The organism is Shewanella kaireitica (genome assembly GCF_023284045.1).
GTDB classification, from domain to species: Bacteria; Pseudomonadota; Gammaproteobacteria; order Enterobacterales; family Shewanellaceae; genus Shewanella; species Shewanella kaireitica.
Map to the genome: position 1 here is coordinate 1 of NZ_JAKIKQ010000005.1, position 57671 is coordinate 57671.

Genomic DNA, 57671 nt, shown 5'->3' on the forward strand with positions numbered 1-57671 from the left:
CGCTTACAAAATAACTGTCCGTTGGGGATGACTCTAATATAGCGCCTATAAGCTGTATCAATGCTGAATGGTAAAGCCAGGTTAGATGAACAGTTATTAATGTTTAAACAAGTGCTTAGGGATTATTTTTAAGTAAATTCAGGCAAAAAAAAGGACTCATATTAAATGAGTCCAAAAAAGGGATTGATTGTCTAACAATGTCGCTTGGGATGTGGTTACTATAGCGGCTGGCAACTGTACCCCTGCTGAATGAAAAGTAAGCGAGTTTGCAACTGGTGCATTAAGTTTAGTGAGCAGGTCGTTAAGACAGCTTTTTAAACCTTAATACCGGTTTTTAGGCTTTAATAGTCCAATACATCACTAACTTCTTTAAACATTGGTAGTGAATAGCAACCTGATTGCAAGGCTGTACAAAAATGCACTAGTTTTGTTTTGTCATTAGCTACTGATTTAAAAATGATTATTTTTTATTGCTGTTGGTAATTTGGCCGATTAATGTTATTTGGAAAGCCTAATCATTTAATGATGATAAGCCAGTGCTATTAAGCAGTGAAATGTGATTTTATCGGCTTAATTATGCCAATAACGTGAATTGTGAGTTAAAAAACACCAACAAAAAATGCAACTTAGTTAGTCTATTAGGCTGGATTTTGGCAGCTAAATAAGTAACAGTGTGGCTATTAAAGCCAATAGTCACGCGATAAATAGCAAGTTTCTCAGCGTATTGGTGAAGATGCCTCGATAGAAAGGCACGAATAACAACGATAAGGATATGTAGTAATGGAAGGTATTTTATTGGGCTTAGGGTTAGCAGTAATCATTGCTTACCTCTGGTATGTCAGCTTAATTAAAAAACGCAATGCGGGTCGAGAAGCATTATCTGGCATCGATGTGCAGCTAAAAAAGCGTTCGAACTTAGTGCCAAATATCTTGAAGATAGCGCAAAAGTTCATGGACCATGAAAAGTCATTACTGACTGAAATCACCGAGCTTAGAACACAAGCGATAGCGGGTTATAGCGACACAGATCCTGATGCCGTTAAAAAGCATCTGCAGGTGTCTGAACAGTTGAATCAGAAAATGTCGCAACTTATGGTGAGCGTTGAAAATTACCCTGAACTTCGTTCAGATAATACCATGCTACAAGCGATGCAAACCTATAATGAGGTTGAAGCGCAGCTTTCAGCGGCACGTCGTTTTTATAATAGCGCTGTATCGGAGCTCAATACCGCCGTTGAAATTTTTCCTGGTTCAATTATTGCGTCAATTGCAAATGTAAAAGTGATGCCTTTCTATGAGGCCGATGAAGCAGCGAAAGCGCCAGTAGATGCGGCTGACTATTTAAAGTAACACAGAGCAAAGAAACGCTTTGGCCATTGCATAAGCGTATTAACCAATAAATACGATTTAACATAGTTACTTTATGAATATCTTTAGTTTTATTTTTGGTGCGCAGATCAAAGCTTTGCGCAGCGGTGACAGATTGCAGGCTTCTAGCGATGAACTTGAAGCATTTAAAGCACACTACCAACAACATATTGAACCGCTAACCAGCAAGTTTGAAAGCGCACGAGTGGCCAGTCTTAAAGCGTGCCGTGGCAGGTTGTACCTAAGCGCTGCTATCTATGCGGCGCTGTTGTTGTTAGCCTTGATGTTTAAACCCATGCTTAATCTTGGTTCAGCACCGGAGCTATTTTATTTAGTGTTAGTGGTATTGCTGCTGCCTTTTATATGGTGGCTATATCGTCCAATCAGACACTATAAACAAGACGTCAAACAGCGAATTTATCCGCAAATATTCAAATATTTTGGCCGTGATTTTATTTTTAGTCGCGAACACAAAATGAGCTTGAGTAAATTAAAGGCATCTAAAATTCTGCCTTATTATGATAATGCTAACTTCGACGATTATGTACAAGGCACCTATAAAGGCGTTGAAATAGCACTCAATGAACTGCACCTTACTAAACAGGTGCAACGTGATAAACGCACTGAAACTCAGACTGTATTTAGAGGGGTGATGGTTGAGCTTAGCAGCCACAAGCCGTTTGATGGTCATACTGTGGTGGTTAAGAATCGTGGTGGGCTGATCAATTTCTTATCAGGAAGCTTTAAGGGACTTGAGCGCGTCAAGCTTGAAGATCCTATTTTTGAGAAACAGTTTGATGTGTTCTCTACCGATCAAATAGAAGCGAGATTCCTACTGACGGTGACTTTTATGGAGCGCTTACAGGCATTATCGGCAAGCTTTGATAACAAGATCCAGTGTGCCTTTTATCAAGACCGTCTACTGATTATGTTGCAGAGCAAAGATAATCGTTTTGAGATGGCATCGATATTTAAAGGGGCGACCTTTGAATATGAGTTTAGCCAAATAAACAAAGAGATGAAGCAGCTATTTGCCATTGTTGACCAGCTAAAGCTAGATAGGTCGATAGGGTTATGATTAAAGTTTTGCTGCTATGTGGCCTTAGTCTTTTTAGTTTTTATAGCTGGGCACAAAGCAGTAAGCCACATTTTGTGGCTAAACCATCTAACAAAAGTGTATTGGGTAGTACCGCAAAAAGCAGTAGCCCTAAACCGGCATTAACTGCACCAAGTAAGGTTTACCATTATCAAAATGCTGATGGGGTGGTGGTTTTCTCTGACAGGCCGCCAGAGACGGGTCATTACCAAGTGCGAATATACGACTGTTATGCCTGCAAACCTAACTCTAATATCAACTGGCAATCGATACCGCTTTATACTCAGCAGTATAAAGACGACATTCGTCTCGCTGCGCGGACTTACCAGCTTGAGACCGCGCTAATTAGAGCTGTTATTCATGCCGAATCATCCTTTAAAGCATCTGCCATCTCTAAGACCGGTGCTCAAGGTCTAATGCAGTTGATGCCAGCAACCGCAAAAGAACTTGGAGTGACCGATGCCTTTAAACCGAGTGAGAATATTCAGGCTGGCAGCCGTTATTTAGCCCAGCTTTTAGCGCGTTTTGATGGTGACATCACGTTGGCTTGTGCCGCTTATAATGCTGGAGCATCTAGAGTCGAGCAGTATCAAGGGGTGCCACCCTTTGCTGAAACTAAAGCTTATGTCGAACGGGTTAATATCTTGCTGCAGCGCTATCGTAAAACCTAGAAAGTCCTTCGAAGTTCTGAAGAGTCTTATGCAGTAGCAGCTTGTTGAATACTCATTGTTGAGTTGCCCTTGATTTGGCGCTGCTTGATGTCAAAGTAAACCATAGGCATAACGACCAAACACAGAGTTATATTTGATAGTGGCATGGCTAACCATACCCCATCTACCCCAATGAGCTTCGGTAAAATGTACAGAAATGGCAGCTGAATTAGCATATTACTGCAGGCAACTATCAACGCCTTCTTACCTTGGTTTGTCGCCATAAAATACACCGAAGCTAGCGCAATAAAGCCATCTAGCGGCATCGCAAACAGGTGCATACGGATCCCATCTACTGCAGTCGATATTAATACAGGATCTTCATTATTAAATAGGCCAACCATTAGCTCTGGCAAAAGATTGAGTAACAAGGTCCAGCTTATGCCAGCAATAAAGGTGACTTTAACTGATAGTTTGAGCATCTTGCTGATATTCTCATGTTGCTCTGCGCCGTAATAGTAACTCACAGGTGGTTGTAGTCCTTCAGCAACCCCTTCGGCGACAAAGTAATACAGCACCATCAAATAACCCACAATAGCAAAAGCACCGACAGTGATAGACGAACCGTAGTCCATAAATAGACGATTATGTAGTGCAAATACAAAGCTAGTGTATAGGTACATAAACAGGCTGGATGAGCCAAGTAAAAGTATCTGTCTGCTAAAGCTTAGGTTGAATAGGGTGAACTTTGTAGGCCACTTTATGTTGCTGTAACCTGATAAAAAGTAACCTAACCCTATCAGACAGATAGTGATTTGAGCCGTTATGGTCGCGACCGCGGCGCCGGTTAATCCCATATCCCAAATACCAATGAAAAGGTAGTCTAATATGATGTTGATAACAGCGCCTAAGGCCATCAATATTGTCGCCAAATTCGGGTTTTCATCGTTGCGAATTAAAAAGGGCAGCGCTGCAGATAAAACCGTCGCAATGGTGGCCCAAGCATACACAGCGATATAGTCTTGCCCCATCTGCAAGGTGGTACCTATGGCGCCTTGAGCTTGTAATAGTTGGCTGCTGTAAAATAAGATGATGAGGGTAGAGGCAGCCGATAATAGCAGCATAACAATCATACTGGTGGTAAGTATGGTTGGCGCTGTGGTCAAATCGCCTTTGCCACGTTGTATCGACAATAGACTACCGCTGCCCATGCCGACCATAATGCCAAATCCCACCACAAAATAGAGAACTGGCCAAGCCATATTAATGGCTGCGAGGCCTTCAAAACCTATGTAATGGCCAATAAAAATTCCGTCAACAATCAGATATAAGCCATTGACCAACATTGCAGCAATGGCGGGCAGAGTATAACGCCAGAACGTTTTCTTAATGGATTGCTCTTGCGCCGATGTTGGTGTGAATGCTGACATTACTTTTACAGTGTTGAAGTAGGAATGTGGGCAGGTTACTCTGCTATTGAGATTGAACAAAGTTAGTTTCTATCTGTTTTTGATATAGGAGTTTGTGGTGAACTGGACATTGGATGAACTAAACGCATTTGTGTACTCGGTAAAATTAGGCTCTTTTTCAGCGGCTGGGCGACGCATGGGTAAAGCGCAGTCTCGCGTAAGCACGGCTATCAGTAATCTAGAGGCCGATCTTGGCTTTGAGCTGTTTGATCGCAGCGCCAAGTTACCCATACTAACGGCGCTTGGTGAAGAGATGTTTATTGAAGCGCAAGCTGTACTTGCTCAGTGCCAACGACTACATGCTCGTGCGATGACAGCCACATTAGGCGAAGAAGTCGCTCTTACTGTGGCGATGGACGAAGCTGTACCAGTTAACGCTTTCGAGAATTTTTTCCTGCGGGTATCCACTCAGTTCCCGCTGTTAAAGCTCACCATTATCAATGGCTCTCAAGAGGATATTGCGTTATGGGTCGATGAAGGTCGAGCGGATATTGGCATTATGTTCCACACTGCAATGTTACCTGATGCACTGGAATTCATGTCCATTGGGCAATTCAAACATAGCTTAGTGGTATCGCCAAAGCATGCACTCGCACAGATCAACACACCAACGTTAGAGCAGTTAATGCAGTATCGACAATTGGCGATTTGTGACCGTACAGGTCAATCACAAAGCCAACCTCTTTCGGCAAGCTATTGGTATATTGATAGTTACTACTACATTGTCGCTTTGGTATTACAGGGCGTGGGTTGGGCACTGGTGCCTGAACATGTGGCAAAAACAGAATGGTACTCCAATGAGTTGGCTGAGTTATCAACAGAGTATATTCCCGATCCGCTGCTAGTAGAGATCGGTGTGGTGAATCGCCGCGATAAAGAGATTGGCCCTGTAATGCGCTGGTTTTTTAAAGAATTAGATCGCTTATTAGCCGACAGTTAATGCTAGCTGGATCTTCGATAGTTGCTGGAGAAGCGCAGTATAACTGAGTAAAACAGCATGAAGTTGTGGCTGATGCTGCTAGCGTTCTTTCACCGACATACCTGCTAACAATTGAGCGCATTACCATTGGCTATTCGTGACGCTGATTTGCTAAAGTGGTGCGCAAAATAACAACAAAAGACCTCGGTAATGAATATAGATCTAGCAGCTTGTTTTCGTCGCACCTTATTGCCTTTAACCACTGTGGCATTGACTGTCGTGACCACGGTGAGTATTGCCGCTGAATCACATGTCGCCCCTTCTGAAGAGGATATGCGACTGTATGATATTGCCACTGCACCAAGCGCTGCGCGTTTACATAGCGATGTTGAAAAACTGGTTAGTTTCGGTACTCGGCATACGCTATCTGATACAAAGTCAGACACCCAAGGCATTGGCGCTGCAAGACGTTGGATAAAAGCTGAATTTGAGCAGATATCTAAAGCTTGCGGTGGTTGCTTAGAGGTGATTACCCTCGGTGATACGGTCACGGGCAAACGTATTCCTAACCCCACTGAAGTGGTCAATGTTATCGCTATTCAGCGCGGCAGTTCAGATCCGAAGCGTGTGGTGATGATGAGTGGCGATATCGACTCGCGGGTAACCGATGTGATGAATTCGACCTCAATCTCTCCCGGAGCCAACGACAATGCTTCTGGCGTTGCGGGGGCAATTGAAGCTGCGCGGGTGTTATCGCAATATCAATTTAGCGGCACGATTGTTTATGCGGCACTTTCAGGAGAGGAGCAAGGCTTATATGGCGGCGCCATGTTAGCGCAGTACGCACAAGATAAAGGCTGGCAGGTACAGGCAGTATTGAATAATGACATGATTGGCAATATTGAAGGTATTAACGGCGTTATCAGTAACCACTCGGTGCGGGTTTTCTCTGAAGGTGTGCGCATTGCAGAGACCAAAGGTGAGGCCAAAGAGCGCTACTTTAGTGGCGGCGAGAATGATTCAGCGTCACGTAACCTTGCCCGTAAAATCAAGACACTGGCCGATCAATACATGACTAATCTTGATGTCATGCTGGTATATCGTCTAGATCGCTTCGGCCGTGGTGGTCATCACTTGCCCTTTAACAAAGCGGGTTTACCGGCTGTACGGATAATGGAAACTAATGAGAACTATAACCGCCAACACCAAGATATTCGTGTTGAGAATGGTATCGCTTATGGTGATGTTATCGAAGGTGTCGACTTCAACTTTAATGCTAAACTCACTGCACTTAACGCCATTAGTTTAGCGTCAATGGCATGGGCGCCAGCACCGCCAACCGAGGTTAGCATCAAAGGTCAGGTATCCCCGAGTACCACGTTGAATTGGACTCATGCTTCGCAAAAAGATGTTGTGGGCTATCGGGTATATTGGCGATTAACCACTGAGTCAGAATGGACCCACAGTCGCTATGTTGGCAATAAAACTGAATTTACCCTAGATAACATGGTCATCGATAACTACTTATTTGGTGTTGCCAGTATCAGCGCCAATGGTAATGTCAGTCCTGTTGTATTCCCTGGCGCAGCGGGTGCATTTTTTTAATTTTAGTCGCATGAATGTGGCAATGGCTGGGTATTGATTCAAGGATGCAGTGCCGCGAGCCTGCTCAATATGTTGTAGTCAATGGGGATAACATTCAAAGCAAACAGCCCATACTAATACCAACCTGTATAATCATTTAGTTGGGCTGTTCGAGTTAACGGTTTGGTATTACTCTGGAACTTCTTGTTTAACCGAGGTTTTACCGCCCGGTTGGCCTAAGCGTCGCTCAAGATAGTCGAGCATCTCTTTAGCGATGGTATCTAACTGCCATGGTGGATTGATGATCCACAATCCCGCTGCGGTCATACCAAATTCGTTGCTATCTGGTTTTATAGATTGCTCAATACGTAGCTGATTTTTAATGCCGCTGTCAGCAAGTAGTTTAAGCATACCTTCTGTTTGCGCGCGGTCGACCACAGGATACCAAAGCATAAATACGCCAGTAGAAAAGCGTTTGTGCGCCTTGATAATTGCTTTAGCTACATCTTGGTAGTCGGTTTTAATCTCATAGCTAGGGTCGATTAAAATAACCCCGCGACGCTCAAGAGGTGGCACGGCACCTATCATGCCTTTAAGGCCGTCGCCCTTAATCACTTTTACGTGTCTGTCACCAGTGAACTGCTCATCCAATGTCAAAAAATCAGTACCATGTAACTCGTGTAATACCATGCGGTCTTTTTGGCGCATATTCATATCTACAAACGCAGGCGAACCTGGGTAGAACTCTAACTCTTGCTTGCCTTGGTTAAAATGGGTTACGTCAGCGATGTATTGCACTAAAGACTCTGGTAGGTCATTGCGATCCCATAATCTGGCTACACCCTCTAAATACTCACCGGTCTTTTTAGAAAACTCATCGGTAAGTGCATAGCCGCCAGCACCAGCATGGCTATCAATATAAGCCATCGGCTTGTCTTTTTTATGCATCAATTTCAGCACTTGCAGCAAAATAGCGTGCTTGAGAACATCGGCATAATTGCCAGCGTGATAGCCGTGACGGTAACTTAACATGAGAATTCCAAACTAGAATGGACAGCAATAAACTGCGTAATCTAGCTATTATAAGTTGTATATGTCATCAGGTATAGGTATTCACTCTCGCTGGCATTTGGCATAATGAAGTGAGTCCACTAAAAGTCTGGAATTACTTTTGCAAATACCCATTTTTTTTAATCCACAATACCCGTCACTCGCTGATATTAGTGAGCGCTGGGGATTGGTGTGGGATAAAGAGTCACAGTTTGAATTGCGCTTTGAACACAATACGTTAAGCCTATATAAGCGCGATGAGCCTAAATTAGATGGTATCAGCGTTGATTTTGTTTCAGGAGCTGTGGCTCATAGGCGCAAATTTGGTGGTGGTCGTGGGCAGTCAATTGCAAAAGCTGTTGGGCTGAAACAAGGCGTCACGCCAACGGTTGTTGATGGCACTGCAGGCCTTGGTCGTGATGCATTTGTGCTTGCAAGCCTAGGCTGTAAAGTGATTATGGTTGAACGTCACCCCGTGGTGGCGGCACTGTTAGAAGACGGACTGCGGCGCGCTTATGAAGACAGCGAAATTGGCGACTGGATGCAACAGCGTATGAGTCTATTTCATGGCTCAAGTATTGATGCGCTAGCTGATGCCGCTGCAGCTTCTGGAACTGAGATTGATGTGGTCTATCTTGACCCCATGTATCCTCATAGAGAGAAATCGGCATTAGTTAAGAAAGAGATGCGGGTATTTCAAACCCTAGTTGGGGCCGATCTTGATGCCGATGGCCTGCTTAAACCTGCGCGAGCATTAGCGACAAAGCGCGTAGTGGTGAAGCGCCCTGATTACGCCGAAGATCTTGATGGAGTCAAACCGAGTATGGTGCTTGCTCAGAAAAAGAATCGCTTCGACGTGTATGTTAAGGCGGCAATGACCTCTTAAGCTGCTGTATCGATGAATAAATATTTTTAATAACAAAGCCCAGCTATCACTATTTGGGCTTTGTTTTATCTGTTGCGTGTTGATTACTTGCTAGCGGCTATTTTTACTTCAGAACCGATGAAAATAAAGCTAATGCCTTCGAATATAAATGACACTCCAACAAAAATACCCAAGATAGATAAAGAGAAATCTGCATCATTCATTAAGCTAAAAAAGTAAGTTGCTATTGCTGTTGATATCAAGCCACCAACTGCGACCCAGCCCCAGCTACTCAGAGTATTACGATTGCTGAAAGCAAATATCATACGACTGATACCGTTGAGCATCATGATGGTAATCATCAAGGCTGTAATGGTTAGTACGCCAACAAATGGTTCAACTAAGATCAATATACCGCCAATGGTATAGAGTAACGCACTGACTACATACCAAAGTTTTTCACTCCATTGTGGGATACCTACAGCGTGGTATAGCTGAATAAGGCCAACCCCGATAAAGCATCCACCAATAACACTCGCGATGGTAACTCCTGCTGCAATTGGCATCGCAATAGCGATAATACCGGTGAGCGCTACAATAATGCCTATGATTGCAAACCAAATTGAATCTTTACCAAAAATGGTGTTTTGTTCGTTTTTCATATCTAATTTCTCTGTTGATTCTTAATAATTAGTTTGCTGCTGCGATGACTGTGCAGCCATAGCCTTTATCACAGTTAATGGTGTAAACCTGCTTTACTTTGCAGCCCTTAACGCCCATTTGGTATTGTGGACGCTCGTAATTTCTTGCAAAGCCGTCCATATTTATCTTTTTGCTGCTGATTAATGTTGAAGTGACGTCTGTGCAATCATTTTCAAATTTGAACCTGTTTTCAGCAGACTTAGTTGCTTCAGGTTGATATGACTGAAGATATTCGGCGGGTGACTGGCAACCGACTAGAAATACACTTAATGCTAACGCTACGCCTAGAACTTTCATTTTTACTACCTTTTTGTAAGTTGGATTTAACTAAATTGATTGGATTATTGCTGCTGTTATCGAGTGCTATTTAGGCACTGAGTACTCTGTGATTTTGGCTATAAACTCATTTTCACCCTGTAGAAATTTGTCGCCCTGAAGCAGTGTAGCGCTGAAGAAATGAGGGTTATCGTTTAACAGTTTTATAGAGGCTTTCTCGCTGAGTTCCTCAATACTGTTCTTGCTATGAACAAAATAAGAAGTTGACGGAACTAGACCCAAGTTAGCGGCTTCTGCATCTGAAACTTTCTTCAGTTGAACGTCTGCGGTGATAGATTCGGCGACCTCTAATACATCATCGAGATAGTAAGATTCCATAGATACATAGAGCTCACCGCTTACGTTGATGATCTCCATTTTGTTCATTTCACTGTTAAACGTATTAATGTCGTTTAGGTTGTTGTCGATAATGGTATCTGCAATTACAGAAGTAGACGCTAACGCTAATAGCGCGATAGAAAGCGATCTTAAAGTTTGTTTCATGGATGGAGCCTCTAAACTAATTCGTGGTTGGTTTAAATGATGGGGCTATAGTAATGAGAGGCAGGATTGATAACATATTGAATAAATAAAATTGTTATAATCGATATATTATCTATATCAAGTTATTGTTATTTAAGATTTAAATGAAAATTTATTGGTACGAGAACAGTGTTGCTTCTAGCTTGACGGGCGATCAAGTAAATCGCGCTAATCGCTGTAATAGCGATATTCATTATTAGCTCATAAGCTATCGCGTTAGTGACGGCTCTTCAGGAACAAAGCAACACGCAGAGATGAAGGGGATTCATCGGGTGATTACCCACCGAAATTGAAAAATTCGATAATGGGTGAGTAAAGTGAAGTTGTGAATACTTGTGAGCAGTCATCGTTCATTGAGCAGCTCGATGAGAATATACATAGACAGTCAAAGTTAATGGTCGAGATTTCCATACATCAAAATGGTCAACATGCCGTGTAAAACTACTCTATATTGCCAGCCACTCTGTAGTTCACTTGAACCTTAGTCATGTTGCTGTAACATTTTACTAACAATCGTCCGAGTTTTATATCTATAAAATTCAAAATGTTGCGAGCTATTCAACCGTAAGCGCTATTGATTTCGTGTAAATAATAGCTGCTTATCTATCGTTAATCTTTATTTTGGTATATTGTATTCTATGTGAGTTCATTAAGGATGTTGGCTCATAAATAACAGGCGAGCTCTGCTGTTTGAGTCTGGATTACGTCTGCAATAATCCACTTACAAGGAATTTACGATGAAACCAAATCACCTCGTGGTGGCGCTTGGCCTATTTAGCGCATCGTCGCTGGCTTTGCCAGTGAGCGCCATGGAATCTGAGATTGCTACTCCACTTAGTAAAATATCTTCACAAGCAACACTGACCCAACCTATGGGAGCTATGGGCGCCGTAGGCCCTGTGGGTACTGAAGGTTGTGAGTCCTTTATCGGCTTAAGCGGCTGGGGGTTAGTCGATAAGCTTGCGAGCTCTGATCCTCAATGTGTGAGTCCGCTTTATAATTTACGCGGTAGTGATGCAACAGCTTTATTCAGCGAAAGCAATATTCGCACAGCTTTAGCTGGCGTTAGAGATCGCGCGTTGAGGTACACTGGTGTCGATACAGACGGCATAGAATCCTTGATCTACTATATACGTGCCGCACTTTACGTGCAGTTTTACAGTCCAGATGATGTGCCTACATATTCCTCTGGTGTGGAATCTGATACTAAGGTGGCACTGAATAACCTCTTCAACAACAGCGCTGCTTGGACGGCTAGCGATGAAAACGCTGGCGTTTTGAAAGAGGGGTTAATTCTGGTTGATTCCTCTGGTCTAGGTGCCGAATTTAATTGGACGACGAAGAAGGTGCTGGCGGAATACGACAGCAGCTGGGAAGCCTCTTGGGGGATGAATGCTGCAGCTAATGCTATATTCACCACCTTGTTTAGAGGTCAGTGGGACGATGATCTAAAGGCGCTATTTACAAGTGACTCCTCGATTATGGACGACCTTTATAGCTTTCAATCTCGCAACCGCCACCTGTTAGGTACTGATGCTCAATATGTGTTAGTGAATGCGGTACGTGAAATGTCTCGTTTCTATTATGTCGATGCACAGTTTGCCAAAACAACCTCTTTGGTTAAATCTGTTTTAGCGAGTACCTCTAAAAATGACTCCACTGACGTACTGTGGTTAGCTGCAGCAGAGATGGCTGATTATTACGATCGGGCTAACTGTAATGTTTATGATATTTGCGGTTTTAAATATGAGCTAGAGCAAGACACCTTACCGTTTAACTACAAGTGTTCAACGAGTTTGAAGCTTAGGGCTCAATCTATGTATAACGACCAAGCTGCATGGGCTTGTGGTGTACTTGGAGGGCAAGAGACTTACTTCCACAGTAAGCTCAATACGGGTAATCAACCCGTGGCAAATGATAATAATAGTGATTTGGAATTGGTCGTTTTTGACAGTTCTAACGACTACCAATCTTACGCGGGTACTTTCTTCGGCATCGCGACTAACAATGGCGGCATGTACTTAGAGGGCTCTCCTGCGGGGCTGAAAAATCAGGCACGATTTATTGCTTATGAAGCTGAATGGCGTCAGCCAGATTTCCATGTATGGAACCTACAGCACGAATATGTACATTATCTTGATGGTCGCTTTAACCTTTATGGTGACTTTAGCCGTAGTATCTCCGCCAATACAATTTGGTGGATCGAGGGCTTAGCTGAGTATATCTCTTATCGTGATGCTAATAGTCGTGCTATTGAGATGGGAGAAACGCAAGAGTTTTCCTTGTCGACCATTTTCAAGAATGACTATGACTCAGGGCAAGACAGGATCTACCGTTGGGGATATTTAGCGGTGCGATTTATGTTTGAGAATCACCATGACGATGTTAGTCAGATACTAGCGCTATTGCGCGATAATAAGTATGAAGAATACCAAGCATTGATGGATAGCATAGGGACAAGCTACGACAATGAATGGCGTGGCTGGCTAACCAGTGGTCTCAGCAGTAGCAACGACGGTATTGTTGATAAAGGCCCTGCAGACTTGGATGCCCAAGCGAGCGGCACTAATGGCAATTGGGCGGGAACTCCTTCGACCATAAGCAGTGATTTCTCTGTGTGTGAGCCGACAGATGAAGCGAGTCGCCATGATCCAAATAGCTCATCTATGACACTTGATACACCAATAGAGTGTGTCGACTCTAAGCTGGGGCGAGCAAGTTTCTCTTTCGCGAATAAAGATAATGGTACCGGCTCAATATGGATCAGAACTCGCGGTGGTTGGGGAGATGCTGACATCTACTATAATTCAGGAGGTTGGGCTAGCGGTGAGCTCAATGAAGGCTTTGGTATCGGTAATGGTAACTATGAAGTCATTGAAGTGCAGCTAAACCCTGAGGAATACTGGCACTATATCACGCTCTCCGGTGATTTTGGTGGGGTAGAGTTTATTGCTAGCACAACGAAGATCACCGTGGAGACTGATCCTGGTACACCAGACCCTGTTGATCCCGTGGACCCAGTTGATCCGATAGATCCCGTGGTGCCTCATTGTGGTACAGCAACTACAAACTATGGTCAGATAAATTATGGTCAGAGTGAGTGTCTCAGTGGTGGGCGTAACAGCTTCTACGTTTATGTTGAAGAAGATAATACCCCATTGACTATTAGTTTGGCGGGAGGCGATGGCAATGCCGATCTGTATTATAACGCTGACACTTGGGCTGGCACTGATAGCGCGCAAGCATCATCGGTCACAGCTGCTAATAACGAGTCCATCACAGTCGTTGCTCATCGAGGCTGGCGTTACTTTACTGTCGATACCAGTACTGAATTTAGCGGAGTAACGCTGACAGTTGTCAATGATGCGAGCACTACCCCTGTGGACCCAGTAACTCCAGTCGTACAGATTGTGGATCAATGTGCCATCAGTGGTGTGGTTTCTCGTGCTGAGATAGTGGATGGGGAGCCACTTTGTACCGGTGATGGTCGTAATGATTACCATATATATGTCGAGCAAGGGGCGCAGAGTTTGTCTATTCGCAGTGGGCATGGTAGTGGAAACCTAAGCATCTACGCTGGTACTAGTTGGTCGAATGCTGCAAGTTATGATTATGCCTCAACTAACGCCGATACTAATCAGGAGTCGATCACTGTTTCCAACCCTCCCGTTGGTTGGTATTACATTACCGTGCAGAGTGAACCCAGTGCAAATGGGGCCACGATTCAGGTAGATATCGAATAACACACTTTATTGGGGCTCAACGTGAGCCCCTTTTCCAGTTTAATTTCAATAGCGTAATAGAGGAATAACCATGAATAGGTTATGGATACTTCTGCTGGTGTTTATCGCCAATATTGGCTTTGCCGATGAAGACAGTAAACAGCGCCAAGCGAGTTCATTATTGGATGCGATCAATGCAAAAGGAATGCTACTGCAGGCACAATATAAATTGCAGGCACAATATACTCATCTGCTTAAAGATTACCAGATCCCAAAAGCGAAGCGGTCGTTAGAGCAATCGTTCCGCGAGCAGGCATTTAACTTTTCTCGAAAAAACTTGAGCTGGAAGCAACTTGAGCCTGCCATTATAGAAGCTTACTGTTTGCAGTATTCCGAGGCTGAGCTTGCACAGTTAACCGCCTTTTTTAGCTCAGAGGTAGGGCGGAAGTTCTTAATGGTCCAGCCGCAACTCGCAGGGAGTGTTGACCAGCTAGTTAACCAGCAAGTTATATTAATAAATAACCAGTTTAGTTATCTGATCGAGGAGTTTGTGTTGCAGGCAGGACTCACTCAGCCGTCAATAACTCATCATGAAACAGGAACAAGGCTGGCGCCGCACAGCCGGCCAATTGCTCCACCTTCAAAGCCAACTAAGAATATCACGCAATAATTGTTTGTTTGGAAGAGTGTTGTTTTGGTAAATAGGTTGGATAACATTGGAGATAGTGGCTAGGAAAATGACCTCGTTATCAAATGTATTTAATCATAACGAGGTGCTTGTGGTAGCTACTCTTTCCTTGGGCTTGCTTGGCTGATTGGTGCCTGGACTGGAGCATGGCTACTTGGATGGGAAACAACTCCTTGCCCATTAGCTGGTGAGGGCTTTTGTTGAGCCGAACCATAAGGTGGTGGCAGTGGTTTTGATTCAACGTTTGCTACTTCCTCTATTTGCTCCACCTGGTGATTTTTAGGGGGATCGAGCTGCGGCTGTATACTGGCAACCTCCTCTGTGGCATTTATTTCTACCGAGGGTTGGCTAGCGCTGATCCTGGCAGGCTCAGTCGTTGAGGTTAAAGAAGGATTTTTAGTTTGCTCTAAGCTAAAGAGCACGATACCTGCCAGTGCTACGGCTATAATTCCAACCACTATTTTATTATTCATGTTGTTAACATCCATGTGTATTACCAATTCTTTAACTTAGCAGTAGCGCAGATTGTATGCAATTTAAATTACGGGGTGATCTCTACGCTATTGATAATTAATCGAATTACACTATTCTTCTATAGGGTGTGCTATTAAGGTTGTTAGGCCTTGCAGGTCAGGATAACTTGTAGTTTTGCTACTAAAAATGTTAAATTCGCATCCGCTAATTACTTCGTATAATCCCAATGATATGGTTTGGGAGTTTCTACCAAGAGCCTTAAATTCTTGATTATGAGGTCTGTGACTTTGATGTCTTATTAATAAAGGTAGAGACCTATGAATTATTTAAACTTGCCCAAAATCGATCTTCATTGCCATCTAGATGGTAGCGTCCGTCCGCAAAGCGTTATTGACATTGCCGAGCAACAAAATATTACGCTTCCAAGCACTGAACTTACTGAAATTCAGTCACTGATGGTCGCGCCAGAACCTTGTTTAAACCTTGATGAGTATTTAACTCGATTTGAGCTCCCACTATCTGTGATGCAAACAGCAGAAGGTATAGAGCGAATCGCTTTTGAAGTTTTTGAAGATGCTGCGAATGAAAATGTTAAGTATCTTGAAGTGCGCTTTGCACCGTTATTGCACCTGCAAAGTGGATTAACACTGGAGCAAGTAATCGGTAGCGCCGTAAAAGGCATGAAAAGAGCCGAAGCTCAGCACGATATCAAAGGTAATTTCATCCTATCTATTATTCGCAACATGCCTAAAGATAGAGTGAATGAAGTTATTGATGCTGGTGCCAGCTTTATTAATCATGGCGTGGTGGCATTTGATTTAGCGGGTAGCGAGCTTGCTGGTTTCTGCGAAGGGTTCATCCCACATGCTAAGTATGCGGTTGAAAAAGGCTATCGAGTAACCATTCACGCAGGTGAGCAAGGTGTTGGTCAAAACGTGCATGATGCAATTGCAATGCTTGGCGCTGAGCGTATTGGGCATGGCATCGATATTAAAACACATCAACAGGCGTATGATTTAACTAAGAGTAATTCAGTAACGCTTGAAAGCTGTCCAACCAGTAATGTGCAAACGAAAGCGGTTGATAGCTTGAGTGAGCACCCGTTTAGTGAATTTTATAAAGATGGTGTGTTGATCACCATCAACACTGACAACCGCACTGTTTCTAACACTACGATGACTGATGAAGTGCGTAAGGTGATGCAAGAGTTTAATCTTAGCCGTGAAGAGTACTTCGAGATCTATAAGATCAGCGTACAGCACTCATTTGCATCAGACGCGGTTAAACAGCAACTGCTGGCCTTAGCTGAGTAAGCAATATATGTCAGGCCAAAGCACAGCTTTGGCCAATGACGAAAACAAGATAATGGCTCAAACCCTGTTTGAGCCATCCTTAATTCCACCTCTTTAGGTTACAGTCGCACATTACTTGGTTATTCTTGGCATCAATGAGTCTTTTCATTATTTAATTGTTGGAGCGGTAACCTATGAATAAACCAGTTGAACAAACCATTGGCAGCATTGCTTTGGTGGTTAAAAACTACGATGACGCTATCGCGTTTTACACCCAGAAACTGCAGTTTGAGCTCATTGAAGATACCGATCTGGGAAATGGTAAACGCTGGGTTTTAATCTCACCGCCTAATTCTAGCGGGGCTAATCTACTGCTAGCGCAAGCGAGTAATGCTGAGCAAGAATTCGCGGTGGGAAATCAAGCGGGTGGCCGAGTGTTCCTATTCCTGCATACCAACGATTTTTGGCGTGATTACCACCTGATGCAAGCCAATGGCGTCGAGTTTACCGAAGAACCTCGGGTTGAAGAGTACGGTACTGTAGTGGTATTTAAAGATCTTTATGGCACTAAGTGGGACTTATTGCAGTTAACAGAAACAAGTGTGTAACGGCATATTCTTTGTGAAAAAGCTTATTTTTTAGTTGTTTGTTCATAAACTCAGTGGGATTAAAGTAAATGTTGCTAGGGGGAGGAGTGACTGCTAATCATTGAAATATGTTTATTAAGTATATATAAATAATTGTCAGAATGAATTTACCCGCCTGCTGTTATTGTCGTAGAGTATGTTGGTAAGTTTATCTGCCGGTACTAATTATATTAGGCCGAGCAATCACTATGGAATTTGAAAGGTTGTAACTAAATGGAATTTTCGCAATCGCGTTTTCAAGATGTATTTTCTAGGATTTACGAAGCTGTTTTCAATGGCATAGGGTACTTCGTTGGTATTGTCCTTACTCTGTATTTATTCTCAGATGTGGAGGGATTTTTCGTACTCAGTTACTTGGGGTTATTTTCTCTACGATTATTTCAGTTAGTACTATTGGGTATTTATTGCTCAAGTATAAAAATGGTTCGAAGCTGCTTTGCCTAAACGAGGATAAATTTGTTTATCGAGATGGGCAGAAAGTCACCGAGTTTGCGTGGCAAGAATACCAAGGCTACAAAATCTCAAGGTTTCCACCTTATCAAATTATTATAAAAGATAATATTTATGATAAAACTCGCTTTAGTTATTACGCATTTTCACCTCAGCAGCGCCAGCAGATTTTTGCAATACTGGATATTAAATCGCAAGCGGTAAAGTAAGCAGGGCTCATCGTCATTGTGCTAAATTCATAAAGCAAAGGAGTGTGATTTGAATTATACAGACTGGTTAAGAGCTGAGCTCCCACCGTTAAGTGCGAGAACCAGCACTGAAACCCTTGAATATATAACCCAGGCAAAATCCGAAACTAGGAAATTGACGATACCGCTAGTGTTCCTTTCTGCAGTTGCTCTGATGTACCTAATGAATGCTGTGCCCTCATCTTATGGTTTCGCTCCGTTTGAGAGTGTTGTTTATTGGGTGGCATTTATAGTAGTGGTTAATGTTGGTTTTGTTGGAACTGATAAACTCGAAAGCGTCATCATTAAAAGGCGATTAAGGGCACTGGTCAGAAACAACAAGCAAGGGTAATGGCTGATATTGATTGTTATGGGTAGCTTTGACAGATAAAGTTTTCATAGCCATATATTTCATAACCTATTCATCGAGGTGGCTATTTTAAGTGTTTCCTTTATTGAGCCAAGCTGTTCGCTTGGCTCATCTGTCAGTTGACAGTGATTCTAAAGCTTATTCACTTTCGCCCACAATAATTAAGTCACCGGTATCTTGGTCAATATAAGCGCCAATTGGCTGAGCTTGCTTCTTTCTTTCAGCCGCTTCGATAATTGCTGGGATCACCTTGTAAAAGAGACTAATTGCCATACGTGGGGTTTCACTCATTGGATAACCACCATTCATTGCGATGACAACTCCTGTCGCTTTATCCATGGCAAGAACTTGGCCGTGAATGCCTATCATCGCTAAGATTTTATGCTGGTTAATATTGAGTACTCGAAACTGATCTTTATACCAACCGTCGGCGAGTTGCGCTTCTTTGCCTTTACTCCACGCTTGGCGCACGGTGTCATTACCTTGTAATAAGCTATCTATAAATGCTGTTGGTACCACTTGCTGCTCGAGATAGTTCTTGCCGTCGTTTAGCAGCATTCTACCGATACGGGCAAGATCTTTTGTTGTAGCATTTAAACCACCGGAAGCCATCGCACCGCCTGCGTGATCTGCCATTAGGTAGACATCGTTACTCACGCCCACTCGCTGGAAAATTTGTTCAAGGTTGGTTGCTAGGTTCTTGTAGGTTACATGTTCAACGATTTTACCAAGCACTTCTGTGTTAACACATTGGTAATCGTAGGCCTTGCCCATGGGAGCGTTATACTCGGTGACAAGAGGGAAGTAGTCACTAATGCCATTGGGGTAATCTTTGCTACCATCGCGATTGTATGACTGCGAAGTTGTCATGCGGTTATCCCAAGATTGATGTGCTGGCACGTCCATAATGACTGAGGTTCGCATATCTGATACTTGTTGTATGGTCGCATTCTCCCAAGCTGTCCCCTTAAATTCTGGAAGATAATCAGTCACTTTCTTGCTCATGTCGAGTTTACCTTCTGCCACCGCAATTTGTGCTGCCATTGAGGTGAATGATTTAGTCACCGACATGTCGAGGTGGGGGGTATCTTGGTTCATGTTGTTCCAGTAGTGCTCATGCAGTAACTGGTTATCTCGCAAGACGACCATTGAGTGGTTCTTAACTCGATCGCGTAAAAAGCTGCTAAGTGACATTTCTCCTTCAATATCGCTCACCATAATAGCGTCTAGATCTAACCTTTTGCTGTTGTCAAAAACTTCAGGGAGCATGCCGTTAGTATCGAGTTTATAAGAGTGGGTAAACTTGTAAGCTTGAGGAAAAGTCGACGCGGCATTTTCGCCTTGATCCCAGTTGTTGATAGTGATTGCATGATGTGCTGCGTTATTGACAAAGTCGGTATCAGGGCCTTGAAATTCAGCTGCATATGTCAATGAACTAGCGATTAAAACCGGCAGTGCGATAAGTGATTTTTTCATGATGTTTCCTCTAGCTGAGCTGTTGTCACTTGATGCAGCAAGAATAGCGATGGCTGGGTTACTAGGCTTTTACTCTATCGTTAGTAATTCGTAGTAATGTTATTTTGTGGGTGAGCGGGGTTGCTAATTATGATAAAACCGCCAGGACTTGTTGTATCTGCTAGCGTCATAGCGTTAAACAGTGACCGACTGCTTATCCAGCCGCTGTTTCTATCAGTACTGCTTACATCTATAACGAGAAATGAATCGCTGCTAGCATGGTACGCAGCCAATGGTGAAGCCTGGCTTTCGCTAGTGGCGCTGGCATAGTTGATGATAACCAGTTTTTCGGGAGCATTGAGCGCAGATATCAGGCGCCTTTTTAAGGTTTTATAGAGCCCACTATGCAGCAGCATATCGGCTAATATAGGTTGTATTTCACTGTTCAATCCCAGTTTTTTTGCAAGCGCATTTAGCTGGCAAAGTTGTAATCCACAATGGGTTCGAGTTATGTCATCCATCTCCTTACCAAACATGATTAACACTGACTCCTCAGAAAGTGCGGCTAAGGCTTGTTGGGTATAGTAATGAGTGTTTGCAGCAAGAGCGGGGAGCACTTTGAGTGAGGATATTGGAGAGCTTATTATTTTTTGAGCACGCAAGGCATTGGCCACAATTGTTATTGAGGTGATTTGGCTGCTCACTAAATGGGTTTGCTTTTCATAGTGTGGCGTGAGAGTAACAAGATCTCCGCTGGTATTATTGTCAGTATTACGGCCATTGGTTTTTTGATTGCTGCTAACGAATGGCACGGTGATGATGAATATGAGCAGCAGTAATGAAATAGCGAAGTCTAATCGGACTGTTCTATACATAGGTGACACCTTGAGTGATAGCGATAATAAAGCGTTTTTTTTGCGGCCAAAATTCATATTGTAGGTTCTCAATGGAAGTCAAAAGCTTGTAGTCGCTAGGCTGCAATTCTATGCGCTATAGGAGAGTTAATGGGGCGTTTGAATGTTGATATTGATCAACGTGATACCAATGATGATCAGTAACATGCCGAGAATGATGTCGAGGTTCACAGCCTGGCCTCTTAGCGTGCCGATAATAACGATGAGGATGATGCCAATACCACACCATAGTGAATAGGCAATTGCGGTCGGTATCTGTTGGGTTGATAGCGCCAAGAAGTAAAAGGCACTGGTATAACCCAGTGCGCAGCAAACCGAGGGAGCAAGGCGACTAAAACCTAATGTCATCGGCAGTAATGTGGTGGCAATCACTTCCGAAATAATCGCAATGGTTAGGTAGATATAGTGACTCATATGCTGCTCTTGGTGACTTTACTTCTTTGGTCGATCTTACCGTTCGCTATCTAGACAAACATCACTAAGGTATTTAGTAAGTAGCGGTTATCCGTTTATCGAGGTTTAACGTAGTTGACCCAGTCACTAAGTTCTCTTGGATCGCCATATACTTTTACCCAGCGTAGAAAGCTTTGTGGGCAACGAGTATGCAGATTTAGCTGGCACCACGCATCAAGAGCGGCTTGGGTCGTGTAACCATTACAATAAGCATCAAACCCCTTATCAGCATGTCGCCAAAACTTGTGATCAATACGGCCTCGTTCTGCGAGGAATGGGTGCTCGCCTTTCGGGAGAGTAGACTTGCGGAATCCATGGCTGAGTGCATTGAGTACTTGCTGCAAAATATCGACTCCTATATCGGTCATAGTCAGTTCGTCAATGCGATTGATATCGTCACCAACTAGCAGGTAAATACGTTCAATGAGGTAATCAATGTTCGTTGATATCACGACGTCATAAGCCAAACTATCGAGCCTAGCTAGAATGCGGTCCCGATACTCCTCTTTACTAAACAGCTGATCTTTTAAAGCTTGGTTGAAAAGCCGAGTATTAGGGTGTTTGCTAGTTAGCTCTTTTTGTAACAGCGGGTAGCTGCGTAGATATTCCTTCGGCAGTAATGACAACAACTGCATTAATTCGGCTGTATTGATGATTAATGTACCTAGCTCTGCATTGGCTTTAGTCGATAGTGTGCTTTTCATTATTGATTTCTAAATTTAATAAGAGAGGCGCAAGTGTATTCAGCCAAAATCCACTAGCATATTTTTAAGCTGATAGTGATGTGTAGTGCAAAATGCTATGGCAAAGTTTATCTGCAATATTTATTCTCTCGCCATGGAAGGCCTTTCAGCACATTCAAGGGGCTTGCTATCGGTAATGCTGCAGTTTTACTGTCATGGTTACTGCTCTTACAACCGAGCGTATGGCAATGAAAGCTGTTTAAGATTGCAATTCCTTATTTGAAGTGGCGATCTAATATGTTGATTAATAGGTAAATATAATGATTTTTCATCTCTAAAAATGACTAAGCCTTTTAGTGATGCTTGGTAACTCCCGTCTGTTTAACATTGCCTCATCTTAACAAGCTGCTGCGATAGCTCCCTTTCAATTAGAGGGTTATCAATTCGAAGCTTGATAAATTAGCGAGGAACCTCCTCATTATTGAATGCCGCTTAAAATGGATTTAAGTGGTAACACAGGCAAGAAGCCTTTGTTATTTAGAGAGAGTAAATGATGAACAATCCAATTTTAGTTAGAACCGCGTTATCGGCATTAGTCCTGAGCGCTGCCATGGGAACAGCAATGGCAAGTGAATTCACTATCAACCCTATGGTCGGTGTCGCTAAGAATAAAGCAATGGGAACAAGCGCAGCGTTAGGCCTAGAAGCTGGGTATAAAGATTTTATTTTGGGTTATAGCTACACTGGTGACAGTAATAAAGACGATCTGAGTAAGCATTTTGAACCGTTACAGCCAATGCCATTCGATAATGCAGCACAGCAAACTAAAGCACATTACAACGATGATTATAAAGCGCATACCGTTTATGCCGGTTACCAATTTGCGCTGGGCTCGGGTTATCTTGCATTGAAAGCGGGTGCTGAGTTTTCTACATTAAAAATGAACGCCGGCGTAGGTGTTTATGATGTGATACCAGGCGGACAAAATCTGGTGGAGTCCGGTTCAATTTCTACATCGAGCAACACAGTTGTTAAGCCGATGGTTGGTGTTGGCTACTATATGGATAATGGCTTGAACTTTAACCTTCACTACACCATTCATAGTGGCAACAGAGACATGAATGGCAGCGCTAAGCGCAGCGACAACAATAGTGCTGAAAAGGCGACATTTAATGGTCAAATCCCAGATAAAGATTTCAGCACATTAATGTTTACTGTGGGTTACCGCTTCTAGCTCTATATCACTTTAGTTAGGCCTATAAGCACCACTTATAGGCCTTTTTATTGCTGAAAATAAACCTGTGTTTGCTATTGAGCCGAATTTAGTTGCCGTTATTTGAAATAGAGAATGCATCATGAAACACCTATTTATTGGTTTTATCTTGTTATTATCATCTGCCAATGCCAATGCCAATGCCAATGCCAATGCCAATGCCAATGCCAATGCCAGCGCACACAGTGAGAGCTTTGAAACTTATGGTGATGTTGGTCAGTTTGCTATTCCATTGACGGCGTTATTTATTGCGTGGGCAAAGGATGATCCCCAAGGTATGTATCAGCTGGGTAAAGGTTGGGCATACACTCAAGCTGTCACCCATGGCCTAAAGTTGACGGTGCACGCGAGACGCCCTAATGGTGTAGATTGCAATAGCTTTCCAAGCGGGCATACGTCAAGTGCATTTAGTGGCGCGGCTTTTTTACATCACCGTTACGGTTGGCAGTATGGTTTGCCTGCCTATATTGCCGCCACAGGAGTCGGTGCTTCGCGCATTGAAGCGAGTAAGCATTGGCAGTTAGACGTATTAGCTGGTGCGGCAATAGCTTATGGCGTTAGCTACTTTGTAACAGAGCGTTGTACTATAACAAACCTACAGCTAGCCCCTGCACGTTTTGGAAAAGATGGTCAGGGGCTGATGTTTAGCTACCGCTTTTAATCAAACTATGCACTGGTTGTTTTAGCTGAATGGCATAGCTGTCTATAGTGTAACCATCCTCTTGGTATTGCCTTTCAAACTTAAAGCCTAGTTTTTCCAGTACGTGAATTGAGCCTGTATTTTCTGGTATTACCTCACCATAAACCTTATCAATAGTCATGTGCTCTTTGGCATAATCAATACAAGCTTGATTTGACTCAGTGGCGAAACCTTTGCCCCAGTGATCTGGATGGAAACGATAGCCAATATCGATAGCATCAATGCGAGTTTCATTTTTAAAGCCACAAAAACCAATAACAGTGCCGGTCTCTTTTAACACGACAGCCCAGCGCGCAAAGCCGTATTTAGCGTACTCTTTAAGCCAAATATTTTTGATGATATTTGTCGCATCTTCAATACTTTCGCACATTCCAGCGTCGCCCGTGTAGCGGTTAACCTCTTCAGGGGCATTGAAATTATAAACTGCCTGCGCATCATCTAGATTGAATTCTCGAATAATCAACCGTGCTGTCTCTGTGATGATTTTCATGTTACTTCCCTTCTCATTTCGGTATTGGCTTTTACTTTATATAGAAATATAAGCTAGATACAGTTTAACAATATCTAATCTAATACAGATTTCTAGTAAAGGTTGCCCTAAAAAGCTGGTTCCTCCTTGCTGATAGTTTTATAAGCGTAACATTTGCATAGCAGTGGAACGAGGGTAAAACAATAGAGCACTAGGACACAGTTTTTATACTGATAGGTATAACTCGTCCTCAAATCAATTATCATCAACTTGTTTTCAATTAGCGCTCAGATAGTCGAGAGAACCAGTAATGAGTTATGAACATTTTAAAGGCCGATATGAAGTCGAATTTAAGTTTCGTTTGCATGATAAAGCGAGCTTTTTAAAGATATTGAACGCAATAGACCATGAAGTCATGTTGCAAGATAACCTTGAATCTGACTGCTATTTTGATAATAAAGGCGAACTGCTTGCACAAGGAAAGAGTGTCTGTATACGCGAAATGGAGCCATCTGGCATTAAGCTCTGGATTGTTAAAGGCCCTGAGTCTGATCGCTGTGAAGCCACCAATATTACCGATGCTGTTAGCGCTAAGAGCATGCTTAAAACGATGGGCTATGAAGTTGCATTATCGATGCAGAAGACCCGTAGTATCTACTTTGTCGGCAAATTTCATATTACTGTCGATTATCTTCAAGGCTTGGGATATTTTGCTGAGTTCGCGATCATGACCGACGATGACACTTTGTTGGAGGAGTATCGGCTGCAGTTGCTGGAGTTAGCATCGAGGTTCGGCCTAACCAATGACGATATAGAACATCAATCCTACCGCCAGCTACAGTCTCAGCTTTCATTGTGAAAACAAGCGGCTGTCTAGCGTTTACGCTCTAGTGGTACTTAAGGGCGCGAAGTGCCTGGCAATTGCTACTTGTTGCTACAGTTATGCGCAATTGAATCGTCGATAGGCTATTGTAAATCTCCCTTTTTAATCTCAAAAACTTGAATCCTCTAAACCCTCGACTAATCTTTGTTGAAGCTATATTCAACAAGGACTGTGAATGGCGTTATCAAGTAAATTTCTCATCTTAACAGTAATAGGTTTAACGCCTATTGCACTGTCATATGGACTCTTTCCGACGCTTTCGCTGCACTTCCTGTTTGGAATTGAAGCGGAAGGGGTTAACTTCACGCATATTTTTCGCGCCGTTATGGGGCTCTATTTTGCCAATGCTGCATTTTGGCTGTTGGGCGCTTATAAGCAAAAGTATCGCCAAGCAGCCTTATACAGCCTAATTGTTTTTATGTTCGGTCTAGGCGCTGGGAGGTTACTCAGTTTAATGATTGATGGAATGTCTCACTGGTTATTATTTGTTTATCTCTTGCTAGAGGTTGGCTTTGGTGTGGCAGGTATTTTTATGCTTAAACAAGCACAAAGTGAGGGAATACAATGAGATTAGTATGCAAAACAATAATTCTGGTAATGTTCGCAGCACTGTCATGTAGCGCGAGTGCAGCCAAAGATAAACCAAACATTTTCGTCATTTTTACCGATGATATTGGGATCTCTAATCTTAGTGCTTATCACAATGGGGTAATGAGCAGTCATACACCGAACATCGATAGCATTGCCGAAAAAGGTATGCTGCTAACAGATTACTATGCGCAACCATCTTGTACCGCTGGGCGTTCAGCCTTTATGACGGGGCAGTTTCCTGTCAGAACGGGTATGCACACGGTAGGTCTACCTGGTGGCCCAGTAGGGCTAAATAAAGATACACCGACACTGCCAGAAGTTTTAAAAACAATGGGTTATATGACTGGTCAGTTTGGTAAAAATCACTTAGGTGATAGGGATGAGTTTTTACCGACTCAACACGGTTTTGATGAGTATTGGGGTTGGCTATATCACCTCAATGCAATGGAATACACTGAAGATCCTGATTGGCCAAAAGACAAAGCATTTCAAAAATTTGCTCCAAGAAATGTCATTTATGCTAAATCAGATGGAAAAGGGGGACAGACAATTAAAGATGATGGTCCGCTACCCATTGAGAGAATGCGCACTTTAGATGATGAAGTTAACAAGCATGCAATTAACTTTATCGAAAGAGCGGTTAAAGCGGATAAACCTTTCTTTACTTGGTATTGCCCATCGCGAGGTCATGTATGGACTCACTTATCGCCTAAGTATGAAAAAATGCTCGGTACCAATGGTTGGGGCTTACAAGAAGTGGTGATGAAAGATCTCGATGACCATGTCGGTGAGATGCTGGCTAAAATTGAAGAGTTAGGCATTGCAGACAACACGATTATTATTTTCACTGCCGATAATGGCCCTGAAATCATGACCTGGCCCGATGGTGGTATGACGCCATTTCATGGTGAGAAAGGCACTACTTGGGAAGGTGGTGTTCGAGCACCATTTTTGATCCAATGGCCGAACAAAATCCCAGCTGGAAAGGTGAATAATGGCATGTTCGATGGTATGGATCTGTTGCCAACCTTAGTGGCTGCTGCTGGTGGTCCGCAAGATCTTAAACAAAAAATGCTTAAGGGATATAAAGGCTTCAAAGCTCATTTAGACGGTTATAACCAATTAGACATGTTGACTAAAGATAAGCCGTCGAGTCGTAAAGAGATCTTCTATTATGAGCGTACGAAACTGCAGGCGGTGCGGGTCGGTAATTGGAAAGCACATTTTGTGGTGCAAAATAATGGCTGGAGTGGAGCCAAAGAGGAACTAAATGCGCCACTACTGTTTAATTTACGTCAAGATCCTTATGAACGAGCAGCAGAAGAGTCAGGTATGTACCTTAAGTGGATGGGGCAAAAAATGTGGGCCTTTGGGCCAGCGCAAGAAGCTGTTGCGCAGCATTTAGCAACTTTCAAACAGTGGCCTGCAGTGACTGCTGATAGCGGTCCTGTTAATAGTGGTGGGGTCGGCAATTAACTAAGTTGAATAGACGCGTTAAAAGCTCATCATAAACGATGAGCTTTTTTGTCACTATCAGTACTGTGATTAGATAACCTTATTTTCTATCTGTATTTGTTTTCGATAAACTGCACTAGCATGTAGCCACAGTTACCACATTACATTGAAAGGAGCGGATGATGATTGAACAAGGACAAGCTTTACCAGGGGGGACTCTGTCAGAACTAACAGCTGAAGGTATGTTAAACCATAACGTAGCAGAGCTATTTGCCAATAAAAAAGTAGTACTTTTTGCCGTGCCGGGTGCTTTTACCCCCACTTGCTCAGAAGCACATTTACCCGGTTTTGTGGTGATGGCTGATGAGTTTAAAGCGAAAGGTGTTGATATTATTGCCTGCGTATCTGTTAATGATGCGTTTGTTATGAAAGCTTGGGGCGCAGCGCAAAATGCTTCAGAGCTTATGATGTTAGCCGACGGTGATGCAAGCTTTACCAAGGCGCTTGGGCTCGAGATGGATACGGCTGGTTTTGGTGGGATACGCTCACAGCGCTATGCCATGGTAGTTGATAATGGTGTGGTTACAACACTTAATGTTGAGGCGCCAAAGTCATTTGAAGTGAGTACTGCCGAGGCGGTTTTTGCAACGCTATAGCAAACCCTCTGTAATGCCATAAAAAAGGAGCTTTTAGGCTCCTTTTTTATGGGGTGGTAACTTACTTATATACTTTAAAAGTAATGCACATACTCAACGGCCACTCGGTAAAGTACATCATCAAAGCCAATCAGATCCTGCTCAGATTCTCTATCGATATATTGAGTCATAAAATGCAGCAGATTATTGTTATTCGACAAAGGCACTATCACCCCCATATTTAACCGGTTGAAGGTATATGATTTGTTGCCATCATAGCCCCAAAGTCCGTCGTAACGACTGTATTCTAATGATAGCTGCACGCCACTGTGGCTGAAGGTGTAGCGGTTACTCCAAGAAAAGTAATAACCATAACCTTTACGGTTTAACTCATCTTCAGTAATACCTTGAGAGTCACGTGGCCAATCATCATCTTTTTCCTCTTCGCTATAAGCTAGACCTAGAGTAAGACCTAAATCATAGAAATTTTCAGTGCCATAACGGTTGTTCATCCCTATTCCCGCAACCGCTAAAACCTCAAACTCTTCCAGTTGTTGGCTGTTGTAGTGACCTTCAAGACGGCCAACAAAGCTCAAAGTATGGTCAATATTATCATTGATGTTCATGAATGGACGTTGGTAGTGAAACTTTAAATCCATCGAGTTACGATATCTATCTTCATCGTATTTTTCTGAATCTTTTTCGTAGTAATACGTACCGCGCACTCTAAAGTAGTTTTTGTCTAGTTTATAGGTTTTGTCGTAGCGTAAGTCATCCCATATCAAGGACAAACCGACACCTTTAGACAGTGAACTGTCTGGAGAGTCCTCGTAGGCTTCCATAGCAGATATGACTGATACGGCAAAAGGAGAGTCAGTGGTTTCAGCATTTACCTGACCCGATAAAATACTTGTCGCAATAACTGCGCTTAAAAGGAGGTTTCTCATGATGTCCCTATAATAGTTAAATCCAGCAATATGCTATTGAAAGTAAGTTCATTTTAGCTGGGTTTTTATAGAAAGGTTACCAAGAAATGTACCTTTTATTAAATGCTTGCCCTAATTCCTAGACTGACCTCTATATTTTCAACGCTGAGTTCAACTTCCTTTGCTATCTCTTCACTTTGTTGTGACGCGGCTTGGGCGTGGTTTTTAAGACTATTCATCGCTGTAATAAAATCATCGAGGTAACTTACCTGCTCTAGAGTACTATTTGATCCCTGCTTGGCTGTGCTTGCCATTTCACTTGCTTGCGATTGCACACTTTGTGCAACTTGCCAAAGGCTTTGAGCACGCTGTTTTTGCAGTAATGTTGTCTCTTCAATCCCTTGCACTCGGGTATCTAGATCGGTGTTGGCTTGAGTGAGTTGATTGAGGATCTGCATGATCTCTTTTAGCGATATTTGCGTTCGTTGTGAAAGGTTTCGAACTTCATCTGCAACCACTGCAAAGCCACGGCCTTGTTCTCCCGCCCTTGCGGCTTCAATGGCAGCATTAAGTGCTAATAGGTTGGTTTGTTCGGCAATGTTACTAATGACATCAATGATCCGTGATACATCAGAGACAGAGGTCGTTAAGCTTGAAAGCGACTGATGACAATGAGATACCGCATTTTGGGATTCTTCTGTCGCATCCAGCACCGCCTGTGCTTCTTGCTGGCTAAGCAGCATCTGCTGCATTGTCTGTTGTGCACTGCGTTCCACTTGTTCAGATGTTTGACTCACATCTTGCGCGAGTCCACGGATATGTTCGGTTTGGTCTTGGGCTGTGAGCACAATCTTTTGAGTTTGTCCTGTACTGGCTGAAATATGCGAAATTCGTTCAACCAGTAAGCTTAGAGATTGAGATACCTGAGTTATTTGCTCTCTTTGGCTCTCATCCTCTTTTTCAAATCGATATAGAAGTTGATTAAAGTGGCCTGCAATCTGCCCTGTTTCACAGCGACGCTGTATCGCTAGTCGCTCGCGACTGTTTGACTCACTCAATTTGTGAAAAGCACGGTTAAGGTGCTTCAGTGGTTTTATCACTCGTCGTTGTTGCAGCACTAAATAGCCAATTGCAAACACAATCAGTACCGACACCATGATATATATTGCCATGCTGAGCTCTTGTTTTAACTGCCGATTATGTTGCTGTTGTTCTAGGCCTAATGCGAGTAAAAGCTGCTCTATATTAGCGATGTCTTGGGTCATTGCTTGTTGAGTGCGCTGGTTATCAATGAGCAGCGAGTGAGTGTTATTGACCTCTTTGTTATAGCGGTTACTTAGGCTCAGTAGTTCACTACGAGCATTTTCGCCGATCTCTATCTCTTCTCCCTCATCATCGCCGAGCGCAAATTCATCCACCTCTATAGTTTCATAGATGCCAATAAGCGGCAGGGAGTCGAGCGTATCATGCCAAACATTGAGCTCTGTAATTAGGCTGTTTAACATTGATTTTAGACGTTGTTCTTTACCGATTAAGTAACCATCTGTGACTTGAGATAAGCCATAAACTAACGGAGGAAGCTCTCGAGTTAGTGCTAGATATTTATTGGCAAGATCTGGTTGTTGCTGCAAGCCTTGAAAAGCGTAATCGGCAAGGCGTCGATTATAATCGAGCATCTCTGATTCTGCATGGGCGAGCAGTTGTCGTGGGTTACCCGCGAGCTTGCCCGCTGCGCGGTAGTCATTATCAAGTGCTAGCACAAAACTGCTAATCGCAGCTTGCAAGGGAAGGACTTCGACACTTTTTTGTTGAGTTATATCGGCTTGAATGTCGGCTAGATTGAGCTTTGCTTGTTCAAGTTTACTGGCATCACCACTGGACAGGTAGCTATCAAGTTCTCGCCTTATCTCTACCAGAAACGTTTTTTGGATCTGTTGTAATCCTGATGTTTGTTGTTCAATAAATTGCCGCTCTTCACTACTCCAAAACACCACCCCTGCGAGTAATGCTGCAATGAATAATAATACTGCAGATGCAGAGAGTGACAGGGTTGAGATTTTCATTCCGTTGACCGACATCTAAAAAGATGGCGTTAGAATATGTCACTTAGATTACAAAAAAATTACAGAGAAACAGTCAATTATAAAAACATTGTTTTAAAAAATGAATTTGAATAAAACTCAAATGAAAACCAATAGAGCTACTCAAGCGGCAACCAAACCTGGGCGTGTAGTCCGCCTTCACTACGATTAGTGAGAATGACTTTGCCTTGGTGGCGATCAACAATTCGCTTAATAATCGCTAAGCCTAAACCAGAGCCAACACTGCCACGGGCCGTGTCGCCTTGAGTAAAGGGCTCAAACAGTTTTGGGATCTGCTTTTCATCAATACCTGGACCGTTATCTTCAACACTAAAGCCAAGCACTTTTCCATTATATTGCGAGCTTATTTTTACCCAACCATTACCATAGCGGTAGGCGTTTTCAACTAAATTACTCAAGATCCGTTTAATGGCGATTCCCTGCATGGGAACTGCTGGGCAATCACTGAGATCGGACTCAATAATGCCTTCACGGTTGGACTCTGCTTGGATCACATCATTGATCAGCTCATTGATCTGCTCTGGTTCTCGGGTTCCCTCTTGATCTTGGCGGATATAAGAGATGAACTGATTAATAATGGCGTCCATATCTTCAATGTCATGCACGATGCCATCTTTAAGGTATTGATCTTCTTCGACCATCATCTCTGATGCTAATCGAATTCGAGTCAAAGGGGTTCTTAAGTCGTGGGAGATCCCCGCCATTAGCAAGGCTCTGTCTTGCTCTAACTGTTTCATGCCGTGAGACATCTGATTAAAGGTGTTGGTCACTTCGACAATTTCAGTCGAGCCACTCAAGGGCAGGGGATCTGGGTAGTCACCGCGAGACACCGCTGTGGCCGCTTTTTGTAAACGCCTTAGAGGTCTATTTTGCTGACGCGCAAACCACCAACCGCCAGCAACACTAAGTGCACCAATTACCATTAAATAGAGGGTCAATGGCGAGAGGTTTTTCTCGTTTAATCCAGCAAGTGGCACTTTAATCCATATTGAGGGGGCTTGCGGTGGGCGGATCCAAATTTCAAACTCTTCGCCTTGTGCAATTCGCACTTCAGCTTCACCGCCCAAATATTCAGACATCTGTGACGACAGGAAGCCATAATAAGTTGCCCGCTCAATACCTGCTTGGCGTGCATCTTTTTGATTATAAAACTGCATCGCATCATCGCGTACTTTCGCGTTAAGCGCATCCACCATGGTCAGGTGTTCACGGCCAACATCCACGCCGTCAACAAAAAGAAGTTTAACTTGGCGAGCAATAAGTTGGTTAATTTGCTGGTAGCTGGGCTTAATAAAATAAACCGCTACCGAGAGATAAGACACCAGCTGATTGGTCAGCAGCAGACAGCCAATTAACATCACTGTTTGACTGAAAGAGCTGCGGGGTGTTACGCGGTGCCACCATCTCTTTTTCATATATTACTTTCGTGAAGCGCCATCAGGCACAAACACATAGCCTAGACCCCAAACAGTTTGAATATAACGCGGATTAGCAGCATCGACTTCAATCAAGCGGCGCAGACGTGAAACTTGCACATCGATAGAACGTTCTAATGCGGAGTAGTCACGACCACGGGCAAGGTTCATTAACTTATCACGTGATAAAGGTTCGCGAGGGTGGCTAACAAGTACTTTTAATACTGCAAATTCGCCGCTTGTGAGCGCAATAGCTTCTTCGCCATGATGCATTTCGCGAGTGGCTAGATTGAGAGAGAATTCACCGAAGGTGATCTCCTCTTCCTGCTGTGTTGGGGCACCTGGCACTTCAGGTGTTTGGCGGCGCATTACCGCTTTAATTCGCGCCAGTAGCTCTCGCGGATTAAACGGTTTTGGCAGGTAATCATCGGCACCGAGTTCAAGACCGATAATTCTATCGACTTCATCACCTTTAGCCGTCAGCATAACAATTGGGATCGGGTTACCTACTTGGCGTAGTCGGCGGCATATTGAAAGACCATCCTCACCAGGTAACATTAAATCCAATACTAATAGATGGAAGTTTTCACGCTCCAATAAGCGATCCATCTGTTCGGCATTAGCTGCGCTGCGGACTTGATAACCTTGCTCCATCAAGTAACGCTCCAATAAGGCGCGTAGCCTCATATCATCGTCGACCACGAGAATTTTTGAGGTTTCTTGTCCCATGCGTAGGATCCTTTTTTGCTAGGAGGCCAAGTAGGTATTAGGCAACTGGCTGATATTGAATATGAATTAGCTTAATATAGCCGCTTTAACATGTTGATGACTAGCCGCTAATGAGTAAAAGCTAGCTTTAAGGCCATAAATAAGTATTTGTTTTATGATTAGGTTATTGAAAAGTAGTGCAATAATCATCATTCTAACGCTGTTTGTAAATTGTAACTAAATTGAACAAAGTGTTATTTGCCGCACTGTTAGTTAAAAAGCATATTTCCCCCTAGCGCGAAAATACAGTGATAGCACTAAAATATGCTATGATTTTTGGCCACAGATTATCATTATCTTCTAAAAAGTAGTCCGTATGAGAACTAATATCGTCACCCGTGAAGGTTTCGACAAATTACAAAAAGAGCTGAATTACCTTTGGCGTGAGCATCGACCTGAAATTACCAAGATTGTCAGTTGGGCTGCTAGTTTAGGAGATCGAAGCGAAAACGCTGACTACACGTTCAATAAGAAGAAACTACGTGAAATAGACCGTAGAGTACGCTATTTACGTAAAACTATCGAAAATGTACAGGTTGTTGATTACTCACCCGCGCAAGAGGGCAAGGTATTTTTTGGTGCTTGGGTTGAAATCGAGAATGATAATGGTGAAAAGCGCAGCTTTAAAATTGTCGGTTACGATGAGATTTTTGGTCGCAATGATTACATCTCCATTGACTCTCCCATGGCGCGGGGGCTTTTGAAAAAAGAGGTTGATGACGAAGCAGTCATTCATACTCCGGCGGGTGAGCAAGTTTGGTATATCAACCGCATCTCCTATCAAGGGTTTGAGCCATCTTAGCTTGAACTAGTTATCATCTAGTTATTGCGGTTTTATGAAAGCCCGAATATCGATATTCGGGCTTTTTACTAAAATTTAAACTGTTTTGCTAGCGACACCCCTCGGTATCAAACTCTAAAATAACGGTGCTGCCACCAGTTGAGCCGCTGATCTCCAAGTAACCCCAGTAGTCATTACCTGCGGGAATGTAGATACACTCTTGGCTGCTGTTCGGGTTCGCTGAGCTACCATCACTATTGGCACTATTTGGCCAAGAACCATGGTTGTAGTTAAGTGAAATGTCACCATTACCGTGCGCGGTTGTGATGGCAATACTAGTATGCTCGTCTACCTCAGGAATACTAAAGTTAATCGAATTATCGTCAGCTAAACACAGTGCTTCGCCGCCATTTAAGCGTCCACTATCGCGTGGCGATTGGGTGGCGCAGGCGTCGGGTACTGTGCTTGGCGTTGGCTCTGTCGGTTCGCTAGCGTCATCGTCGCTACTGAATTGCACACTGTAGTCTTCTACTTCGCCATAACTGATAGTATCGCAGGCACCATCGATGCTGCGGTAGCTGAGTGCGACACGCATACGGGTTTTACCGCTAGCGGTTGCAGGCACGTCGATGCTGCTATCAAGTGTGCTGGCAGAGGTGCGATCTGACACGACTAGCTCGTTACTATCATCGAAATCACCATCTTGGTTGAAGTCAATCCAGACGTACCAGTATTCGCTGTCCGAGTCATTATTGGTCGTCAGGGTAATAGCTTGGTTACTGCCTGCATCTAGGTTGATGACTTGTTGAGTGAAGTCGCTATAGCCGCCGAGATCTTTAGCTGAGCTATGGTTGATATTGGCGATGGCGACCCCTGTGATCCATTCATAGCTCTGTTTGTCGGCACTTTGCATGCAGTACTCGACGCCGTTTGGTGTCGTGTCTGCGTTATCGCCAATACCGTCATTGTCGCTATCTTTGGTTTCATTCGGGTCGCTTGGGAATGCGTCACTGTTGTCACCGGTGCCGTCGTTATCGGTGTCGGTTGTTTCAGTTGCATCATTGGGGAAAGCGTCACGATTATCGCCTACACCGTCTGCGTCGCTATCTAACGATTCGCTAGGGTCGTGAGGGAAGGCATCTTCGCTGTCAATCACTCCATCGCCATCACTGTCGGCTGGTTGTGGAGCTGCATCTATAAGATCTTGAGTCACGCTGAAGCTATTGACGCTGTCGGGCTGCGAGAAAACCGCCACTCCTAGACACTGTTTAGTTTCAGTTGCGATTACTGCGCGGCGTTTACCGTACCAGGCATATTTGGCTTCTTTGGCATACTCTTCACCGGGTTGCAGCGTGGCGTAGATTTTGTCGAAGTTGACCTCACCTGTTTCGTTCAATACTCGGTAAATACGCACCGGAGTGTCACTGTCATTGACAATGGATAGCGGGTAACCCACCTCATCAATGTAGTGCTTTTCTATCAGATCACAGCTACCGATAGTATTCGGCTCTGGTAAATCCTCTAGCTCAGCGGCTTCAGCTATGGTGGTTTCGTCAATGGTGTAATCAGCGTTTTCGTTGTTTAACACCCCAACGGCGATACAATTTAAGCGTGCATCGGCCACCATAAAGCGACGATTGCCATACCAGCTTGGCGATGAGTAACTTTCGCCTTGATTAAGTACGCCATAATTACTGCTGTATAGCGGCTTGCCTGTAATGTCGTCGATACGTACGATCGATACAGGGTAGTCAGTGGTGTTGGTTACGCTGAACGCCCCTGTGGCATCCTTGTCTTTGATATGACGGTTGACCAGGTCACAGCTACCGAATTGATCTTGCTGTGGAATGGTTTCGGCAACCACGTCTTCGACCAAGCTAGGCTCTATGGTGAAGTCATTGCTCGATTGGGTCATAACCGCAACCCCAAGGCAGTTATAGTTTGCGTCTGACAGCATCATGCGGTCATTCGCGCGCCAGCCTGCAGAGGTGAAGCTGCCTCCTTGTAATAATGTACTGTAACTCTTACTACCGACGTACTCGCCTGTGGTGTTTTTAATCCACAATAGAGAAACGGGAACGTCAGTCGTGTTGGTTACGGTCACTTCTGCTAAGGCGGCATCATCTTCTGATACGTATTGCTGCTGCAAATCGCACGAGCCTATTTGGTTGTCGGCGGGGGTTATTTCATCATTGGGAGCGACGGCTTCAGAGTGAGCTAATACATAATCGATGAAGCCCGCTTCTGTGCGCGTAACGACGGCTTTGATGGTCGCTTCATAGGCGTCAGTATCACCTGCACGCAGGGCTGCTGCTAGCAAATTAACTTCAACTTTGTGCTCATTGGCAAGGTAGTGCATCGCAAAATAAGCCCATTGATACAGGTCGTCATAACTGTCGCGCATCAACATGATGTTGTATAGCGGCGGTACGGTTTTATCTTTTACATTACGCAAGGTGCGCGGGTAGTTGTTGCCTTGAGAAAGATACTCCGCCATGCCTTCTACCCAAGCGATGTCATACTTGTAGTACTTGTACTCGTCAAAACGGTTGTAACGGCCGTCTAGGTAATGGGTAAACTCATGTTTTAAATTGTAGATTTGGCCGGAGTAGTCACAAGAGTTACCGACCCAATCGTCATCGCACACCATAGCGATGAAGATGGAGTTATCATCTGGCTTAGCGGGATCGCCCTCTAGATAGATCCCACCGTTTGAGGTGCTGATCCCAAAAAACGCACCAGCATATTTTTTATAATCATCGGGGCTTGAGAATGCGTATATATCTAGGCTTTGGTTATCATCATTTGGTAGCGGTGTACCTTGAGTGCCAAAAAACTGATGGAAGTGGATTTCGTGTTCGCTGATCTCAGAGCAAGCGCGGTTGAGTTGCTCTGTGGTGGCGGATGCCTGCATATGCAGCGTGTAGTTGGCACTACATTGATGTACCACTGACAGTACCTCTTCTGCGGTGACGCAGTAGTTGCCGAGTGGGTCGTTAGTATCGCAGCGACGTTCGAGCGGTTCGAGGAAGTCGTAATTAACAATAATCCCCATCGACTCGCTGTCGGTGATAGTCGCAAGCTTATCGTGGATCTCGATGATCATGCTGTCGATACGTGCTTTAGCTTCATCGTTACCGACGTCATAGATCCGCGAGAGTGATTTCAGTGTGGTTGGAACCAGCCATAAGATGTCATCGGTGTCGCTAAAGCGTGCGTCATAAGCGGTCTCTCCAAGGTAGGCGAAAGAGCGCATGACTGATAGCACTTCGGTCATTCTATTATTTAAAGCTGTGGTGACTTTATTGTTGCCATAATAAGCCGCCGCGCCGAGTGCCCGTATCGTGTAAATGCTTGCATCGACGTAGTTATCGTTAGCGAATGGATTGCTCAATAAAGATTGGAACTGCACCAAGGCCATGATGTGTGGCAGTTGCTCGGCAAAGTAGTTTGCCCCTTCACCCGTGTTAAAGTTAGCAATTGCGCCGGTGTAGGTTTCTTGCAGATCGCCAGCGGGGGCCGCTGCAGATAAGAAACCAGTCATTTTTGCTACGGCTTGCATTGAGATATTAAGTGATTGTGCCTGCGCGGCGGTTAATGCTTCACCATCATTGGCGTATACCAGCACAAAGTTAAGCAGACTTAACAGCTGAGGGTCGTTAATATCATCGGTTTGTGCAAGGTAGTGCAGTGCTTCACTGACATGGTAAATAATCTCCGCATCGGTTTCGGCGACTTCATCGTAATCGCTAAAAGAAAGCGATAGTAAAGTTGTTACTGATTGGTCAAAACCAGCTTTACTGCTGATGTTTGCTGCGGGTAACGAGGTGGCAACGTCGGTATCGTATACCAGGTAATCACCTAAAGGGGGTGGCGGTGGTGGAATGTCCCCGCCGGTCACAGCAACTTCTAGGCTAGCTTGTTCTATATTGCCGCGAATTTTGAAATAGCGCTTTCCTGCTCTTGAGGTGAAACTTAAGCTCTCTTCATTTGAGTTTGGTGTATCCGCTTGCAGTTCAAGCGCTTCGCTACTCCAGTTGCTTCCAGAGTAAAGGTAAAGCTCGGCATCGGCAGTGCCTGAAAAGGTTCCACCTGAAACGGTGATGGTGACATCACTATTTTCATAGGGGACGTTGAAATGCAGGTATAAGGTGTTATCGGTCATGCAAAGGGGTTTATTGATTTCGACCTCACCTTGTCTAGCAACTGTTGGGCCATCACAATGCTCAGCCGTATGGCCGATATTTGGCAGCAAAGCGGCAAGTAAACTCCCTGACAATAATGTCTTACGAGTAAAATTTTTCATATTAATTCTCTTATTTTTATATTGTGTTGTCGTTACGCTATCTGCGATAGATGTGTTGACCTAAAGCGAAGCGTTGCGTCGCACTAACCTTCTACTGTTTTGTAGAATGGCATTAGAGATTAATCTCGTGGCTACTTTGATACAATGTGTTAACATCTCCATGCTTTTGATAAGCTGTTGTATTTTAATGGGTTAGTTGTTTGGTCATCAGTTTCTATCAGCTAAAATCAGCAATGGTCAGCGGTCAACTGTGGTAAAACTGTGACTCGATAGTGTTGCTTGCGGACTGTGCTGTTAGTTGGATGGCATAAGTACTGTTGTTTTCAGTCTTTAAGGGAGAGGTAATGATGTTAAGAGTCGTGCTATTTTTAATGCTGTTCGGTACTTGGCAATCGATGGCGGCAGAGGCATCACCACTGGTTAATATTGGTAGCGAGTGGCGCTATTACGATGGTTCAAAAGCTCCAAATTCTCAATGGCATACAGTCGATTTTGACGATAGTAACTGGTCGGTTGGCAAAGCACAGTTTGGCTACGGCGAAGGCGATGAGGTGACTGAAACTTCATTCGGTGAGCAGGCGACCGCGAAACCGATAGCACAGTTTTTTCGGCACTACTTTATAGTTGATAGCCTGCCTAGCGAGCCACTAACATTGAACTTGCTGGTGGACGATGGCGCAATTATCTTTATCAATGGTCAAGAGGCCTATCGGGCCAACTTGCCAGCGCAATACCATGTCAGTGCCCAAGCTACAGGCACATTTATTGAACATGTTTGGTTGTCTGTGCCACTCGATGCAAGGCTAGTGAAACCGGGCAAAAATGTGATAGCCGTTGCTGTGCATCAGCTATCAGCTACTAGTACCGATATTAGCTTTGATCTCGGGCTATTTTATTAGCGCTTAAACTAGAGTTGGTTGATCTGCCATATATCCGCTTGTAGCTGTTTTACCTCAGTGGCTGCAAGGCCGTGGAGTGTGGCTTGAGGGCGATATAGCGGCGACAGTGCTTCAGCATGCTCTGCAGTTATCATTGCAGAGTCTAAGTTTGAGCGCATTAGCTGTGTTTTTCCTGAAATTTGCTCAATCCAAAGAATTTGTTGCTGATTAACGTCCCAGTTTCTATCTAATCTGCTCGCTGAATTTAGCTTTTGCGGCGTGGAATGCCAGTCCCAAGACCATAAATCTCTCGTATTAGCATCGATAAAAAGTAGCTTATCCTTGTTTGGGGTTAGCCGCGCTTGAAAAACATCAAACTTAGCCATGTTAATAATATCGCTACTAGCTATATCGAGGCTTTTTAGTTGCCATTTAATCTGTTTATTATCTCTGTTGAGTTCAGAATAAAGCAGCGTCTGTGCAGTTTTCCAACCAATACCATTAATAGCACGGGTCGATTGCCAATGGAGCTGGTGTTTTGCGCTAGCAACAGCGTAAATCAATAGCCCATAACGGCCCTGATCTTTGACTACTGCGCTAAAGTGGCTACTGTCGGCTGACCAACTAATATCGAAAATCTCACTGAATTCACTGCCCTCAATACGAGTCAGTTGATCGCTACTTCTAAACCAGAGGCTCTTTTGCCCTGAGCGATCTGATACAAAGGCAAAATGCTTGGTATCAGGGCTAATATTGGCGGCGTAATCATCGGCATCTGATCGCGTTAACGCAAAGCGACTTGGTTGGCTGGTAAAATCGTAAATTAGGTTTTGATGACGACGAGTACGTTTTGAAAAAAGACTGCTCGCTTGCTGCGGGTGGTGGTCAATATCTTGTGCGCCAACCACTTCAGTGGAGCTCCAAGGGGCTATTTCACCACTGAGTGAAAGAGTAAATAGCCCTTTGTTGAGTGAGACTAATAGCTGCTCGTCGTTAAGCCAGCTGACACCTAAGATGTCGCTAAAATAATGAGACACCTTGTGACTGTTGCCTGCTAAGTCTGAGCTGAAGATAGCATGTTCCTTGAAGGCAATTTGCCGTTGAAATACTAGTCTGTCACCTGATGGGGAGAAGATTGGTTTAGTGTCGTGGGCACCCGGAATTGCCTCGGTTAGTGTTGTCGCTTGATGTTTATCTTGATCCCATAATTGGATTGAGTGGTTGCCATTTGGACTGGTCGGTTGGCTGTAAGCGAGCATATTCGCTGTCGGGTGCCAGCTTAAACCATGACTTATCGCCTCTAGGGGGGTAACGGATTGCGACTGCCGGTTATCGGCAGTAAAAATCTCGATGGCAAACTGTTGGTTAGGCTGCTGCGCAATTGCGGCTATACGCTTATCGTTAGGTGAGAATACCGGGTAGGAGTAACTGCTAGTGCTGCCTAGACGTTTTGGGAATGTTTGCGTTTTCTCACGCAGCATCAATTGATCGACCGCGCCTTGCTTTGCTGCGATATAGACAAATGAATCACCTTGATGCGACTGCGCCGGCATGATGTTTATCGCCTTGTCATGAGTGAGACGCTGAATATTAGCTGGCGCCAGCTGTTGCTTATCATGCTGAAGGTAGCGCCAGCCAAAGATAAACACAGAGGCTATCACTAGGTAGGCGAACCATCGCATTACGCCGATAACTTGGCGCTCCTCGTTGGCAACTGTCGCTTGGATTAGCGCTGGTTCGTTTTGCAGCGTAGCTTGCTGCTCAGTGGTAAGCGCATTAAGCACCGTGACATCAGCAACTAATTTGTAACCCACTTTACGTATGGTGGCGATATATTCAGGGTTACTGGCATTATCTTTAAATAATCGTCTTAAAGAGGACATCACTCTGTTGAGAGCATCTTCGGTAACCACTTGCTTGGGCCAGAACTCTTCAAACAACACTTGTCTGCTGACCGTTTCTCCAGGCCTCGATGCAAGGTATTGCAACACCATCATTGCTTTAGGTTCTACCAACACCTTTTCATCACCTAGCCACGCTAGATTTCGCTGGCAATCAATTTTCCAAGCGTTAATCGAAAAGTAATCGGGCAGGTTATCGGTCATTAGTCTGATTTTTTTGTCGGTTTTATCAGCAGTATAAGGGAGTTAAAGCAAGGGTACTAATAGAAACTAAGCAGCAAGAGTAATGGTCAAGTTTAACCATAGATACAGTGTTTATTACTACTTTTTTTCATGAATCAATGACAGTGTGCTGTTGTCTTCGAGCTATTTTCAATCAAGAAAGTGAGTGAAATCGATTTTTCAGCGCTAAAAGCAGGTGTGACGACATTAAAATTGCTGCTTAGCTGTGGTATCTTGAGCGCAATATTATCTATTTGGCATTACCTCATATATGCAAAACATTGCACAGCTTATTGCTGAAGAATTAAACGTCCGTCTTCAGCAAGTTAACGATACGATCACGTTACTGGATGACGGTGCGACCGTACCGTTTATTGCTCGCTACCGTAAAGAAGCAACGGGTGGACTTGATGATGCGCAGCTGCGTACATTGCACAGTCGTCTTGGTTACTTACGTGATCTCAATGAGCGTCGTAACGTAATTTTATCGAGCATCGAAGCCCAGAGTAAGTTAACTCCTGAGCTGAAAGCTGCAATAAATGCCGCTGATAGTAAAACCCGCTTAGAAGATCTCTACCTGCCTTATAAGCCTAAGCGTCGCACTAAAGGCTTGATCGCTATTGAAGCGGGTATAGAACCATTAGCTGATTTTTTGCTTGCTAATCGCGGCGTTGATTGCGAAGTAAAAGCGGCGGAGTTTATTAATGCTGCAGCAGGTTTTACCGATAGCAAATCAGTATTAGACGGTGCACGTTTTATCTTAATGGAGCGTTTTGCCGAAGATGCTGAGCTACTGCAAAAGATCCGTACTCACGTTAAGCAAAATGCAGTGCTTGAAAGCCGCATGGCTAAAGGTAAAGAGAAAGAGGGTGCCAAATTTAGAGATTACTTTGAGCATTCAGAAAAGCTAACTAAGGTGCCATCGCATCGGGCCCTCGCTATGCTGCGCGGCCGTAATGAAGGTATGTTGAGCTTAAGTATCAATGCTGATCCTGCCAAAGAAGCGAAGCAAGCTAGCTACTGTGAGGTGATTATTGCTGAGCACTTCAAGCTGGAACTGAACAACAGTGCCGTTGATCAATGGTTAAAGACGGTAGTGAGCGCCACTTGGCGAGTCAAAATCGCACTGCAGATGGAAACTGAGTTCTTTGGCCGTATGCGCGAGAGCGCAGAAGGCGAAGCGATTAATGTATTTGCACGTAACTTGGGCGATCTATTGATGGCTGCACCTGCGGGTGCTAAAGCAACATTGGGGTTAGACCCAGGGCTGCGAAGCGGCGTTAAAGTGGCGATTGTTAACAACACGGGCAAGCTAGTAGCGCATACCACCATTTTCCCTCATGCGCCGCAAAAGCAATGGGATAAGTCAGTTAGAACCTTGGCTAATTTGGCTAAAATGCACAAAGTTGAACTTATTGCGGTTGGTAATGGCACTGCGTCGCGTGAAACAGACAAGTTAGCCGCGGAATTGATCACTATGGTAAAAGCGGAGCTGCCTAGCTTGACCAAAGTGATGGTCAGTGAGGCGGGCGCATCTGTGTATTCCGCTTCTGAACTTGCCTCTGAAGAGTTCCCAGATATTGATGTGTCTATTCGCGGTGCGGTATCGATTGCACGCCGTTTACAAGATCCGTTGGCCGAGTTAGTAAAAATTGAACCTAAAGCGATTGGTGTGGGCCAATATCAACATGATGTTAGCCAAAGCATGCTTTCTACCTCGCTTGAGGCAGTGGTTGAAGATTGTGTGAATGGTGTGGGTGTTGATGTGAATATGGCATCGGCTGCACTGCTGGCGCAAGTGGCTGGGCTTAATAAAACCTTGGCACGAAATATTGTGACTCACCGTGATGAACAGGGACGATTTGCCAACCGTAAGTCATTACTTAAAGTTGCGCGTTTAGGGCCAAAAGCCTATGAGCAAGCAGCTGGATTCTTGCGGATCAGCGATGCGGAAAACCCATTAGATGCATCATCTGTTCATCCTGAGGCCTATTCACTGGTTGAGGCTATTGCTAGCGCAAAGCAACAATCAGTTGCCAGCTTAGTCGGTAATAGCGAGCTGTTAACCAGCATCGATGCTAAAGACTTTATCACCAGTGATTTTGGTCTGCCAACTGTAACCGACATTTTGGCGGAGCTTGATAAGCCAGGACGTGATCCACGTGGTGAATTTAAGACGGCGACCTTTAAAGAGGGGGTTGAGCAGATAGGTGATCTTAAGCCTGACATGATCTTAGAAGGTGTGGTCACCAATGTGACTAATTTTGGCGCCTTTGTTGATGTGGGCGTACATCAAGATGGATTAGTGCATATCTCCTCGATGACAGACAAGTTTATCGATGATCCACACAAAGTGGTTAAAGCCGGTGACATAGTCAAAGTAAAAGTGATGGAAGTGGATGCTGAAAGGCGTCGTATTGGCCTGAGCATGCGCTTGACGGATAAAGCCGGTGAGGCACCGAAAACAGCGCCGCGTCCTTCAAATAATACAGCCAAGCATAAAGGAACGAAACCGCAATCTCAGTCACACAGTAAAGCTAAGCCAAAGCAGCCTGCAAATGCAGCGATGGGAAATGCTTTTGCTGATGCGTTTGCCAAACTGAAAAAGTAACCAATAAATTATCAGTTATAAGCCTCAACAGGTGTGATATCTGTTGGGGCTTTTTTGTGCTCAATTTATGTCTGCTTTCCTAGTTTTACTATGCTCTTCGCTCATTCACTTACCCCAAAACCGCTAAAATTTTGCTGAGTGAGTAGATCTTTATAGCGATAGGTATAGGTTAATGAGGTCAAAAATGTGCGCTATGTTAGTTAAAATGACTGTAACTGAGCGATAACGTTTAAATAGCTTGAATATAACCTAGTAAAGGATATGTTATATCCCGCTTTAATTTTGAAACTTATTGGCGACATGGAGGTCTGAACTAATTGGAAAACGCTTCATAGAAAGCGTTAACAAAATAAATTAGGATTACCATTTTGACTCGTTCACACACTTTAGGGCCGTTTCGCCCAATTATAATCTTTGCCGCTATTTCATTAGTGATCATTATGCTCAGTCGATTAGGGCTAGCAATTTGGCAATTTGATCGCGTTGATGTTGCCTCAGGTTGGTCACATCTATTAATTCAAGGCTTACGCGTCGATTTTGCGACTATGTGTTGGCTTTGGGGCGCCGCGGCTCTCGGTACAGCTATTTTTTCTGGCGAGCATTTGGTTGGTCAGCTTTGGAACAAAATATTACGTGTTTGGCTGACGCTTGGCTTACTCACTTTAGTCTTCCTTGAAATATCAACACCTTCATTTATTGCTGAATATGGTGTTAGACCTAATAGGTTATATGTCGAATACTTGATTTACCCTAAAGAAGTGTTTTCAATGCTTTGGGCGGGTAGAAAGTTTGAATTGATCTTATCTGCGCTCATTAGTGGTGCTGTGATCTTTGGTGGTTGGAAACTGAGTGGTTACCTAATAAACCAAAAGCAAACATATCCTCGTTGGTATTGGCGTCCAGTATTGGGCGTGTTAGTGATAGTCATTGCGCTTTTAGGTGCGCGTTCAAGTCTGGGGCATCGTCCACTTAACCCTTCACTTGTTGCTTTTTCGAGTGACCCTCTAGTCAACTCATTAGTGACTAACTCCGCTTACTCTTTGGTGTTTGCTATAAAGCAAATGGGCAATGAAGCCGATGCTGCCAAGATATACGGCAAACTGCCTAAAGATGAAGTGGTTAATATTATTCGACGTGAAAGCGGTAGACCACTCTCTGATTTCTTGTCTAATGATTACCCGAGTATCTCCAGCAACACGGCAAGCTATCAAGGTAAGCCGAAAAACTTGGTCATTATTCTGCAAGAAAGCCTTGGTGCTCGATTTGTCGGTAATTTAGGCGGGTTACCATTAACACCTAACATTGATGAGCTATCGAAAGAAGCGTGGGCGTTTGAACGCATGTATGCCACCGGAACTCGTTCTGTTCGTGGTATTGAGGCGGTAGTGACAGGCTTTACTCCTACTCCAGCTCGTTCAGTGGTCAAGCTAGGCCGTAGCCAAACTGGTTTCTTTACCTTAGCTTCATTGTTAAAGGAGCATGGTTACCGCAATCAGTTTATTTATGGCGGTGAAAGTCATTTCGACAATATGCGCAGCTTTTTCTTAGGTAATGGCTTTAGTGATATTGTTGATGAATCGGACTACAGCAATCCCAATTTTGTTGGTTCTTGGGGCGCATCTGATGAAGACTTAATGTATCGCGCTAACGATGAATTTGAACGACTGCATAAAGAGGGACAACCCTTCTTCAGTTTAGTCTTTAGCTCGAGTAACCACGATCCATTTGAGTTTCCAGATGGCAGAATTGAACTGTATGAGCAACCAAAGCAAACAGTGAATAATGCGGTCAAATATGCCGATTATGCAGTGGGAGAGTTTTTCAAAAAAGCCAAACAATCAGATTACTGGAAAGACACTATTTTTGTTGTTGTGGCAGACCATGATAGCCGAGTTGGTGGTGCAGAATTGGTGCCTATTTCTAGATTCCGTATACCGGGTCTTATTTTGGGTGAGGGCATAGAGCCTAAGCTGGATACCCGTGTCACGAGTCAGATAGACTTGGGACCGACTCTGCTATCTTTGATGGGCGTAAGTGACAACTATCCGATGTTAGGGCGTGATTTGACTAAGACTCCTGATGATTGGCCTGGACGTGCATTAATGCAGTACAACAAAAACATGGCTTATCTTCGTGGTGACGATGTGGTGATTTTGCGCCCTGAAAAGCCAGCAGCAGGCTTTGTTTACGATGTGGATGCTGAAAAGCTTCATCCTAAAACTCAACCCGATGAGATGAAAGAAACGGCTTTGGGGTGGGCACTATGGGGTAGTATGGCTTACCAGCATGGATTGTATAGCGATAAGAAGTTGTAATCTTATACAGTGGTAAGCATATCGGGCTCAGATTTTGGCTGAGTCCGAGTCTGATAAAACGCTTCAATATGCGCACCAAAGGCGCGGTAGAACTGTAACGTTTCATTCGGTAAATGTTTACTCTCTGCCGTTGCTTGCTTCTCTGCGGGCTGATTTGGCAGCTTGATGTCACTGCGCTTTAACGGTGAGCGGTAGCTAAATAACTGCTTTAAGTCCAGTATCGGTGGGCGCTTTTGTTGCTCCTGCTGAGATTGCTCCTGTTGCGACCCACCCTGCTGCTTGTCCTGCACTGAACCACGCAACTTTGCCTGTGCTTGAGCTTGCTCTGCGGTACGTTCATTTTGCGGGTTAAAGGCGCGTTCTTCATGACCTTTACTGGCTTGTGGTGGCGGCAATACCGGTGGACGCTGTTGGTTATCCGTGCGCGCAGAGTCAGTCGCTACATTAGAGGTAGAGATGGGCACATTAGGATAATTGGTAACAACCAGCATAGACAATTCCATTTCAAGTCATGGTTAAATGTTAACCAATATCGACCTAATAATAAAGCTGTTTTGCTCTTAAGTGTGTTGATTATTTGTACTTTTAAGCCACTCTTCCAGCTTGGTAGCAAACTCATCTGTGTGGCTGATAAAAGGTGCATGAGAAGCTTTTGCCAGTATAGTGTCTTGAGTATTATCCATCACCGGCATCAGCTTTATGACCCTGCGGGGAACCAGCCCATCAAGCTTGCCCCATATCCTCAGCCAAGGTTGCTTTATATTCGAAGTTTGCTCTCTCAAATCAACGTCAGCCAGCATCGCTAAGCCTTGCTGTAGTGCCGTAAATTGCGCTTGTGGTTTGGCTAATACCCATTCTCGTAGCTGTTTAATATCGCCTTTGGCGGTTTGGCTACCCATAGCTTGAATGGCAAGAAAACGTTCGATGGTCTTATTGAGGTCTTGCTGTAACTGACTAGCAAACTGCGCCAATACACTTGGCGAGATCCCCGGCCAAGACTCCTCTTCACGCGCCATAAAACAGGGCGATGAGGCAATGGTGCATAATCTGCTGACATGTTGTGGGTACTTGATTGCCGCTAATGAGGCAATTAACCCACCTAGTGACCAACCGATCCAAATAGCGGGTTGCGGTACGTTGTCAATGATCGTCGCAAGCCAGTCGTCTATTTCACCATTAACGATTGGGCTATCACCAAAACCGGGCAGATCAACAAAGTGAAACCTATACTCAGGTAACATGTTAGGCAAAGCGTTAAATACAGCGCTATTCACGCCCCAGCCATGCAGCATCACAACATCGATACCTTGACCGACAGATTTAACATGTAACTTAGTTTGACTCACTTTTCGACCCTGTCATTTTGATTAAAATGTATGAAAAAGGAATTTCATTATTGCTCAACCAACCTTGCTGCGATGGCTGGCCGCTATGTTACCCAATCGCTGCTTAATGTGCCATCAACAGATTTTATCGAATCAAACTGGCATTTGTAGTGTTTGTTTAAACGCCTCTATTTATCACGTTCCTGTTTGCTTAGGCTGCGGCAAGGAGATGCTTTTGCTGGCCGAATACTGTGGTAGATGTCAGCACAGCTGTAATCTAAAGGTGATCGCGGCTTGTCGCTATCATGATGGTTTAGGACATTGGGTGGGGCAGATAAAATATCAGGCTCAGTTTGCGGTCATTGAAGTGATGGTTGATGCGCTTATTTGTCGGTTACGTTTTTTAGTGGAGCAAGGCTTTATAAAAATGCCACAAGCCGTTATCCCTGTGCCATTACACCCTAAGCGACTAAGAAAAAGAGGTTTTAACCAAGCTTGGTTAATTGCAAAAACACTGTCGAATAAGTTACAGCTGCCACTGCTTGATGATGTGATTATTCGACAAGCGAACACTTTACCTCAGGCTGGCTTATCTGGCACTTTGCGCCGAAAAAACCTGCTTGATGCTTTTAGCGTAACTGCTGATATAAGTCAGCAGCGAGTCGCCATCATTGATGATGTCGTCACTACTGGCACTACAGTTTCAGAAATCTCCAAGCTGTTATCTAAGCAGTATATCGATGCGCAAGTCTGGTGCCTCGCAAGAGCTGAGGCGCCAGGGCTCAATTAAAAGAGTGGCAATGGCTAGTGAAGCGCTGGAATAAAGTAGAGTGCATTGGCGTAAAGTTTTTCTGAGCCGAGCCAGATATTCCTAAACAATAGGTTATCAGTTAATGCTACGACCGCGCCTTTACCTCTGGACTCAACGACAATCGCCGGTGAACTCGCAAAACTGCTCTGATACTCCTGCGCCATATAGCCGCTTAATAGTGGCTGTGAGGAATAGTTTGCTGCGACACTAAAGTCATTGCTTGCTTGTGCAAATCCAAGGGCTTTGTTTTTCATCACTGCTAAACGATTGCCGGTAATGCCAAAGTTCATTGGATGGCTTTTATCCAGTTTTAATTCCACTATTGCGCCACCAATCTCTTGCCTTGCACTAAAGGAGGATTTCTTGTCGAATGTAAGGCCTGCACCATTAAAGAGCTGCTTGTAAAAACGTTCACCCCTGAGGCTAGTTTTGAGAAAGTTAGCTTTATTGAGCCAAGTGAGTGCACCTTTTTGTGCGATCACTACACCACCATCGGCAGTAAACGGAGCTAGCTTTCGAGCGAATTTTTCATCTAGGCTGCTGTAACTGCCACCTGCCAGAATAATATGGCTGTAATCACTAAGTTCGATAGCATTTAGGTTGTTAATATCAACTAACGTTGTTGGCACGTTCAGTTGTGAATCCAAGTAATACCAAATCTGGCCGACTTCAGGTATAGAAGTCCCTTTACCGCTAACAATGAGTGGCTTGAGTGGGCGGATAACTTTAAAGTCTGGGCTGCCTAAATCGATGCCACTGACTGAACTGCTGGAGTTTGTAGCGGTAATTTCCAGTTGCATCTGTTGGCTGAGCTTAAGCAGCATTTTATTCAAGTCACTGGCAGAGTGGCCATCTTGTTTCAAAGGTATCTGCAAGGTACCTGCAGGGAAGTCTAGTTGGCTATTATTGCTTCTTATTGCAAACGGTTTGGCAGCAAACTTGACCATAACACCTTGATTAAGAAGTTGCTGCAATGCAGGTGCTGCTTGGTTTTGGCGCCAATCAATTAGCAAGGCGACGGCTTTGGGTGACCATTTAGGCTGCTTAAACTTTGGTGCCGTCTGGCTCAATACGCTTAGTTCTAGTTTTACATTTTTCCGTATGGTTAAGTTTAACGCGTGCTGTAAATTCCAAGTCGAGACGTCATAAAAAGTCGGATCGTTAAATTCAGTTCTATTATCAAATAGTGCTGTTAATAATGAACTTTGGGCTTGGTGATCGGGTACGAAGATACTGCTTTCTACATCAAATGACCCGCCGCCTTGAGTGAGTGGGTTGGTCAGGTAGTAATATTCAATTTGGTGCTGTGATAACAGTGCAGTTAACTGCTTAATACGTTGACTATCATTGGCTGTAGAGATTAATCGCCCGGCTTGACGAGGTTTCTTTTTCTTCGGTTTTTGATGCTTATTGCTGAAGAACTCAGTTTGGTAATCTTGTAGCTCCGACTTGAGGGCTAATGCTCCTTTTAAGCTTGAGATAGAGGTCGCGTACTGGTTATCTATTGCTTCATCAAAACGAACAATACCATTACTTGAATCTTGCTGCTGACCGCGGGCACTGGCCTGTTCAAACAGTACCCCGATTGCACCATTGATATCGGGATAGGTTGAACCTTTGCCATAAAAAAAGTCATCAAATAACTGCTGGCTAAAATAGCTCTGTTTTTTATCATCTAATGCAGCTTGGTGATATGCCGCTAGCTTAACCGTCAATTTTTGATTTGCTGCTGGTGTTAGCGGATGAGTGCGCTCAGGCACACCGGGTTGGAAAAAGTAAGTTTGGTTGTGGCCCATCTCGTGGAAATCACCGACATAATGTGGCTGCCAACGGTGAAAGAGTGCAACTCTTCCTTGAGACTCAGGGTGTCTGAGAAATAACCAGTCTCTATTTAAGTCTGCCAAATAATGGTTACTTCTGCCGCTTGGCCAGCCTTGTTTATGTTCTTTGTGGTTTGGATCGCTGACCGCGACTTTGCCAGCATAACCATTGGCCCAAGTTGAAAACCTATCCATGCCATCAGGATTTTGGCTTGGGGTGATAAGTACTATGGCATTTTCCAGTAGATTATTAACCCATTTGTCTTCACTGGTTGCCAGCATGTGGCTTAGTTTGAGTGCTGCATGGGCACCACTTGCCTCATCGCCATGTATTGAATAGGCCAGCCAAATAACAATAGGGCCTGACTGTTCGCCAAGATACTTAACTTGCTGACGTTGTTTTAGTATTTCATCTAGTTGTTGTTGATTATTGGCTGAGGTAATGACTGCTGTAAGCTGCTGCCGTCCTTCGTGGCTGATGCCGGTATTTTCTAGCGATACTCTTGGGTTCTGCTTTGCTATCTCTTTTAGGTAGTAGTTGACTTGATCATGACGCAGAAGATATTGCCCAAGTGGGTAGCCGAGAAACTCTTCAGGACTGGTAGTCGTGACTCCATAGAGGGGGTTATCTGTCAGTCGGGTCTTTTTTGCCTCTGCGGAAACAGAGAGCAACATCAAAAAAACGAATATAAAGGTAACAGCAGTTTTCAGCATCGAAATGTTCATTATATTTATAGTATTACGCTTAAATTACCAGCTCAGCAGTGACAAAACCACAGCAAGTAGAGATAAAAAAATGTGATCAGAACTGCGTTAATTCACTTTGTGTGAGCATTAAGGGCTACAAAGCATGACGCAGTAAGAGTATTATAGGGTTAATTCTTACTAAAACACTCAGGTTTATTCCTGACGGAGCTATGTTTTCATGATTACCATTTCCGAAACAGCTCAGGCGCATTTTGTTAATCTGTTATCAGATCAGCCTGAAGGAACTCACATTCGAGTCTTTGTTATCAGCCCTGGCACAGCGCAGGCTGAGTGTGGTGTTTCTTACTGTCCACCAGATGCTGTTGAAGCAGATGACACAGAACTAGAGTTTAATGGCTTTAATGCCATGGTTGACGAGAAGAGTGCTCCTTTTCTTGAAGAAGCCACAATTGATTTTGTTACTGACCAGTTAGGTTCACAGCTAACACTTAAAGCCCCAAATGCTAAGATGCGCAAAGTCTCTGGTGACGCACCATTGGTTGAGCGTATTGAGTATGTTATTCAGTCAGAGATCAACCCACAACTAGCAAGCCATGGTGGTAACATCATGTTGGTAGAAATTACTGAAGATGGTATCGCCGTACTGCAGTTTGGTGGCGGTTGTAATGGTTGCTCTATGGTTGATGTGACACTCAAAGATGGAATCGAAAAGCAGCTGCTTGATATGTTCCCTGGTGAATTGACCGGCGTTAAAGATGTTACTGAGCACCAACATGGTGATCACTCTTACCAGTAATATCCACTGATATTATTTAATAAAAACGCGACCAATGGTCGCGTTTTTTATGATGTTCTATAAGCGGTTAAGATGCTGAGCTAAGAACCGGTCGAGTGCTTTAAACGTGGTTAGGCGATGTTCATTGCTACTTAGGTAATGATCACCATCTTCTAACTCGATCAATTCTACATTTTTATCATGATCTTCTAGCTCATCGAACATCTCTTCACTATGTCTAAATCGAACCACGCGATCCTTTGTACCGTGGATTAATAGTATTGGTACCTTGATCTTTTCTGCTTGGCTGATCGGGGAGCGTTGATAAAGTGCATCGTAATCTTCGCCAACCTGTTTTTTTACTATTTCATGATTAGAATAACGTCTGCTCGACTTTACTAAGTATTCGACATCCGTCACTCCGGCGACACTCACTGCACATTGGTAGAGGTCTGGAGTCGTCGCTACCCCCATAAGAGCCGCATAACCGCCGTAACTTGCACCAACAATACAGATCCTATTTGGATCAGCTATTCCTTGGTCTATTAACCAGCGAGTACCATCTTCGACGTCATTTTGCATCTCTAAGCCCCAGTTCTGTAACCCTGCTTTCATAAAGCTGTGGCCATAACCTGACGAGCCGCGAAAATTCATGCGGAAAACACCATAGCCACGATTCGCAAAAAACTGTGCCCAATAATCAAAGCTATTAGAGTCATAACTAATTGGTCCACCATGAGGGAAGATGACTATCGGCAACTTTGTTGACTCTGTATTTAGAGGAGTTGTCAGAAAAGCTTGGATCTCTAAGCCATCCCTTGCTTTATAACTGAGCGTTTTTGTTTCAGCAAGCACTTCCTTCGATAAAGAACTATAGCGCTGAGCGACAGGGTAAATCGCCTTGTTATCACGATCTGCTAGATAGTAAGTCCCTGATTCAGTAGAGCTAGTTGAGTAAACTAGATAGCGACGCTCGTCATCACTAAACTGAGTAATGTAGTTATTGGAGTTTGGTAATGCTGCTTCAAGACCATTTTGTATCGCGACATATTCAGGATCCCAAAAAGTATATTCGGATTCACTACCAACGTTTATTCCAATGACTTTTTTCTTTAAATGGGAGTAGATTAGTGAACCTTCAACATCATAATCTGTATCGCTATAAACCAATTCTTTTTTGAGTAGGGGATCTTTCAGGTTTACTTTGAAAATAGCGGTTAGATCATTATGATAAGCGCTGACATAAAGAATATTGGGGTCTTGAGCAAACCCTAAAGGCCAGATTTGTTCCTTTTCGAATGCTTCAAACTGCCATAATATTCGCATGTCTGAATTTGCCTCAGCTTGCTCATAGATGCGGTACTCTGTCTCATCGCGATAAATTCCAACCCTAATGTTGTGCTGTCTATCAGTAATCCAACGACTAATGTTTCTTTTGGCCTTTTGAACATACTTGGAGCGTCCGCCATTGAGATTCAGTTTAAGCACACTCTCATAACGGCTGTGAGTTCCACTACCTGAAAGTTCCAATAATACTTGGTTTTCATCCTCGGGAAGCATATCAATTATTGCTGATTGAAATTGTGGTATATGTTTCAGGCGTTTTAAAATTTGCCGTGGTATGGCGCTGGCGGTTTGTTTCTCGCTGATGACGTATTTTATGAGTCTAGTTTCAGTCGTTGGTGTACCGTAACGGAGCGCTGGAAACTTGGCTTTGATAAGCAAAATATCGTTACCTGACCAATTAAGATCAAGGATGACAAATTTTTTATTATCTGTTTGTACAGGGTATGACTTTTTATTATTTTCTATATCCCAGATTTGAATAATAGCACCCTTCAACTTGGGTTTATCTAACCGGATCACTGAGGCTAACTTATTACCATTTGGCGAAAGAGTAACGTGGCTGACGTCAGGAATACTACCAAAGGCTTCAACTGGCAGTTGCTGAGCAATAGTAGGAGTAATTTGCAGCATTAAAAATGCTACAATAAATATGGAAATCCTTTTCATATTAATTCTTTATGTTTGTGTTTAGGTTTATGTTACACCTTGTTACCGTACAATTCCAACATTAGAAAACTATAATGTCAGTGGGTGCTAATCTAATACCTTTTTCAGTTTAAACCAGTAATGTGCTGACAACGTAAGGCTACGGGCCACCATAAATGCACTCATCGCAGCCCATAGGGCATGATTCTCCAACGTTTGCAGTGCATACCAAGTGGGAAAGAATACTCCAAAGGTGGCAATAATCATGCTATTTCGCATCACTTTTCCTTGTGCAGCGCCAATATAGACTCCGTCAAACAGATAAGAGCCAAAAGCGAGCAGTGGTAGGAATATGACCCAGACAAGATAGTCATTGGCGACCTGTTGCACCTCAACAATGCTTGTCAGTGCACTAATAATATTGCTTCCAGCTATAGCGAAAAATAGGGTAAAAGCAACCGCGGCAATTGCTGACCAAGCCCAAGCTAAGGTGACAGACTCTTTCATTAATTGACTGTCATTTCGACCATAAGCTCTACCAACTTCGGCTTCTGCATAGTAAGCAATACCATCAAGTGCATAGGAGATCAGCAGTAGTAGGTTAAGCAGTACAGCATTGGCGGCAACAGTATTATCTCCAAGGCTAGCACCGTAAAAAGTCATAAAGGCAAAGGAAAGCTGCAAGCATAAACTGCGAACAAAAATATCTGTATTGAGGCTAATAAGTTTACGGTAACTTTGCAGTGTCAGTTGTTTGCAAATCGTCATCAGTTGAAAATCGCCTAAACGATTAAGTTGACGTCTCACTAGTGTTAACGCAACTGCAAAGCCTGCCATATCTGCAAATACAGATGCCAGTGCCGCGCCACGAACGCCCCAATCTAGCCCAATAACAAACAGAAGATCTAAACCAATATTGACGAGATTAGCTACAATTAACTGCCACATTGCCGCTTTAGGCTGTTGCCGACCGAGCAACCAACCAAGCATGACTAAGTTCATTAATGCGAATGGGGTTGACCAGATCCGTACTTGAAAATATTCGCGGCAATAGCGCTCTACTTCAACACTGGCATCGGACATTGCCATGGCTAGATTAACGATTGGTAGTTGTAATAATACAGCAGTAAGACCAAACAACAGTGCTAGACTTCCTGCTTGAACAAGTAAGCGATATTGTTGTTGGGTGTCATTAGCACCGTAGGCTTGAGCGACTAATCCAGTGGTTGCCATGCGTAAAAAACCAAGTAACCATATAATTAAGGTTATAATCGTTGACCCAACAGCCACGCCGCCTAAATAATAGGCATTACTGAGGTGGCCAACGACGGCAGTGTCGACGAGGCCAAGTAACGGCACAGTAATATTCGACAGGATCATTGGCAGCGCCAGTGCAAGAAGCTGTCGGTTTTTTTGTTGGTTTAACAGTATGGCAATCATTTTAGAGGTCTAATATTTATGGTTAAAAACGTGTTACTCGCGCTGCTTGCGCTGACGTGTTTTTCAGCGCAAGCAGCGGTGATTTTGCAGTATCATCATGTATCCGATGATACGCCTGCTATCACCAGTGTCACGCCTGCACAATTTAAAGAGCAGATGCAGTATCTGGCTGAAAACAACTTCAATGTTGTACCGCTGTCTACAGTCGTAGCATCGGTAAAGGCTAAGCAGCATCTACCAGCCAAAACGATTGCAATTACCTTTGATGATGGATATCGAAGTATCGCAAATACAGCGCATCCTATCTTAAAGCAATACAAATTTCCCTACACGCTTTTTGTCTCAGTGGAGCCAATACAAAAGAAGTATGGTGAGATGATGAGCTGGCAACAATTGATCACGTTATCTGAAGAGGGAGCTGAAATTGCCAATCATACTTGGGGGCATGAGCACCTTATTCGTATGGAGAAGGGGGAAACAGAGCAGCAATGGCTAGCACGTATCGAAGGCAATATTTTGCGCACTGAAACGGAGATTGCTAAAGCGACGGGCCAAAACCATAAAATGTTGGCCTACCCCTACGGTGAATACAATCAACAGATCGAAAATATGTTGACTAAGCATGGCTTTGTGGCTTTTGGTCAGCAATCGGGTGCCGCTGGACCACACTCTCCTTTAACGGCATTACCAAGATTCCCGGTTGCAGGGGCTTACGCCGATCTAGATAGTTTAAAGGTCAAGTTACATAGCCTTAATATGCCAGTGATTGAGCAGACGAATAGCGATCCACAGCTGCAGTTTGGTCAATGGCGACCTGAGATCAAAGTGAAGCTGGATATGTCTGACATCAATGCCTCCCAGCTCATGTGCTTTATACAAGGTCAGGGTGCCAAAAAGCCTAATTGGATCAGTGCTGATGAATTTACCATTCGTGCAGAACTTGATCTTCCTGCGGGGCGTTCGCGCTATAACTGCACGGCACCGAGCAAGCATCAAGGTGGTTACTACTGGTTTTCGCAGCCATGGGTTAGAGCTAAAGATAATGGGGAATGGACAGCTGAATAGTGGGTCTTTAATGCATGGACATGCTCGGATTTGATTAGCTAAGCCGTGTTTGTTTGTACCGCCACGATGGCGGTACATTCTGCCCGCCCTTCAAACAATAAGCTCGATATAAAAAGAGCAGACGATGGCAGCAAGCTAGATATCCTCTTATTTAACTCTGTGTAGATATCTATACCCGTTCTACCTGAATCCAGCATCTTCAGGTAGAGCGGGTATATATGGCAATGATTACTTAGCCATTTTCATATTTAGCAATCAATGCATTTACGTCGTGAATCAGCGCACTATTCTTGATTTGCGGCAGCTTACCTGGCGTATCTGATTTGGGTTTGATAATAGCGACTTTTTCACCTTGAGGTGAAACCAGTGCAAACGAAGCGCTGTGATCGACCTGATAATCTTCTCCATCACCTACCATAGCGTAAACAAAACCAAGGCTACGAGTTATCGGGTAAAGTTGTTTATGTTCAGCCGTGACCGCGACAAATTCAGGGTTAAAGAAGTTAGCGTAATTAAGTAAGGTATCGGTTGAATCTCGCTGTGGATCAACCGATAGGAAGATTACTTGTAAGTCAGCATGTTCAGATAGTGACGGGTAGGCAGCTGTAAGTTTTCCCATGGTGGTAGGGCAAACATCTGGGCAGGAGGTATAGCCGATAAAAAACAGGCTCCACTTTCCAGATAAGTCATCATTAGTAAACGCTTTTCCATGCTGATCTGTCAAAGAAAATGGAGCAATGGCTTGGGGAGTCGGAAACTCAAAACTGGTCTGCAATTGCAACTCTTTTGGCTGGCTAAATTGTATTGCCGCCCAAGCACCTGCTGAGGCGAGCATAATCGCCGCTATTATCCATGACAACTTCATTATAGTTTCCTCTCCTTAAGCCAGTATTAGACCCATAAATAATGGTCAACCAAGAGCGCTATAAATAGCAGCATCAGGTGGTAGATAGAGAACTTAAATACATTCATCGCCAGACCGGGGGTTTCATGAAATTTAAGTTGCCAAGCCTTATAGATGAAGCCAGCGCTTAATAGCGTCGAGCTCACCAAATAAACCGGGCCACACATGCCAACAAGTACCGGAAGCAAACAAGCGATGGCGAGCAAAATGGTGTAAAGAAAAATACAGGTTTTAGTAAATTCAACACCATGGGTGACGGGTAGCATGGGAATATCGACTTTGGCGTACTCAGCTTTACGGTGAATAGCTAGCGCCCAAAAATGGGGTGGGGTCCAAGCAAAAATAATAATAACCAACAATAATGCGTTGCCATGAAACTCGCCGGTTACCGAAGTCCAGCCTAGTAGCGGAGGCATGGCGCCAGCAAGCCCACCAACAACGATGTTTTGTGGCGTTGCACGCTTTAAGTAGGCGGTGTAAACCACGGCATAGCCGATGAGACTGGCAAAAGTGAGCCACGCAGTTAATGGATTGACCAAGGCATAAAGAATAACAAAACCAAGTATCCCAAGGCCGAAAGAGAAGACCAGTGCTTTGGTAATCGAGACTTTACCTTTAGGTAGCGGTCGGTTGTAGGTTCTTGCCATTAAGCCGTCAATGCGAC

48 protein-coding genes and 1 riboswitch (1 of these 49 running past the window's edge) are annotated in these 57671 nt (G+C 43.9%); of the genes, 24 read left to right on the plus strand and 24 right to left on the minus strand.

Translation table 11 applies throughout. The features are described from left to right. Nucleotides 1-780: 780 nt before the first annotated feature. The 3 genes from L2730_RS08640 to L2730_RS08650 all read left to right on the plus strand — a co-directional run bounded on the left by L2730_RS08640 (nt 781) and on the right by L2730_RS08650 (nt 3135). On the plus strand, nt 781-1350 hold the full coding sequence (locus tag L2730_RS08640; RefSeq protein WP_248974221.1) for a LemA family protein: 570 nt from the start codon (nt 781-783) through the stop codon (nt 1348-1350). Between the two features lie 73 nt (nt 1351-1423). Further along, entirely contained in the window at nt 1424-2446 is a 1023-nt protein-coding gene (locus tag L2730_RS08645) for a DUF3137 domain-containing protein (protein WP_248974222.1), read from the plus strand. Further along, on the plus strand, nt 2443-3135 hold the full coding sequence (locus tag L2730_RS08650; protein WP_248974223.1) for a lytic transglycosylase domain-containing protein: 693 nt from the start codon (nt 2443-2445) through the stop codon (nt 3133-3135). Before L2730_RS08645 ends, L2730_RS08650 begins: the two co-directional genes overlap by 4 nt. Nucleotides 3136-3161: 26 nt before the next feature. Here the strand turns inward: L2730_RS08650 and L2730_RS08655 are convergent, their stop codons facing one another. After that, nucleotides 3162-4544: an MATE family efflux transporter gene (locus tag L2730_RS08655; protein WP_248974224.1), complete on the minus strand. Its 1383-nt coding sequence runs from the start codon at nt 4542-4544 to the stop codon at nt 3162-3164. A 97-nt stretch (nt 4545-4641) separates the two neighbouring features. Here L2730_RS08655 and L2730_RS08660 point away from each other — a divergent pair, with 97 nt between their 5' ends. Both L2730_RS08660 and L2730_RS08665 read left to right on the plus strand, forming a co-directional pair. Beyond that, on the plus strand, nt 4642-5523 hold the full coding sequence (locus L2730_RS08660) for a LysR family transcriptional regulator (RefSeq protein WP_248974225.1): 882 nt from the start codon (nt 4642-4644) through the stop codon (nt 5521-5523). A 189-nt stretch (nt 5524-5712) separates the two neighbouring features. Continuing rightward, nucleotides 5713-7107, plus strand: a complete 1395-nt coding sequence (locus L2730_RS08665) for a M28 family peptidase (protein ID WP_248974226.1) — start codon at nt 5713-5715, stop codon at nt 7105-7107. Nucleotides 7108-7275: 168 nt separating this feature from the next. Here L2730_RS08665 and L2730_RS08670 read toward each other — a convergent pair whose 3' ends face one another. Continuing rightward, the gene (locus L2730_RS08670; RefSeq protein WP_248974227.1) at nt 7276-8118 is read right to left on the minus strand and encodes a 23S rRNA (adenine(2030)-N(6))-methyltransferase RlmJ; all 843 of its coding nucleotides are present in this window, start codon (nt 8116-8118) and stop codon (nt 7276-7278) included. A gap of 139 nt (nt 8119-8257) precedes the next feature. Here L2730_RS08670 and L2730_RS08675 point away from each other — a divergent pair, with 139 nt between their 5' ends. After that, entirely contained in the window at nt 8258-9022 is a 765-nt protein-coding gene (locus L2730_RS08675; RefSeq protein WP_248974228.1) for a class I SAM-dependent methyltransferase, read from the plus strand. A gap of 83 nt (nt 9023-9105) precedes the next feature. Here L2730_RS08675 and L2730_RS08680 read toward each other — a convergent pair whose 3' ends face one another. The 3 genes from L2730_RS08680 to L2730_RS08690 form a co-directional block, all read right to left on the minus strand. Beyond that, nucleotides 9106-9663 carry an HdeD family acid-resistance protein gene (locus L2730_RS08680; RefSeq protein ID WP_248974229.1) on the minus strand — a complete coding sequence of 186 codons (558 nt, stop codon included), beginning with the start codon at nt 9661-9663 and terminating at the stop codon, nt 9106-9108. A 28-nt stretch (nt 9664-9691) separates the two neighbouring features. Beyond that, nucleotides 9692-10000 (minus strand): hypothetical protein, encoded by a 309-nt coding sequence (locus L2730_RS08685; protein ID WP_248974230.1) that lies wholly within the window; start codon nt 9998-10000, stop codon nt 9692-9694. Between the two features lie 66 nt (nt 10001-10066). Further along, nucleotides 10067-10522: a hypothetical protein gene (locus tag L2730_RS08690; protein ID WP_248974231.1), complete on the minus strand. Its 456-nt coding sequence runs from the start codon at nt 10520-10522 to the stop codon at nt 10067-10069. Nucleotides 10523-11298: 776 nt separating this feature from the next. On the opposite strand from L2730_RS08690, the gene L2730_RS08695 reads away from it, so the two are divergent. Next, nucleotides 11299-14304 (plus strand): M9 family metallopeptidase, encoded by a 3006-nt coding sequence (locus tag L2730_RS08695; protein ID WP_248974232.1) that lies wholly within the window; start codon nt 11299-11301, stop codon nt 14302-14304. A 70-nt stretch (nt 14305-14374) separates the two neighbouring features. After that, nucleotides 14375-14953 (plus strand): DUF2059 domain-containing protein, encoded by a 579-nt coding sequence (locus L2730_RS08700; protein ID WP_248974233.1) that lies wholly within the window; start codon nt 14375-14377, stop codon nt 14951-14953. Between the two features lie 116 nt (nt 14954-15069). Here L2730_RS08700 and L2730_RS08705 read toward each other — a convergent pair whose 3' ends face one another. Beyond that, nucleotides 15070-15444 (minus strand): hypothetical protein, encoded by a 375-nt coding sequence (locus L2730_RS08705; RefSeq protein WP_248974234.1) that lies wholly within the window; start codon nt 15442-15444, stop codon nt 15070-15072. Between the two features lie 194 nt (nt 15445-15638). Further along, a riboswitch (purine riboswitch) is annotated at nt 15639-15738 on the plus strand. A gap of 24 nt (nt 15739-15762) precedes the next feature. On the opposite strand from L2730_RS08705, the gene add reads away from it, so the two are divergent. The 3 genes from add (at nt 15763) to L2730_RS08720 (ending at nt 18413) form a co-directional block, all read left to right on the plus strand. Then, a complete protein-coding gene (gene add, locus L2730_RS08710) occupies nt 15763-16758 on the plus strand; it encodes an adenosine deaminase (protein WP_248974235.1) in 996 nt (331 codons plus the stop codon). A 173-nt stretch (nt 16759-16931) separates the two neighbouring features. Continuing rightward, entirely contained in the window at nt 16932-17345 is a 414-nt protein-coding gene (locus tag L2730_RS08715) for a VOC family protein (RefSeq protein ID WP_248974236.1), read from the plus strand. Nucleotides 17346-18092: 747 nt separating this feature from the next. Then, nucleotides 18093-18413, plus strand: a complete 321-nt coding sequence (locus L2730_RS08720) for a hypothetical protein (protein ID WP_248974237.1) — start codon at nt 18093-18095, stop codon at nt 18411-18413. Nucleotides 18414-18569: 156 nt separating this feature from the next. Here L2730_RS08720 and L2730_RS08725 read toward each other — a convergent pair whose 3' ends face one another. The 4 genes from L2730_RS08725 to L2730_RS08740 form a co-directional block, all read right to left on the minus strand. Next, nucleotides 18570-19907 carry a serine hydrolase domain-containing protein gene (locus tag L2730_RS08725; protein WP_248974238.1) on the minus strand — a complete coding sequence of 446 codons (1338 nt, stop codon included), beginning with the start codon at nt 19905-19907 and terminating at the stop codon, nt 18570-18572. 80 nt (nt 19908-19987) lie between these two features. After that, nucleotides 19988-20761 (minus strand): phytochelatin synthase family protein, encoded by a 774-nt coding sequence (locus L2730_RS08730; protein WP_248974239.1) that lies wholly within the window; start codon nt 20759-20761, stop codon nt 19988-19990. Between the two features lie 126 nt (nt 20762-20887). After that, entirely contained in the window at nt 20888-21214 is a 327-nt protein-coding gene (locus L2730_RS08735; protein ID WP_248974240.1) for a DMT family transporter, read from the minus strand. A 95-nt stretch (nt 21215-21309) separates the two neighbouring features. Beyond that, on the minus strand, nt 21310-21957 hold the full coding sequence (locus tag L2730_RS08740) for a hypothetical protein (protein ID WP_248974241.1): 648 nt from the start codon (nt 21955-21957) through the stop codon (nt 21310-21312). A gap of 529 nt (nt 21958-22486) precedes the next feature. Between L2730_RS08740 and L2730_RS08745 the strand changes: the two genes are divergently transcribed. Beyond that, nucleotides 22487-23170: a hypothetical protein gene (locus L2730_RS08745; RefSeq protein ID WP_248974242.1), complete on the plus strand. Its 684-nt coding sequence runs from the start codon at nt 22487-22489 to the stop codon at nt 23168-23170. Nucleotides 23171-23291: 121 nt separating this feature from the next. Beyond that, nucleotides 23292-23870, plus strand: a complete 579-nt coding sequence (locus tag L2730_RS08750) for a phosphatase PAP2 family protein (RefSeq protein ID WP_248974243.1) — start codon at nt 23292-23294, stop codon at nt 23868-23870. Here the strand turns inward: L2730_RS08750 and L2730_RS08755 are convergent. Continuing rightward, on the minus strand, nt 23854-24399 hold the full coding sequence (locus tag L2730_RS08755) for a GNAT family N-acetyltransferase (protein WP_248974244.1): 546 nt from the start codon (nt 24397-24399) through the stop codon (nt 23854-23856). The two genes, L2730_RS08750 and L2730_RS08755, sit on opposite strands and share 17 nt — an antisense overlap. Before the next feature lie 289 nt (nt 24400-24688). Here L2730_RS08755 and L2730_RS08760 point away from each other — a divergent pair, with 289 nt between their 5' ends. From L2730_RS08760 to L2730_RS08775, 4 genes are all read left to right on the plus strand, one after another. After that, a complete protein-coding gene (locus tag L2730_RS08760; protein ID WP_248974245.1) occupies nt 24689-25237 on the plus strand; it encodes a class IV adenylate cyclase in 549 nt (182 codons plus the stop codon). 199 nt (nt 25238-25436) lie between these two features. Continuing rightward, nucleotides 25437-25829 (plus strand): DUF4345 domain-containing protein, encoded by a 393-nt coding sequence (locus L2730_RS08765; protein WP_248974246.1) that lies wholly within the window; start codon nt 25437-25439, stop codon nt 25827-25829. Then, a complete protein-coding gene (locus L2730_RS08770; RefSeq protein ID WP_248974247.1) occupies nt 25826-27328 on the plus strand; it encodes an arylsulfatase in 1503 nt (500 codons plus the stop codon). Before L2730_RS08765 ends, L2730_RS08770 begins: the two co-directional genes overlap by 4 nt. Nucleotides 27329-27489: 161 nt before the next feature. Next, nucleotides 27490-27963, plus strand: a complete 474-nt coding sequence (locus tag L2730_RS08775) for a peroxiredoxin (protein ID WP_248974420.1) — start codon at nt 27490-27492, stop codon at nt 27961-27963. Between the two features lie 74 nt (nt 27964-28037). On the opposite strand, the gene L2730_RS08780 is transcribed toward L2730_RS08775, so the two are convergent. From L2730_RS08780 to ompR, 4 genes are all read right to left on the minus strand, one after another. After that, entirely contained in the window at nt 28038-28889 is an 852-nt protein-coding gene (locus tag L2730_RS08780; RefSeq protein WP_248974248.1) for a hypothetical protein, read from the minus strand. A gap of 98 nt (nt 28890-28987) precedes the next feature. Continuing rightward, nucleotides 28988-30931 carry a methyl-accepting chemotaxis protein gene (locus L2730_RS08785; protein WP_248974249.1) on the minus strand — a complete coding sequence of 648 codons (1944 nt, stop codon included), beginning with the start codon at nt 30929-30931 and terminating at the stop codon, nt 28988-28990. Nucleotides 30932-31068: 137 nt separating this feature from the next. Beyond that, the gene (gene envZ / locus L2730_RS08790; protein WP_044556170.1) at nt 31069-32385 is read right to left on the minus strand and encodes a two-component system sensor histidine kinase EnvZ; all 1317 of its coding nucleotides are present in this window, start codon (nt 32383-32385) and stop codon (nt 31069-31071) included. A 3-nt stretch (nt 32386-32388) separates the two neighbouring features. Continuing rightward, complete coding sequence (gene ompR / locus L2730_RS08795; protein WP_020914814.1) at nt 32389-33114, minus strand: osmolarity response regulator transcription factor OmpR; 726 nt, start codon at nt 33112-33114, stop codon at nt 32389-32391. A gap of 355 nt (nt 33115-33469) precedes the next feature. On the opposite strand from ompR, the gene greB reads away from it, so the two are divergent. Then, a complete protein-coding gene (gene greB, locus L2730_RS08800; protein ID WP_248974250.1) occupies nt 33470-33955 on the plus strand; it encodes a transcription elongation factor GreB in 486 nt (161 codons plus the stop codon). A gap of 88 nt (nt 33956-34043) precedes the next feature. Here the strand turns inward: greB and L2730_RS08805 are convergent, their stop codons facing one another. Next, nucleotides 34044-38240, minus strand: a complete 4197-nt coding sequence (locus tag L2730_RS08805; RefSeq protein ID WP_248974251.1) for a collagenase — start codon at nt 38238-38240, stop codon at nt 34044-34046. Nucleotides 38241-38584: 344 nt separating this feature from the next. On the opposite strand from L2730_RS08805, the gene L2730_RS08810 reads away from it, so the two are divergent. After that, nucleotides 38585-39139: a hypothetical protein gene (locus tag L2730_RS08810; protein WP_248974252.1), complete on the plus strand. Its 555-nt coding sequence runs from the start codon at nt 38585-38587 to the stop codon at nt 39137-39139. An 8-nt stretch (nt 39140-39147) separates the two neighbouring features. Here L2730_RS08810 and L2730_RS08815 read toward each other — a convergent pair whose 3' ends face one another. Further along, on the minus strand, nt 39148-41223 hold the full coding sequence (locus L2730_RS08815; RefSeq protein WP_248974253.1) for a winged helix-turn-helix domain-containing protein: 2076 nt from the start codon (nt 41221-41223) through the stop codon (nt 39148-39150). 289 nt (nt 41224-41512) lie between these two features. Here L2730_RS08815 and L2730_RS08820 point away from each other — a divergent pair, with 289 nt between their 5' ends. Both L2730_RS08820 and L2730_RS08825 read left to right on the plus strand, forming a co-directional pair. Continuing rightward, nucleotides 41513-43852 (plus strand): Tex family protein, encoded by a 2340-nt coding sequence (locus tag L2730_RS08820; RefSeq protein ID WP_248974254.1) that lies wholly within the window; start codon nt 41513-41515, stop codon nt 43850-43852. A 440-nt stretch (nt 43853-44292) separates the two neighbouring features. Next, nucleotides 44293-46167: an LTA synthase family protein gene (locus tag L2730_RS08825; RefSeq protein ID WP_248974421.1), complete on the plus strand. Its 1875-nt coding sequence runs from the start codon at nt 44293-44295 to the stop codon at nt 46165-46167. 2 nt (nt 46168-46169) lie between these two features. Here the strand turns inward: L2730_RS08825 and L2730_RS08830 are convergent, their stop codons facing one another. Together L2730_RS08830 and bioH are read right to left on the minus strand one after the other, a co-directional pair. Next, nucleotides 46170-46658, minus strand: a complete 489-nt coding sequence (locus L2730_RS08830; protein ID WP_248974255.1) for a hypothetical protein — start codon at nt 46656-46658, stop codon at nt 46170-46172. A gap of 69 nt (nt 46659-46727) precedes the next feature. Further along, complete coding sequence (bioH, locus tag L2730_RS08835) at nt 46728-47513, minus strand: pimeloyl-ACP methyl ester esterase BioH (protein ID WP_346347815.1); 786 nt, start codon at nt 47511-47513, stop codon at nt 46728-46730. Between the two features lie 85 nt (nt 47514-47598). Between bioH and L2730_RS08840 the strand changes: the two genes are divergently transcribed. After that, nucleotides 47599-48282 carry a ComF family protein gene (locus L2730_RS08840; RefSeq protein ID WP_283105688.1) on the plus strand — a complete coding sequence of 228 codons (684 nt, stop codon included), beginning with the start codon at nt 47599-47601 and terminating at the stop codon, nt 48280-48282. 14 nt (nt 48283-48296) lie between these two features. Here the strand turns inward: L2730_RS08840 and L2730_RS08845 are convergent, their stop codons facing one another. Next, the gene (locus L2730_RS08845) at nt 48297-50837 is read right to left on the minus strand and encodes a M14 family zinc carboxypeptidase (protein ID WP_248974256.1); all 2541 of its coding nucleotides are present in this window, start codon (nt 50835-50837) and stop codon (nt 48297-48299) included. A gap of 211 nt (nt 50838-51048) precedes the next feature. Here L2730_RS08845 and nfuA point away from each other — a divergent pair, with 211 nt between their 5' ends. Further along, entirely contained in the window at nt 51049-51627 is a 579-nt protein-coding gene (gene nfuA / locus L2730_RS08850) for a Fe-S biogenesis protein NfuA (RefSeq protein ID WP_020914794.1), read from the plus strand. Nucleotides 51628-51684: 57 nt separating this feature from the next. Here the strand turns inward: nfuA and L2730_RS08855 are convergent, their stop codons facing one another. Together L2730_RS08855 and L2730_RS08860 are read right to left on the minus strand one after the other, a co-directional pair. Then, nucleotides 51685-53619: an alpha/beta hydrolase family protein gene (locus L2730_RS08855; RefSeq protein WP_248974257.1), complete on the minus strand. Its 1935-nt coding sequence runs from the start codon at nt 53617-53619 to the stop codon at nt 51685-51687. An 87-nt stretch (nt 53620-53706) separates the two neighbouring features. After that, the gene (locus tag L2730_RS08860) at nt 53707-55038 is read right to left on the minus strand and encodes an MATE family efflux transporter (RefSeq protein ID WP_248974258.1); all 1332 of its coding nucleotides are present in this window, start codon (nt 55036-55038) and stop codon (nt 53707-53709) included. 18 nt (nt 55039-55056) lie between these two features. Between L2730_RS08860 and L2730_RS08865 the strand changes: the two genes are divergently transcribed. Beyond that, nucleotides 55057-56103 (plus strand): polysaccharide deacetylase family protein, encoded by a 1047-nt coding sequence (locus tag L2730_RS08865; RefSeq protein WP_248974259.1) that lies wholly within the window; start codon nt 55057-55059, stop codon nt 56101-56103. A gap of 232 nt (nt 56104-56335) precedes the next feature. Here L2730_RS08865 and L2730_RS08870 read toward each other — a convergent pair whose 3' ends face one another. Beyond that, nucleotides 56336-56968: an SCO family protein gene (locus tag L2730_RS08870; RefSeq protein ID WP_248974260.1), complete on the minus strand. Its 633-nt coding sequence runs from the start codon at nt 56966-56968 to the stop codon at nt 56336-56338. Between the two features lie 26 nt (nt 56969-56994). Then, nucleotides 56995-57671, minus strand: the 3' portion of a protein-coding gene (cyoE, locus tag L2730_RS08875) for a heme o synthase (protein WP_248974261.1). 229 nt of this gene lie beyond the right edge of the window; only the last 677 of its 906 coding nucleotides appear in the window; its start codon lies off the right edge, out of view; the stop codon is at nt 56995-56997.

Excerpts from the sequence above, each read along its gene's own strand:
- L2730_RS08640 (WP_248974221.1), top strand. The coding sequence starts at position 781 with ATGGAAGGTATTTTATTGGGCTTAGGGTTAGCAGTAATCATTGCTTAC.
- L2730_RS08645 (WP_248974222.1), top strand. The coding sequence starts at position 1,424 with ATGAATATCTTTAGTTTTATTTTTGGTGCGCAGATCAAAGCTTTGCGC.
- L2730_RS08650 (WP_248974223.1), top strand. The coding sequence starts at position 2,443 with ATGATTAAAGTTTTGCTGCTATGTGGCCTTAGTCTTTTTAGTTTTTAT.
- L2730_RS08655 (WP_248974224.1), bottom strand. The coding sequence starts at position 4,544 with ATGTCAGCATTCACACCAACATCGGCGCAAGAGCAATCCATTAAGAAA.
- L2730_RS08665 (WP_248974226.1), top strand. The coding sequence starts at position 5,713 with ATGAATATAGATCTAGCAGCTTGTTTTCGTCGCACCTTATTGCCTTTA.
- L2730_RS08670 (WP_248974227.1), bottom strand. The coding sequence starts at position 8,118 with ATGTTAAGTTACCGTCACGGCTATCACGCTGGCAATTATGCCGATGTT.
- L2730_RS08680 (WP_248974229.1), bottom strand. The coding sequence starts at position 9,663 with ATGAAAAACGAACAAAACACCATTTTTGGTAAAGATTCAATTTGGTTT.
- L2730_RS08685 (WP_248974230.1), bottom strand. The coding sequence starts at position 10,000 with ATGAAAGTTCTAGGCGTAGCGTTAGCATTAAGTGTATTTCTAGTCGGT.
- L2730_RS08690 (WP_248974231.1), bottom strand. The coding sequence starts at position 10,522 with ATGAAACAAACTTTAAGATCGCTTTCTATCGCGCTATTAGCGTTAGCG.
- L2730_RS08695 (WP_248974232.1), top strand. The coding sequence starts at position 11,299 with ATGAAACCAAATCACCTCGTGGTGGCGCTTGGCCTATTTAGCGCATCG.
- L2730_RS08700 (WP_248974233.1), top strand. The coding sequence starts at position 14,375 with ATGAATAGGTTATGGATACTTCTGCTGGTGTTTATCGCCAATATTGGC.
- L2730_RS08705 (WP_248974234.1), bottom strand. The coding sequence starts at position 15,444 with ATGAATAATAAAATAGTGGTTGGAATTATAGCCGTAGCACTGGCAGGT.
- add (WP_248974235.1), top strand. The coding sequence starts at position 15,763 with ATGAATTATTTAAACTTGCCCAAAATCGATCTTCATTGCCATCTAGAT.
- L2730_RS08715 (WP_248974236.1), top strand. The coding sequence starts at position 16,932 with ATGAATAAACCAGTTGAACAAACCATTGGCAGCATTGCTTTGGTGGTT.
- L2730_RS08725 (WP_248974238.1), bottom strand. The coding sequence starts at position 19,907 with ATGAAAAAATCACTTATCGCACTGCCGGTTTTAATCGCTAGTTCATTG.
- L2730_RS08730 (WP_248974239.1), bottom strand. The coding sequence starts at position 20,761 with ATGTATAGAACAGTCCGATTAGACTTCGCTATTTCATTACTGCTGCTC.
- L2730_RS08735 (WP_248974240.1), bottom strand. The coding sequence starts at position 21,214 with ATGAGTCACTATATCTACCTAACCATTGCGATTATTTCGGAAGTGATT.
- L2730_RS08740 (WP_248974241.1), bottom strand. The coding sequence starts at position 21,957 with ATGAAAAGCACACTATCGACTAAAGCCAATGCAGAGCTAGGTACATTA.
- L2730_RS08745 (WP_248974242.1), top strand. The coding sequence starts at position 22,487 with ATGATGAACAATCCAATTTTAGTTAGAACCGCGTTATCGGCATTAGTC.
- L2730_RS08750 (WP_248974243.1), top strand. The coding sequence starts at position 23,292 with ATGAAACACCTATTTATTGGTTTTATCTTGTTATTATCATCTGCCAAT.
- L2730_RS08755 (WP_248974244.1), bottom strand. The coding sequence starts at position 24,399 with ATGAAAATCATCACAGAGACAGCACGGTTGATTATTCGAGAATTCAAT.
- L2730_RS08760 (WP_248974245.1), top strand. The coding sequence starts at position 24,689 with ATGAGTTATGAACATTTTAAAGGCCGATATGAAGTCGAATTTAAGTTT.
- L2730_RS08765 (WP_248974246.1), top strand. The coding sequence starts at position 25,437 with ATGGCGTTATCAAGTAAATTTCTCATCTTAACAGTAATAGGTTTAACG.
- L2730_RS08770 (WP_248974247.1), top strand. The coding sequence starts at position 25,826 with ATGAGATTAGTATGCAAAACAATAATTCTGGTAATGTTCGCAGCACTG.
- L2730_RS08775 (WP_248974420.1), top strand. The coding sequence starts at position 27,490 with ATGATTGAACAAGGACAAGCTTTACCAGGGGGGACTCTGTCAGAACTA.
- L2730_RS08780 (WP_248974248.1), bottom strand. The coding sequence starts at position 28,889 with ATGAGAAACCTCCTTTTAAGCGCAGTTATTGCGACAAGTATTTTATCG.
- L2730_RS08785 (WP_248974249.1), bottom strand. The coding sequence starts at position 30,931 with ATGAAAATCTCAACCCTGTCACTCTCTGCATCTGCAGTATTATTATTC.
- envZ (WP_044556170.1), bottom strand. The coding sequence starts at position 32,385 with ATGAAAAAGAGATGGTGGCACCGCGTAACACCCCGCAGCTCTTTCAGT.
- ompR (WP_020914814.1), bottom strand. The coding sequence starts at position 33,114 with ATGGGACAAGAAACCTCAAAAATTCTCGTGGTCGACGATGATATGAGG.
- greB (WP_248974250.1), top strand. The coding sequence starts at position 33,470 with ATGAGAACTAATATCGTCACCCGTGAAGGTTTCGACAAATTACAAAAA.
- L2730_RS08805 (WP_248974251.1), bottom strand. The coding sequence starts at position 38,240 with ATGAAAAATTTTACTCGTAAGACATTATTGTCAGGGAGTTTACTTGCC.
- L2730_RS08810 (WP_248974252.1), top strand. The coding sequence starts at position 38,585 with ATGATGTTAAGAGTCGTGCTATTTTTAATGCTGTTCGGTACTTGGCAA.
- L2730_RS08815 (WP_248974253.1), bottom strand. The coding sequence starts at position 41,223 with ATGACCGATAACCTGCCCGATTACTTTTCGATTAACGCTTGGAAAATT.
- L2730_RS08820 (WP_248974254.1), top strand. The coding sequence starts at position 41,513 with ATGCAAAACATTGCACAGCTTATTGCTGAAGAATTAAACGTCCGTCTT.
- L2730_RS08825 (WP_248974421.1), top strand. The coding sequence starts at position 44,293 with ATGCTCAGTCGATTAGGGCTAGCAATTTGGCAATTTGATCGCGTTGAT.
- L2730_RS08830 (WP_248974255.1), bottom strand. The coding sequence starts at position 46,658 with ATGCTGGTTGTTACCAATTATCCTAATGTGCCCATCTCTACCTCTAAT.
- L2730_RS08840 (WP_283105688.1), top strand. The coding sequence starts at position 47,599 with ATGTTACCCAATCGCTGCTTAATGTGCCATCAACAGATTTTATCGAAT.
- L2730_RS08845 (WP_248974256.1), bottom strand. The coding sequence starts at position 50,837 with ATGCTGAAAACTGCTGTTACCTTTATATTCGTTTTTTTGATGTTGCTC.
- nfuA (WP_020914794.1), top strand. The coding sequence starts at position 51,049 with ATGATTACCATTTCCGAAACAGCTCAGGCGCATTTTGTTAATCTGTTA.
- L2730_RS08855 (WP_248974257.1), bottom strand. The coding sequence starts at position 53,619 with ATGAAAAGGATTTCCATATTTATTGTAGCATTTTTAATGCTGCAAATT.
- L2730_RS08860 (WP_248974258.1), bottom strand. The coding sequence starts at position 55,038 with ATGATTGCCATACTGTTAAACCAACAAAAAAACCGACAGCTTCTTGCA.
- L2730_RS08865 (WP_248974259.1), top strand. The coding sequence starts at position 55,057 with ATGGTTAAAAACGTGTTACTCGCGCTGCTTGCGCTGACGTGTTTTTCA.
- L2730_RS08870 (WP_248974260.1), bottom strand. The coding sequence starts at position 56,968 with ATGAAGTTGTCATGGATAATAGCGGCGATTATGCTCGCCTCAGCAGGT.